Below are 55,869 nucleotides of genomic sequence, written 5' to 3'. Positions count from 1 at the left end.
ATCCCGAACAGAGTAGTTAAGCCCGCCTGCGCAGATGGTACTGCAGTTATGTGGGAGAGTATGTCGTCGCCTTTCTTTTGAAAACCCTGTTTCTAACGAAACGGGGTTTTTTGTTTTAGATTGGTTTTTGGTTTGGTTTAACCGCAAGGAACGCTAAGGTTTTTTAGGTTCTTCTGGATTGATAAGTCCGCAAAGCTATTCGGTTAATGTTGGGATTTAGGATTTGGAAATTGAAACCTTATTAAAAGTTCTTATTAATATTTTACAGATAGGCCGTTTAAGCCTTGATGGTTACCTTGTATCCCAATGGTTGAAAACATTGGCCATGTTGCAAAAAAGTTATAGATTACTGAATAAGGGAATAAACGTAATATTTTAGAATTTCGAATTTTAGAAATTGGAATTTCTTTTGAAAATCATATTTCTATTTACCTCTAAACTGCGTTAGGGATGGGAGCAGTATCCTTTTGCGAAACACTATACTTCTGGCGAAGCCAAAACGTAACCTCTCTCGCAAAAGATTTAGCGCAAAGACTGGTCCGCCGCGGCGGAAAACGCCCAAATTATTGATTTTTCGATGGTAATTTTTTATCTTGAAAAAGACTTTATAAGTATAAAACGTTATTGTTCACTTTTAACAACAGCGTTTATTAATACTATTTAGGGAAACAAATCTTTAATCTATTTGGTTATTGGTTAACTGTTTTTATTAAATTAAGATTTGTTATTGAGGTTAAAATGCTGTTGAATTTGTTTAGGTGCTGCGATAACTTCTTTGCGAATAGCATCAAACCATTCTACTTCTTTAGTAACTTCTGCACAGCATTCGTTTTTTGAATTAAAAAAGAAACTTTTAATACTGATCTTGTCATCTATATAGCAATGTTTCATTTCAACAAAAAAATGTTCGGTAAATATTAGATTTTTATGACATACAAATTCATGATTGCCTTCCTGTAAACTCAAATGCAAAGTATTGAGTTTTTCTCTTGATAACCCGTTATTAAATAAAAAATGATAGAATAAGCGAATTGTGTATGAAATGTATGCAGTGTTCTCCATTACCATGTTATCGTTTACATCTTCACCAGTAACAATATAATTTTTGGAAATCATTTTATATTTTAGTTAAGGTTAAAAAAAAGAGGTCAGCTATTAAGAAACTGACCTCGCAACATTAGTCATGTTTAGTGATCTTCAAGATCAAAAAGAGATTTATTTAGTTAACAGTGGTGGTAATTTCTGTTGTCTAAATATTTAGTGTATCAAAAAGAGATTATTTAACTAATAAAAAATTGTAATTGATCTTTATTTTATCAGCAATTTTTTTTCTAACCAGATTTGGTATTTCTATATCAAAGTCTTCTGGTTTCACTTCAAATGAGCCAATGGCATTAACCCCGTTGGCAGCTTTTGAAACTTTTATGATTACTGTTACAGGTTTTGTTTTTCCGTGGATGGTAAGATCTCCCTTAAAAGTGAAATTTTTAGATGTATTAGTAACTTCAGCAATATTAAAATCTTCTATTTTACCTTTTAATGTGGCTTTTGAGAACTTTTCCGACTCCATGTAATTTTCGTTGAAATGTTCTTCCATTAAAGCGACTTTGAAGCGGAATCCTTTTATAAGGATCAAAGCAGCGAAATCTCCGGTAGACTGCTCCAAAACGGCAGATACACTTTTATTTTCCGCGGCGACTTCTTCATTAGAAGGCGTTGAAGCCTGGAATTTGATACTTCCTGTTTTTGTGATTAACTTTTGAGCAAATCCATCTGTATTTACGGCAGTAAGCAGTACTAACACCAGGAGTTTAATAAATGTTTTTTTCATGATCATTAATTTTCTTTTAATCCGTCAGTATTCCATTTTAGAATGATATCGATATTAGCCTGAGACATTCTTCCAGCCTGTGGCATAATCCCCTGTTGTCCTGTTTGTAATTGAATTCTATTTAGTAAACCAGCACTTTCAACTGCCGCTTTAACTTCGGCATATGTAGTAAGAGGCCTAAAACCTGCAGATCTTCCGCTTTGGTGGCAGCCGATACAATTGGCATCAATAATTGCTTTAGCATTTTTAGTATAGCTGAATGTGGCTGCGGGGTCAGGGTTTGGTGTTACCGTGTCTGGCGGTGTTTCAATATCCTGATAAGTGTCAGAATCACTGCAACTTGTTAATGCAGCAAGTAAAATTGCAAATGCTATTGCCTTTTTCATAGTTTATTTTGTTTATCGTTATTAAAATACTCTGTATAGGTTAAATCCAAAAAAGAAATCCCCTTTTCCCCAGTCACCAGAGGCATTGGTAAGATATCCGCTCTCACTCATGGATTGTGAATTGGTAAATATGAGTTGGAAAACGTGTCCACCGGTTTCTACATCAAGACCTACTGATAATGGATTTTTGTAAAATTCAGGTTTATCAAAGTTGTGCATATACTCTAAGTTGACAGATAACCTTTTCGTTATTTTGTAACGTCCGCCGCCGCCAAAAGAAAACTGATTATCTCTTTCGATAGCAGGATTGTACAAGTTTTTATGCACGAATGAGGGTACTAATTCTAAAGACAGTTTTTGATTTACTTTTCTGGATATTAAAAGCTGTTGCACGTATGTCATACGGTGCTTAAATTCTAATCCGGGATATTGGTCTTTTTCCAGAAATGTATTGATATCAGCAACACTGTATCCTACAATATCTACAGGAAAATTGGCATCTTGTCTCATCATTCGGTATTTCAGTCCGGTTTCATACATTTTGTTTAAGGTATGTCTGGAAAGACTTACCGATAACCAATCTGTAACGCCATAAATACCACCGAGTTTTGTAGTGGCATTATCAAGACCAAAAAAACTGTCAAAACCGTCTTTAACAGTTCCAAAACGGTGCGAGACTACAAAATAGAATTCTTTTTTGGCAGCCATTTTTGTGGTTTGTAATGTTACCAGTTGTAAAGCCTTAAAAGTTGCCGTTGAGTAACTTTCTTCTACCTGGGTAGAATCAAGATCCTTAAGCAGGTCATCCTGCGAGTATGCCATGGTAGCGAGAAAGAGGCAGATTGGGACTAAAAATTTCTTCATAATAGGATTAATTGTTTGGTTTATTTATGGTACACTGGTCTAATTTAACTTCTTGAAATAGTTCATCATAACCAATGCATTTGCCTTTCAATGTTACTTTTTGATGGAGATGTTTCTCTTTTATTTGTTGGGTAAACAGGCAAAAAACAGTATTTTCAAGTGTAATTACAGCATCAGTTTCTTTGGTTACGATACCAGTGATTTCAATAGTTTTATTGAGATATAAGGCATCTGCTTTCTTAGGATCGGAGTTGTATTCTTCAAGTAATTTTGTAGCTGTTATACTGAAATCCGGCATTTCTGATGCTATATTGCGTGCTTCCTTAAAAAGGAATCCGTAATAAAAATAAATGCCTGCAGAGGCCAGGATTAATAAGCCCGCAATTACAAATGCGATTTTTTTTCTTTTCATATTTTTAGGTTAATTTTTCTGGCAGGGGATTTTCTTTTATTTCAAACTAGCCTAATGAAGATTAGACTAGCTGAAATAGAGAATGCTATAGAAATTTTACTGAAGCTGATTCTTAAATTGCAAGTGGAGAATCTTTTACCGGTACCGGCCAAATTCCCGGACTAGGGAAACTAACACCTTTGTTAGCGCCTCTTACGTTGGCATCTTGTCCAAAATAATATAGTGGCCAGCCATTGTACGTTAGTTGTGATTTACCAAAAACGGTAATAACAGAAAATTTAGATTTGTCAAGAATAGAAGGAACCACCACTTTGTCTGTTTCATAAATTGGCCAGACTGCATTGTTAGAAAAATCTGCTTTTGTGAAGTTGTTCTTTTTAAAATTGTCATTCTTAAAAGTATACAGCGTGATCCCTTTGGCATCTGTAAAGTAAGTTGTTAAGCCATCTCCTTCAGTATAGTCTGATTTGTAGTTTTTCTGGTCATGGCCTTTCAGCTGGCTTCTTACAATCATGATCGAATAATCCGGTTTGGCTATAAACCAAACACCGCCAACTCCGTCTCCGGTTGTTTTACCTGCACTTTCTAATGTATTGGCTCCGTTTACACTTGGTGCGTAATAATATAGTGGCCATCCTTTGTAGGTTAGCTGCTTTTTAGCCGATGCAGTGGTGATGGTTCCAAAGTCTGATAGGGTTAGTCCTGCGCCTAATTTATCAGCAGTTAAATTATCTACATTAAAAGCTGGCCATACCGCTTCGCATCCTCCTGTACAAGAGGCTTGTCCATTAGCATCTGTTGCGAAAAAATATAAGGATCTTCCGTCTTTATCAGAAAGATAAGTTCCCAAAGTCGCACTTGTAGAAAGGCTAATCTCTTTTTTTACTTCGACAGTAGGAGGAGTGTTACTATCGTTGTCGCTGCTGCAGCTTACGAAAAATGTTGTTGCTATAAGAGCAACTAAAGCGAATTTAATTTGTTTTGATTTCATTGTTTTACTTTTTGATAAGGTTCAAGAGTAAAACAGTCATGATTTAAATTACCCTACCAAAAAAATATTATTTTTTCAAAAAAAATAAAAAAGAAGGGATGTTGATTTCTTACAAATCAAATAGATTATGCTATAAGAATATTCTAAAGCTCACATTTGGAGTTCTTTGCAGGGCAAATGTTTCCACTTCTTCAATAGAAGTTGTTAGAGAACTTATTCTGTAATATTCGCTGATTTCATTTTTCCTGTTTAGGATATTTAAAATAGAAATACCTAATTTGTACTGAATTCCATTCGCTGTTTCCCATTTATAAGTCGAGGAAATATTAACCTGTGAAAAAATGTGCAGATTGGTATTGTTTGGTCTGTTGTACACTAATACAGGATCCGAAAGATCAATTTGGGAAACATCTGGAGAAGTTTTTGGTCGTCCGGAAGACCATTTGGTTCCTACGGCAATTTTAAAATTGTTTTTCTCATAAATTCCTGCCCAGGATACGGTATGTGTTAACTCAAAGTTATTGGGAAAACTATGAAATTCATAATTGGTAAAATGGTAATTATTATTGTTGTATGTATAACTAAGCCAGGTAAGAAAGTGATTCATTCTTTTTTGAATCAGGACTTCGGTTCCTATAATTTCATAATCGCCAGTTGTCTTAACAAATTCTAATTGGTTTTGGAATCCCTGACTAGAGGTGGTGATTCCGCTTACTTTTTTATAAAAATTTTCCATTCCCAAGAGCCAGTCTTGCTGTTTATAGAATAAGTTTAAGGAAAGCTGTCTGCTTTTTATAATAGGAATAGTGCTGTTATTGGAGACAATCCAGCGTCTTTTTTCAATACCGAAATAATCTTTCTGCAAATCGATGATCTGCTGTGAGTTTTGGCTTTTCAGCTCACCCAAAAGTTCTAAATTCAGACTTTTGCTGATGCCATAGCTCGCTTGCAGCCGGGGTTCCAGACTGTATTTTTTAAATTTTTCAATATAATTCGTGCGCATTCCGGCCTTGATATAGATTCTGGAAAGCGTGTCATTGTATTTTCCTTCCAAAATTAAGGCGTGGGTTCTTAGCACATCTTTTACCCTGCGATAGAAATCAGGATTAGTAACACGCTCCAGATTGGTAATACCTATTTCGTTGTATTGATACCCATCGTTGAAACTAAATTTCGAGTTAATTATATGGTTGTTCTCTATATTAATTCCATTATTGTTAACCGTGTTTTCCTGGATCACGATTTGATTTCCTATAGTCGTTTTTTGGTTTCCCAGAAGTTCATAGGAAGAGTTGTATATATTAATTTTAGTTGTATTAAAGTTGTTCCAGTTTCTTCTCCACGATAGATTCCCGCCATAATTCTGCTGACGTAAAACATTGTTTTCTGATTTGGTCATATTGTATACTGTGGCACTCTGAAAAACTTCAAGATTGTCCTTAATGGTAATTAAGTCCAGTATTAACTGGTCTTTATTTCCAATTTTTTGAGCATATTTCAGTGTAGCATCATAGAAGCCAAATTTTTTATCACTTTTATAGTCGATATTTTGGTTTTGTGAAAAATCAGTGATGGTTGTGTTTTGAAATACTTTATCAAAATATTCTCTGTAAGTTGGGGTTTCTACATAATCAGTGATTGATTTTCTGGCTGAAATTTCGATATAGCTTTTTTTCGAAAGATTATACTTTGCATAAACATCAGCATTGATCATATTGATTCCTGCACTAAAGGAGTTTTTTTCTGGTGTTTCAGGAGTAGAGGAAATCGCGACTACACTCGACACGCTTTCTCCGTAAAAAGCAGAGCTTCCGTTTTTATAGATCGAAATGGTATGCGCCAGATTGGGATTGAAAACGGATATCAGACCAAAAAAATGCCCGGTTTGAAACATTCGTATTCCATTCCATAAAAACAAATTCTGGTCGTGCGTTCCACCGCGCACATTAATGCTGGCAACACTTTCGTCAAGACTGTTTACACCAGGAATTTGCTGCATGGTCTGCAAAGCATCGGGTTCGATAAGTCCGGGAAGAATACCAAACTTCTTGGGTTTTATTTCAAAAGAACCATCAGTATTTTTTGAAATTCCCGAAGCGAGAACAGCATTGGCCTTAATTTCTTCAAGGGCTGTAATTTCAGGTTCTAATAAGATTTGCAGGCAATTATCAGCATCTGAAGTAGCTGCTACTATTTTTCGGGTTGTAAATCCTACGTGACTAATGAGAAAAGCAGTATTGCCCTTTTGTTCCAACTCGAAATAACCGTTGGAATCTGTACTAAAATGGTCTTTACCTAAACTGATATTGGCGTTTTCAAGAGGTTTACGGTCTGTCGATGAAAAAACGTATCCGCAAATTGTACTGGATTTGGAGTCTTTTTTATAAATATTAATGAATTGATTTCCAATATTCTCAAAAGATAAATGGGTTTTTTGAGACAGGTATTGCAGTTTCTGGTCCAGGGAAAGTGATTTTTTTGGAGGATATATTTGCAGCCCGTCAATAAGATCTCCGGTATAATTAAAACTAACCTGATGCTGTTTTTCGATAGCAATTATAATTTTTTTAAAAGGCATAACTTTTCCTTTGTCCTGAGCAAAAAGATTCAGGACAGAGAAAAAGGCAATAAACAAAAAATGAAATTGTTTGGGGAATAACATTTATTTTTCGTCAAAAATTATGGTATTGTTGGAGGTTTTCTTAGCCTCTAAATGATACGTTGTACTAATAATCTGCAAGGCTACATCCAGGTCTTTAGCAGGTAATTTCCCTGTAAATAAAGCGGTTGTATCTTTGGTATGCAATTCGATTTTAATGTTATATTGTCTCTGAACTTCGTCTAAGAGGCTTTTAATGTTTTCTTTATAAAAACAGATTTGATTGTTCATCCATTCGGGCTGTAGAGAAACGACACTTCTTTTGACTTGTTTTCCGTTTTCAAAACTAACGCTTTGCCCGTGCGTTAGAAGAATTTGAGTGTTGGCATAATTTACTTTTACACGACCTTCATAACACACTACATCAAACCTGTTTTTTCGTGCTTTTACATTAAACTGTGTTCCTAAAACCGTTACTTTGCCCAGATTGGTGTGTACTTCAAAACGTCGGCCTTTGGCTACCCTGAAATAGGCTTCTCCTTGTAATTCAAGATGTCTCTTGTTGTCCCAATTCCATTTTTTATACCGTATTTCTGAACCGGAATTTAGTACTACTTCAGAATTATCAGGCAAAGAAAAAGTGGTTCTTTCTCCAAAATCTGCTTTTTGTGTTTGAGGAACCAAATATTTCAGCGCAAAGGTAATCCCAAGGGCCAAAACAAAGATAGCGGCTGCCCGAAATGCCCATTTTTTATATAATGGAACCACCTTTGGAGTTTGTTTTTTCTGGCTTAAAATGTTCGATAACATCGCATTTTCATCCAGATCAGCAACCTCGAGATGGTCTGTATACATTTTTATCTTTTTGTATTTTTCAAAATCGGGGCTTGCTTCAAATTCAGCTAATTCATCCGGAGATAAATCATTGTTGAGCCATTTTGCCAATAAGCGATTTTTTTTCATTGTACTGCTATTATATCATTAAAACAATTAGAACTAATTTCACCCTACTTTTTTTATATATCAATTTCTTTACGCAAGCTTAACAAAGCCAAATGAATGCGTTTTTCTACTGCCTTGACGCTAATATTTAGTTCCAGGGCAATTTCGCTGTATTTCTTTCCGTCGATGCGATGCATCAAAAAAGCTGTGCGTTGTTTTTCGTTCAGGTTTTCAATGGCTTTTAAAAGTTTGACCTGAAATTGTTTTTCTTCCAGTAGATATTCAGGATTTTCATTGGTTTTGTCTAAGCCGGTAAAGTTTTTTTCATATTTCAATACCACTTTCTGATGTGCAATTTCGTTAAGACTGCTGTTATTTGCTATAGTATAAATATAGGATTTTGCTTTTTCTAATGGCACCGAAGCACAGTTTTGCCAAAGTTTGACAAATGCTTCCTGCGCTACATCTTCTGCCTGATCGATATTGCCAAATTTGTAAAAAAGAAAATTCCGAAGCGCTTTTACATGGCTTTTAAAGAAAGACGAAAAGACGATTTCGTCGCAAGTGTTTGATTGGGCTTTGTCTGGCATTTAGATTTTCAGTTTACGTTGCAAAAGTATTTGTTTTTAATTTAAGTAGGGTAAAAGCAAAGCTGATTGTTTTATAGAAGTATAAATGCGATTACCTTTTGATGATTTAGTACAGAAGAAGCAACGGAATCCTTTGATGTCGAATTTATTAAAAAGCAATTCTTGAAATTTTATTACCTTTGTAAAAATATAAATATGTTCCCTTTCAAAAAATATTTAGTATTAGCGGTTTTCCTGTGCTTGTTGTCTTGTCAAAATGAAACAGAAGATCAGGACAATCATATAGACGGAACTATTACCAATACTTCTCCTCTTACTACTTATTTGCAAAGGGTTGCCATGGTTCCTACCGTGCAGGATAATGTAATAGACGGCTCGAGTTATTGTACTATAAAACTGCCTTATACCGTTACGGTCAATAATACACAAATTGCGGTTACTACCAAAGCCGATTATCAAAAAGTAATAGACAATATCAACGCTAATGGTTATGATGATGATATTGTAAATATAAGTTTTCCGGTTACTATGGTGTATTACAACTACATCCAGAAAGTGATTCCTAACCAGGCTGATTTTAAGGAATTAATTGATTACTGGAATTCTTACCCGGATTTGTTATCTAAAATAAACGGACTAAACATTCATTACCCTATCACGATTAATACTTATAATAGTGCCAATCAGGTGGCAACTTCGGTAACGATTGCAAATGATCAGGCGTTTTTCAATTTTGTAAAAAACCTGAATTCGAGTTCTTATATCGCTCTGCAATATCCGATTTCCATAACTGATTACAACAACCAGACAAAATCAATTACCAATAATCTGGAGTTCGAAAATGCTATTAAATATGCGATTGATTACTGTCCGGAAAACAATATATCGACAATCGATTTTACTGCGACACTGACGAATGGTTCATGGGATATTCCTTATTATTTTGCCGATTCAGAAAAAACTTCGCTTTATAGCGGTTATTCTTTTGTTTTTAAAAGTGACCAATCGTTAGTGGCTACCAAAGGAGGTATTTCTGAAACTGGTCAATGGGAAAGTACGGTACAATATGGCGTTAGGGAATTGAAAATAAATTTTAGTTCTGCAGGACTCGGTAAATTGAATAGTAGCTGGAAATTGTTTGAATTTAATAGTTCGCAGATACGACTCCGCAATGTAAGTGGTAGTACTCAGTACCTTTATTTTGAAAAATAAATAGGAAACATTATTGTCATTTTTGGATAAGTTTTTGTTCATATTTATTGGTAGTTCGCAAAAAATTAAACCCCTCATTTTTAGAGTTTGGATTTTATCCTGAAGTGGGGGATGGGAATTTCTTTTGAAAATGAAATTTCTAATTACCCGTAAACTGCGTTAGGGATGGGAGCGGTATCCTTTTGCGACATACTAGACTTCTGGCGCAGCCAAGCCAAAATCTCTCTCGCAAAAGATTTAGCGGACAGCCCGGTCCGCCGCGTCGGAAACGCCCAAATTACTTATATTAGAAAATATCTTATATTCTGGCATTCATATTCGAAAAGCAAAAAAAACTCCATAACCAAAAGAAGGAATGTTTACATTATCCAGATTAATGGATTTTAGAAATCATCTTCTTTTTGTTATGGAGTTTTATAATGTATGGATTATAAACTTATAGTATCTATTTACGCTCTTTTTTCTTCATACTTTTATTTAAGAGAGCAGATAAATTTTAAATTTTATTTTCGTCTTCAACAGCATCCTGCCATTTATCCCAGACTTTAACACCTGCATTGTAGCCATCATAACCGTAGTTCTGACTTAACTGTCCTTTAATATTAGGTTCTATAGCAAGTCTAAATGGAATTGGCCAGTAATTATTACGTTTGTCCATAGAATAAAACTTTACACCTGGCTTAATAGAAATACCAGCTGGATATTTGTTATAAAGAGTATAATGTACAATACGTTGGTACCAATAACTTCCTCCAACTGCATCTGTCCCGGATTGTTTGTCCCAATTATCTTTGCTGTAAGTTTGGCCCCATTCGTCTGGTTTTCCGCTAAGAGCCAAACAGTGTGAAATACGTTTTAGCTCTACATTTCTCCATTCTTCGAGATAAAGTTCTCTTCCTCTTTCTGCACAAATGTCACCAATAGTTACAGTAGTATACATTTGCGAAGCTTTTGCTCTTGCTCTTACAACATTTACATCCTGAGCTGCTCCAGAGGTATTACCTTGATAAAAACGAGCTTCTGCACGTAATAGGTAGGTTTCGGCTAAACGGTAGATGTATAAATGAGCACTAGCTCCTGCAGTAGCGCCCTGAAAATCATTGGCTGCCGGATTCGCTTCGGCTACAACATCATGCATAAAGATTTTATAATGAGGGAAATCATACCAATCACGAATAGAATCTTGTGCTAAGAGTTTGCCGGAAGCATCTCTCATTCTAAAATTTTGTCCAGCCCATGTCGCACTACCACCTGCTCCGGGAGCATATTTAAGATCTTCCATATTCACCCAGTTTCCAACCGTGCTGTTATGTCTAAGATCCTGTTTATCCTCGATATGATTTACAACCCACATAGGATGCTGTGAATAATAAGAACCACTGATAACACCAATGCCGCGTCCTATTGCTCTTTGATAATCATATTTTGCATTATAATTCGTTTTATCGGTTAGTGGAAAACGCGGTGCTGCTGTTTTACCGTCAGGAGTAATTAAATTAGCATCATTCCAGTTAGGTCCAAAAATTCTCATCGAAGAAAATGCTAAAAATGATTGTGCTCCTCCATTTGGGGCAACCAATATCGCTTCAGTATTAGCAGAGATCACTTTGTTCTCAGGTCTGTGCAAATCCCAGATCACATTTCTGGTAATAGGCCATGCAGTAGGATTTCCTCCCGGATCAAAAATTCCTAAAGTATTTTGTACCAAAGAATAACCTGATTGATTAATCAAAATATTAGCTTGTGCTTCTGCATCAGCAAATCTTCCGGAGGCTAAATAGCACTTAATTAATAACTGACGGCATGCACCTTTGCTCACCATACCTACATATCCTATTTTTGATTGTTCCGGTACAAATTGTACAGCTTTCTCCATATCCGCCGTAATCATTTCAATGATGGCTTCCTTTTTAGTAGAGTAATAACTCTGTTTAGGAACCGACAAGATTTTGGTAATCAAAGGAATGTCTCCAAATTGATACACCAGATTAAGATAACGATAGGCTCTGTGAAAATAAGCTTGCCCGATATATTTATTTTTAACTTCTTCGGATAAAGTGGTCACATTACCAATAAAAGTTAGTACGGTATTCGCATTTTTAATACCCGTATAGGCTTCTGTCCATAGAAATCCAAGATAAAGCGCTTCTCCGCCTGCGTCTCTTCGAAAATCTCCGGTAGGAACAATAGTATTGGCGTAATCAGCAATATTACTACCTGTATCCGTTTTTCCATAATGAGCCATATCAGAGAAAAGATATTCTGAAGCAATAGGCACACTTACACCAGAGTAACCATAGTGAATATAATTATTACGCAGTTGTTTATCACAAAGTGCCAAAGTGGCCTGCAAGCCGGCTTCGGTATTAAATGTATTTTCAGGTTCGTAAAACGAAAGCGGATCTGCTTCAAGAAAATCTTTCGAACAGGAACCAAACAAGGCAGCCAATACAATAAGAGGCACCAGTCTTGTAATTTTATTTTGTATATATCTTTTCATTGTTGATAATTATTAAAGTTGGAAATTAAAGCCTAAATTAAACTGTCGTGTAGCCAATCCTCCTGTTTCCGGATCTCCAAAATATTTCCATTCTTTAGAGGCAGACCATGTTGCAACGTTTTGAACTGAAGCATAAATTTTTATATTTTTAATATGCACGCGATCTAAAAGGTCTCTTGGAAGCGTATAAGCTAACGAAATGTTGTCCAGACGAATAAAACTGCGATCATACAATTTTCCCGGTGCAACAGGAGTTCCGGCAGGTCCTTTAGCGTCAAGACGTGCCCAGTCATTTGTTGGGTTGTCAAGTGTCCAATACGGATTTACGTATGGGTTGAAGTTGAATTTATATAAACTGGCATCGTTGAAAGTATTCATATAATTTGAATTAAGTGATTTACCTCCCACATTGGAATACATACTGATTGCCAAATCCCAATTTTTATAAATCTTAAAATCATTACGAAGCGACCACTGTACAGGAGAATTTGAATTTCCTAAAAACTGCTTGTCTTTTTCATTATAAACTGCTTTTTTATAAGGAACACCATCTGGTCCTACTGCATCTACATCGTCTGTAGTATAGCTGTTGGCTACTTTTGGATCTCCGGGACGCTGTCCGTATTTTTGGGCTTCTTTCCATTCGTCTTTTTGCCAGATACCCGTCACGCGATAATCCCAGATTTGAGAGATGGGTCTGCCTATAAACCATCCGTTAGCGGAATCGTTACCCTCTTTTTTTCCAATAACATTCCCATTGTCATCCTTAATATCTACCATATTACCGTATAATGAGACAATTTTATTTTCGTTATAAGATATTCCAAATGTAGTACGCCATTCAAAGTTTGGTTGTTTCATATTAAGAGTGCTAAGACTTAATTCAAAACCTTGATTTTGAACCTCTCCAAGATTGGTTGCAATGGATGAAAATCCAGTAAAACCAGGCAGGGATTGACTCATAATCATATCATGAGTAGATGATTTGTAGAAGTCTAAAGTAGCCGTTACACGATCCTGTAAGAAGCCTAAGTCAAGACCAATATTTGTTGATGTTGTTTTTTCCCATTCCAGACTTGGATTTGCCATTCGATCAAGTGCTAAATATTTAATTTCAAGCGCTTTTCCTGAAGGGTCTAAATACCCCATTGTTCCGGTATTTACAAGGTTTGCAAAAGAAACGTAAGGATCTGCAAGTGATCTGTTTCCATTTCGACCCCAGGACAAACGCAATTTTCCTGTGCTCATCGCATCCCAATTAAACCAGTTTTCGTTTTTAAAGGTCCATGCCACCCCAAAAGAAGGGAAAACGGCGTAAGGATTTGAAGCTCCAAATGCAGAATATCCATCACGGCGGACAGTCGCTGTAAGCATATAACGATTGTCATACGAATAGAAAAGTCTTGCCATCAATCCATCTGCCGTTTCATGTGTGTCGTTTGATCTAATTGCGCTATTTGCCATTGTTGCAGTATTCACAAGATGAAATCCTAAAGCGTCTGATGGCTGAATATTATACGCATCCATTCCGTCTGACCAATAACGGCGTTCTTCAGCTTCCTGAACAAAAGTGGCTACGATATGATGTTTTTGAGCAATTGTATAATCCCAGGTTAATGTATTATTCAGGTTGTAATCAAATCTTGTAGCATTATTTCTATTCGCCCCAGTGGTAGCTGCAGGCCAGTTTGGGTTTTGTGTTGACCTGAAATAACGATCGTGATAAAATTGATAACGGGGAGCAATGTTAAATGAATAAGTGATCCCTAAAGGCAAACTTACCTTTGCATTAAAAATGGTATTCAATGTTGTATATCCTGTTTCCTTCTCAATAAATTGGCGTTCGTAGTAATAGTTATAATTCTGCCCGGAAACATTTTTCCCCATTGGCTGTCTTTCATAATTGCCATTTGCATCTCTAAAGGTTCCAAATGGGCTGGTTCTCATCATATTATTATCCCCGGCGTTTGTACCTAAAGAGGGCGTAATATCTCCGTCTGATCGGTCCTGAAAATTAACGTTTATTCCAAGATCAAGCCAGTCTGTAACTTTAGCATCCACTTTCATATTAGAACGAGCTGACTTATAATCATTTCCTACAATAGCTCCTTCTGAAGTTAAATAACCAAATGACATATAATAATTGACTCTCTCGCTTGCTCCGGAAATACTCAAATTATTATCATGATTAATCCCGGTTCTAAAAGAACTGTTACTCCAATCGTGTGTTTTATCTGCTAAGAAATTAGCCATCAGCGAAGGGTCAAAATTCAGTCCCAAACGTGCTCCCCATACTTCTTTCGAACTTTTTCCTGTTGTCTGCGCATTTGGTTGGTAAGCTAACCATTGGGCTTCAGTAATACCCCATTTGGCTAAATCATTAGGGCTTGAAAAATACCCCGGTTTACCAGCAGCAACTGCCCCTGATATCCACGCTTCGTATTGCCCGGTTGTTGTATTGGCTCCATAAGTTTGAGCAGTTTCCCAATCTTCACGATACTTTAAATATCCCTCTGGAGAATACACACCGCGATAAGCACTCTTATTGCTAATCGTTGTATTGGTAGTAAAACTAACCATAGGTTTACCTGTTTTACCTTTTTTGGTTGAAATAAGAATAACACCCGCTGCTGCTCTCGATCCATATACAGATGCTGCCGATGCATCTTTTAAAATATCAAGCTGGGCAATATCATCAGGATTGATTTCTGAAAGTTCACCATAAAACTGCATTCCGTCTAAAATAATAAGCGGAGAGTTATGAGAACCTGCAGTGTAAACAGAAGTCTGCCCACGAACTTGTATATTTCCTCCTCCTTTTGCAGAAGGATCATAACCTACTCTTACACCCGGGGTTCCTCTTAAGATATCCTGAACGGTCTGAGGATTTTGGTTGGCTAATTTATCTGGTGTAACCTGAACAATTGCACCCGTTAAATCCTTTTTCTTCATTTTACCATAACCTACTACAACTACCTCATCTAATGAAGTGGTTGCTTTTTGCATTTTTATAGTAATTGAAGTTTGTCCCTTTATGGTCACTTCTTTATTTGAATAGCCCAGAAAAGACACTATTAATACTGCATTCTCGTTATCTACTTTTAAAGTAAATTTTCCGTCAAAATCTGTTAAAGCAGCATTTTTGGTCCCTTTTTCTAAAATGGTTACTCCCGGCAGCGGCATACCGTTTTCATCATTAATCTGTCCGGTAATGTTTTTTTGCTGTTGTACATTTTGATACTCTGTTGTACTCGTAGAACTAACAGCGTATCCATCAACCTGAGATAAAGAAAGTAAGACGCAAAACAGCATTACTCTCTTATTCAAATTAAATCCAGATACGCGATCAGGACTTTTTTTAATCCTAATAAAATTTGTCATTTTTGGTTGGTAATTGGTTAATTAATTAGTTAGTTTGAAAAAATCACAAGCGACAGTGGTAAAAATCGATTTGTGATTTACCGTGCAAAATTGAATAATTATGGTTTTCGGGAGGAGTAATAAAATACGTTTTTGGGTATACTAAAATCTTTTTTCTGAATTTACATGTGTTTTTGTCTTAAAAAAATGACGTTAATTGAAAAATAACACAGCAAAAAAAGTAAAACCAAAATTATCAAAAGTGTAATACTATATCTGCCACTCAATTTTTGTAACAAGAAAAAATGTTTGCTGTAAAACATTTAATTCATATTATATCATTACAAATACTTTCTAAGCAAAGCTTGCAGACTCAGTCAATAATGATGCGTATATTTGAGATTATGAATAATAACAATGCGATCTATGAAAAAAATAGGATTTTTATCGTTTGGACATTGGACCAATCATCCTTCTTATCAAGCTCGTACTGCAGGTGATACACTTCTTCAATCTATTGATTTGGCCGTTGCTGCAGAGGAAATAGGTATAGATGGTGCTTATTTTCGGGTGCATCATTTTGCACAACAACTGGCATCGCCTTTTCCTTTACTTTCAGCAATTGGTGCTAAAACAAGTAAAATAGAGATTGGGACAGGGGTGATTGATATGCGATATGAGAACCCTTTGTATATGGTAGAAGATGCCGGTGCGGCGGACTTAATTTCAGGGGGACGTTTACAATTAGGTATCAGTAGGGGATCTCCGGAACAAGTCATTGATGGCTGGCGTGCTTTTGGTTATGAACCTCTTGAAGGAGAAACAGATGCTGATATGGGACGTAAAAAGGCTTTGGAATTTTTGGATAAACTTAATGGAGTGGGATTTGCTGAGCCAAACCCTTACCCAATGTTCCCAAATCCACCGGGCTTATTGCGCCTTGAGCCACATTCAGAAGGATTGCGGGAGCGAATCTGGTGGGGAGCTGCATCTAATGCTACGGCGGTTTGGGCGGCAGAAAACGGTATGCACCTGCAAAGTTCTACTTTGAAGTATGACGAGAACGGGAAACCTTTTCATATACAGCAGGCAGAACAGATAAGGTTGTATAAGGAAGCCTGGAAAAAAGCAGGACATCAGCATGAACCGCGAGTTTCAGTAAGCCGTTCAATTTTTGCACTGGTCAACGATCAGGACAAATATTATTTTGGAAATCAGGGTAGAGGAGCCGATAGTTTTGGTAATATAGAAGCTGATAAACGAGCGATCTTTGGAAAAAGTTATGCAGCTGAGCCGGAAAAACTCATCGCAGAACTGGCTCAGGACGAAGCGATTCAGGAAGCGGATACTTTGCTGCTCACGATACCCAACACTTTGGGCGTTGACTACAATGTACACATACTATCGTCTATTCTTAAATATATTGCCCCAGAGTTGGGCTGGCGTTAATTTTGTTCGAAATAAATAGAAGTAAAAAGCCCCTTTTTGATCAAAGGGGCTTTTTGGCATCAGAATGATTTTTTTTCGAAAAATAGTTTTTCAGATAAAGTTCTAAATGTATTTTTAGAATATATCCTCTTTTTATTTTTCAATTTATACTATTCAGAATTTACTACTGAGTTTATTTTATCGTATCTAAAATTTTTGAATTTGCAGGTGGTAGGTTTAAAGTGTCTTTTTGTCTAGATCGTCTAGGCTCTGGCGCTTGCAATTTATTTAGTTCACTCTCTTCTGAAAAAGTAGTGTCTTCTTTAAATTTTCCGGTAGTAATTTTAAAATCGTCTGCTGTACCTGTAATTTTCATAGGAACATTGATAAGTCCCATTGGTGGCAGTCCTAATCGAAAACCAATATTTAATTTACCATCCATAGTAACCTGGCCTTCAAGCTTACCTCTAAAAGTGGCCATTTTCATGGTTGTAGGCGTGATCGTCATTACATTATTTTTAATAGTAGAGTGAATGGCGATTTTATTAAACGAAGCTTTTTCCAGATCAGCAGCATCTGCTTTTTTGGCTACATGATTTAAAAGTTTAAAGTTTTTAAATTTAATATCTTCCAGAGTCAGCGTTCCTTCTCCGTCTATAGATTTAAAATCAATATCCATATTTTGATCAATACTTCCTGCAAGCTGATAGTCAAGAGATACTAAACCGTAGGCATCTTTGGCCATGCTCACCAATTCGGCAAAAATAGGAATCTCTGCATAAGCGCGTTGAATATCAAAATTACTGGCTTTAAAATTAGCATTGTATTTAGCCAATAGACGATGTTGGGCTTTATAATCTCCCGTCATCGCTATTTTGGTACCAGCCATTTCAAAGGTGGCCTGAGTTACCTGAACTTTACGATCATTAACATCCAGAATTCCTTCAAAATCATTGATTTTATAAGTATCAAATTGAAGGTTTTTAACTTTTGCCGTAATTTTTAAATCTGCCGTTTTAGGAATTCTTATTACGTAATTTTTATTTTTAGTACTAACATTTTCGGTAATAGTCTTTATTGCCGTAGAATCTGTTTTTTGTGCCATTTCTGCTTCAGCTTTACTGTCAGTATATTTGGCAATCATATCAAAAAACTCGTTTGCATTAATGTGATTGCTGGAAAGATCAATCTCGGCTTTAAGCTTTTCATTAGTGTCACGCAGGTATTTACGATTAAACATATAGCGTAAAAAATTATGGATATAGCCATTTAATACAACATCAGATTTACCGTATGTGGCATTAAAATCCTCAAAACGCATTTTATCTTTAAAAAACTTAAATGTACCCTTAGAAATTTGAAACGTTTCCGGGAATAAAGCACTCTTAATTATGATGTTTTTAGCTTCGAGTTTTCCGCCATTTTTTATGTTGTCATAATTTTTGGCATCTAAATCTTTTTTAGAACCTTTAGCAATAAGATTGGTCTGAATAATCCCCGAGACATTGACATCTTTGATCGGGAATATTTGAGTTAATTTACCAATATCCAAAGTTCCCTGGGTTTTGATATTGTAAACTAAATCGTAAAGGTTAGTAACTTCTCCTTCTATTTTAAAAGGAGATCCTGCCAGAACAAATTCGACAGGTTGTAATTTTACATTCAAATCCTGTCCTGTACCTTTTTCGCTTGTAACAGTTGCGTTCAGGTTGATATTCTGTATCGGGATATTGGGGAATTTAAGTGACTTTAAATAACCATTTTTAATATTCACGATAGTTTTAGACGATGGGTATTTTTTTTCTTTACGGTTTAATACTCCGTGCATACTGACTTTTAAATTTAAATCTCCACTAACTTCGAGGCTGTCTAAAGGATAAAATTTATGTACTTCGGCTAAATTAATTTTAGACTCTAATTCGGTATCTACTGTAAAAGGATATAATTTATGAAGCGCAAAATTTCCGCGAATAAAATTATCCAGCGCTTCAATATTTAAGTTGGTTACTTTACCCGTAACATTACGCAAAATACTGTCTTTGGCCGTTAAACTTAAATTGAGATTCACATTTTTTATAGCATCTTTTCTCTTTAAATCTTTTAGATATCCATTTTTTAAACTTGCGTTTAATTGAAATTTCGGAATACTTTTAATGATAGTATCTATTTTATTCAAACGCGGACTAAAACCTAAATTACGTAAAAATATACCATCGGCTTTTAGATCGATAGCAATGTCTCCACGAATATCAAGTTGGTTTAGGTTTAATGTTTCTTTAAATTTTGCTAAATCTAAATGAGATGAAATGGCGGTTTTAATTTTTAATTTTTTAAAGCCTTCAGAATGAAAATTAACGACCGTTTTTTTTCCATCCAGATTAAAGGATAGGTTGTCTATATCAAATTTTAATTTATTAATATCTAAATCCTGAACCAAAGCGCGGGCATTGATATTAATGTCTTTTACAGGATTTTTTATTTTTTTATAAGCAATCGTACCGTTAGTAATTTGCAAATCTGCAGAAACACTTGGTTTTTGCGATTGGTTTTGCATATACTTTCCGCGTGCTATAATTTTAAAATTGATATTCCCCGTAATAACCATTTGTTCTTTCCACTTGTCATAAGAAGGAGGAACTATGGATAGCATTTCCTCTAATGTAGAATTTTTGGATTGCATGTGTAAATCAAAATCGTATCCTCCTTTTATGAAAGCAAAATAGCCATTAAAAGAGAAAGGAAAGTTTTTGATCCGAATGTTATTACGCTCAAACTTAAATTTAAGTTCTTTAGCATCTACATGGGTAATGATTTCGGCATTTATTGGTTTATTATGTACATAATGAACGCCGTCTGCACTAAAATCGAACGATTTTATTTTGATATGAGAGTTAAGATCAAAAATAGCAGCGCTTAAATCTCCTTCTCCTTTATAATTAAGGTCTGTAATTTTAAAATCCAGAGGAGTGCTTTTATCATTATAGGCTATGTTTGTTTTATTAACTATAATACGTTTTATTTTAAATTCGGTTGTAGTAGTGTCTTTTGAAGTTTCGGACTGTTTTATAATATTAAAATTAGCATTTCCGCTTGAATCTATTTCAAAATTTAAATTTGCAGCGTCTAAATAAATAGCGTCCAAAACAATTTTGCCTTTTAGTAAACTATAAAAATTAACTCCAACTGCTGCTGTTTTTGCCTTTACTACATTTGATGATGTAAACTGAACTTTTTTGTTATCGATACTAACATTTTTAGCATAAACAATTAAGGCAGGAAAGTGTTTAAAAACAGAAAGTCCAATTTCATCAAAAGATATTTTTGCATCCAGATTTTCGTTTGCAATACTTTCTATTTTATCTGTTATTTGATCTTTAAAAACGTACGGAACAACCGTTAGGGTTATCAACAAAATTGCAAGCAGGGACACAATAAAAATTGTTGTAATTTTTAAAATCTTTTTAATCATTTTTTTATGGCGTTTATAAGGAATCAAAAATAGAAATATAATAAATGAGGAAGGATATGTAATAAGGCATAAAATTAGCAAAAAAAGACCATTTTAACCTGATTTACTTAGATTTCTTCTTAACTCAGACAAATCGAAAAAGGCAATAATGAAATAAATAGTTAATTATTACTTTGATAAAATAATTCGATTTATGAAGTTTCAAATTTAGTAGATTTGTAAGGTAACGCTGCAGCGTTAGGATTAAGTTTTTCGATTTTTGATTTCGCATATGTTTAGAATAAAAACCTGAACTCAAAAAAAGAATTATGTTAACAGAGAAATTCAAGGTTAAACTTATTCAAAAAGTTTTATCTTTTTTATCTGAAGAAGGGATGCCTGATTTTAATTTTAATGATGTTTTATAACCATAACTAGTTGATGATTTATAACAAAGATAATTTTCCTAAAATAATTTCAGAACGTAATTTAACTGCTACTATTTTTGTCTACATAATGTTCGGACTTTTGTTTCTTGCAATGCTTTGTTTATTAATAGCACTTCCTTTGAGCATTCAGCTGGAGCATAATAGTCCCATATCTACTGGTGAGATGATTTTTAACCTAATCTATTTTTCTATACTTCTTTGGGTTTTTTGGGTTCTTTATAAGGATTACAAGCGTCAAAAAATTAAAAAAATCATCCATATTTCCATAGATCAGTACGGTATACATCATCATCAGAGCGATGGCATTGTTCACAGTATTTTATACAAGCAGCTCGAAAGCAGCAAAGAAGCTTATGTAAGTGATATCGATAGGAAAATCGGAACAAAATATTCTCCGGGATATATTTTCGGTTTTAAGGAAGGTAAACAAATTCCCATTCATTTTTCTAAAGCGGAGAATGGGCTGACTTATATTCCAAAAAACAAATATCATCTCATTGGCCATTTTCTGCAGGGCGTAACTTTATTTTGTCCTCATATAAAAATTTCTCAGGCTGTATTTGCTGATTATTTTATCAATCCCACCACTTTTGAATTCAATAAAAAGGCGCAAATAATTACCTATATATTAGTTTTTATTTTACTTATGATCATCCTGATTGCAATCGATTTATTTACAAAATATACTAAAGGATTTTCGATATTATTTTAAGTAAAGATCAATAACTTATTATAGTAAATGGATTGTTAATATTAATGTAAGGTAATTTTAAAAATGCCATAACCTCTGTTTTGATATTAGATTGTTTTTTTGATGTAAAAATTTTTTTATGGAAAATAACAATGAATTAAGCAGAAGAAGGTTTCTTAGAAATTCTTTATTGGCCGCTGGAGGAATTTTCATCGCTCCACTTATCGAAAGCTGTAGTGACGATGATAAATCGGATAACAGTGGTGCGCCAGATGGAATGAAAAATGAAGGGTTTGAAACAGGTGTAGCCAGTTTTGACCCAACTGAAAAAGGAGTGATTATCTGGACAAGATATTCAGCAGGTTCAGATGCTGAAATTACCTGGGAGCTAAGTAAAGATGCCGCATTTTCTGAAGTAATTAGAAAAGGGCAGGCGGGAGCATTTTCTGCGAATGATTTTACAATAGCGGTGGATGTTCAGAATATCCCTTCGAATACAAAATATTATTACAGATTTTATAATGCCAAAACCAAACAAGTAACCGTTACCGGAGAAACACGCACGCTGCCGTCTAAAACAGATAGCGTAAATGATGTAAAAATGGCTGTTGTTTCCTGTTCTAATTTTCCGGCAGGACTTTTTAATGTGTATGGAGCGATTGCTTCTTCAGATGTTGATGTAGTGGTTCATCTTGGAGATTATATTTACGAATATGCACCGGGACAGTACGGAACAAATCCTTTTACCAACCCGCTGGGCAGAGAACATAAACCAGCCAGAGAGATTACAAGCCTTAGCGATTACAGAGAGCGTTACAGGCAATATAGAGGAGATAAACATCTTCAGCTTCTTCATCAGAAAAAACCTTTTATTTGTGTTTGGGATGACCATGAGTTTGCTAACGACACCTATAAATCCGGTGCAGAAAACCATCAGCCTGCCGAAGGGGATTTTCAGATGAGAAAAATGGCTGCTTTTCAGGCCTACAGCGAATACATTCCGCTTAAAACAGGAAAAGATCTAAGAATTTACAGAAGCTTTAATTTTGGTAATATTCTTTCGCTCTATATGATGGATACCAGAGTTATAGCCAGAGATAAGCAGATGAGTTATGCTGATTATATTGATAATACTGGAAATTTTGACCAGACAAAATTTAGAACAGATTTGTTAAGCACCAGCAGAAAATTAATTGGAAACGAACAAATGACATGGCTGGGATCACAAATAAGTGCAGATACTGCTAAATGGAAAGTATTGGGCCAGCAGATCCTGATGACAAAAATGCTGATTCCTGCAGAGCTTTTGCTGCTTTTGAACTAGGTTTTAGCAGAAGTAGATCATTTTGGAAGCGCACAGCCGGCGACCATGCAGGCACTTATTAGTGCAATTTCTGCACTTGTTGTTATTAAAATGAGACACAAACAAAATGACCCTTCTTTAACCGCTCAGGAAATTGCGAGAATTACGACAACTTTGCCGTATAATCTGGATGCCTGGGATGGTTATTTTGCAGAAAGAGAACAATTGTATGCAATGCTTTCCGGGAAAAATGTAGTGGTTTTAGCCGGAGATACTCATAATGCCTGGATAGGTAAACTTACTGATATGCAGGGGAATTTTATAGGTACAGAAATAGCGTGCAGTTCTGTTTCGTCACCAGGATTGGAAGCTTATCTGGGAATTACCTCAGACCCTGCAAAAGCTGTAGAATTAGCACAGGCATTTACAGTGCTGATAGATGATTTAGAATATGCAAATTTGTATAAACGAGGATATACCTATCTTAAATTCACATCATCTGGTTCTGAAGCTGAATGGCGATTTGTAGATAGCATAACAAGTGAAACTACCACTACTGTAACAGAAAAAAAATATACTATAGCATAGAAATCTCAATAGGCACTGCTTGAGATTTTTCCAAAGGTGTCAAAAAAAATGAGTGAATTAAATCGGAACAGGAGTAATCGTGTTCCGATTTTTTTGTACTGTACATTGTCGTAATAATGTAATACAAATTCAGCGAAAGCATTTTTTGAATTTAGAATTTTCACTATTAAAATTGATCCATAAAAAAAGTCCTAATTTTCATTAGGACTTTTATAGTATAAATTAAATTGGTCTTTTGTAAACCGTTACATCATCTACCCACATCATTACAGTCGAAAACAAATTGATTTTATTAGGATCAATAAAATTGGAGTCTTTTGATCCCACATTTAGATTAAATATAATCGAATGCGGCCCGAAATTATTTAAATTAAGATTTCCTGCACTGCTATTGGTATACGTTGAAACGGTTACATTATCAACTTTTATAGTTACTGTTACGACATTGTCTTTCATTTTCCAGAAGGATTCATATAAATGCCATCCGCCATTTCCGTTGATATCAAAATTACCTGGATAGTTTCTTTCGGCAGAATTCCCTAATTGGTTTGTCCCGCTAGAAGTTCCATAAAAAAGATTTGAAGCAAAACGACTTGAATTAGGCGCAAAAGAATAGCCTTCCATAATATCAATTTCTCCTTTGGTTGGCCAGGCATTTTGCTGCACAGACCAGAAGGCAGGCCAGGCACCATAAGTTTGTGTAAAAGATTTGTAAGTTCCGCCCTCCATCGCTACCAGTTTAATATTGGCAGAAAGCATATACTCTGTATTATTTTCAGGCTTATATTGATAATGAGAAGAAATAAATCCGGATTGATATTTGTATGTGCTCAATTTCGTAGTCTTGATTTCCAAACATTGTTTTCCATCTCTCCATTGCGTAGTTGGCACTGAGCTGGCATAGTCGCAATACCACGAATTATAGTCTGCTCGCTGTTCTTTTGTCCATTGCGATAAACCTGAACCTACATCAAATGTATCTTCAAATTGTTTGACCCATGGCGCACCGGCTACTTTGCTTGTACTGGTTTTGGTACTCGCATTTGCAGATTGGTCTTTTGCTGCCGGGGTTACATCATCTGCGCAGGAAGCAAATCCTAAACCTAATACACATGTCACTGTTAACGCTAATAAATTTAATTTTTTCATAATTTAATTTTTTGGTTTAATAATAGTTGTAACCCTTGGTTGTAATTATTTTTAACACATAGAAACTAGCATTATTTAACTCAAAAAAGACGTTTCACTTGCATCAACACATCCCGAAGCTTCGGGACTATGTGTAAGAAACGAGTTTCTTTTGATTTACTTTTTCAAAATTCTAAAAGCTATGTTTCTATGTGTTTAATTAAATTTGTATTGAATTACACCCAGGTTAATTGAAGTAAAGTACTATAGTTTTAAAAAATTTAATCTAAGCCTTCCAGAAATCCGGTATGGGAACTTTTAATGGCAAAATTGGAGTCGTACAATAAAGGCCAGTCATCTCCCGGGTGGTTAAGTTCTGTACTAAACGGAATCCAGGATTCATTATCTTTCATTCCCCAAACTGTCAGAGCATATTTGCTTGCTGCAGGAAGCGCATTGTAGATTTTTACGATCTCTTTGTATTTTTCTTTTTGAAGCAATCTTCTTTCGTTGGTAAAAGTGGTAATGTCGTTAGACTGATTTACCTGTATGTCTAGTTCCGAAACATGAATTTTTAGCCCTTTCGCTACAGCTTTGTTAAGATCCGTTTCTATTTGTGCTTTTGTTGGACTTAAATAAGTATTATGCATTTGAAAACCAACACCATCAATAAGATTATTTGCTTTTAAATCATCAATAATACTAAAAACTTTATCTTGTTTTGGAATATTAGTTGAGGTTGCATAATCATTATAAAACAACAATAATTTGGTATCGCCTGCTGCAATAGCTGCATTTTTAGCCCACTGAAAACAATCTTTTACATAATTGGCTCCCATTCGCTGAAGAAAAATAGTATTTCTCATGGTACCGCCGTTGTCATCTACAGCTTCATTAACCACATCCCAGGATTTTACTTTTCCTGCATAGTGAGTCACAACGTCTGTAATATACTTTTTAACTTCTAATGCAAATTCGGCATCGGTACCGGAATAATTCTTTAACCAGGTTGGTACTGAATTATGCCATACCAAAGCATGACCGTGAACATTAATACCATTAGAGTTTCCGTAAGCAACAATTTTATCCGCTACAGTCCAGTTGTAAACGCCGCTTGCTGTAGAAATCTGATCCATTTTCATTTCATATTCGGCAGAAATACTGCTGAATTCATTTTTCAAAATAACATCATAAGGACTTCCACTGGTTAATTGTGAAGCTTTTATCGCCATACCTATAAAAAACGGATTAGCGAGTTTGTTTACTTTTACTTTTAAAAATGTAGGATCTTCAGGAACGTTACTGGAACCTGTAGTTACAACACTAATCACATTGGAGTAACCCGAAGTTTCTGTTTCATTTTTGGCTCTAACTCTATAATAATATTGCGTACCGCCTGTTAAACCAACCACAACTTCGTTTAAATCTGTAACCGGTTTTGATTGATAATTTGGAACAAAAGTCGTAAAGTTTTCGTTTGTCGAAACATCCAAAAGATAGCTTTTTGAGTTCGAAACGTAATTCCATTTGGCTTTAAAACCATGATCGTTTACGTCTTTTGGTGCGTTTGCAACTGGCGTTTCTAAAGCAGCAACAGCTTCGTTGTCGTCTTTAGAGCAGGCATTTAGAAAAAAGAAAAAGCTGGCCAGCACTAGTAAAAATTTAATTTTCATACTGTTTTTTTATTTTAGAATATCCTTTTTGTTAAGATGAGTATTCTTGTTTTATAATTTCTGTTTTATAAAGAGGCTGCTTTTTTTATTACAGCCTCTTTTTTCCTGAGAGCTTAAAATGCAATCATTAAATTATTTGTAACGAACCTTAATGTTATCGTATTTTATTATGCTTGGATTAGGTGTATCTGATTGAACTATTCCTACTTTGATTTCATTAACTTTAGAAGCGTCCAGCGTAGTGGCAGGTTCTCCAAAGCCATAATTATCTTTAAAATCAGCCAATGTTATGGTTTTGGTAGTCCAGTTAACATCGGTTATTTTAAAATTATAGCCATAGTTTTTATTATCAATAGTATTCAATTGAATGGCAAATTGTGCTCCTACAACATTGGCACTTACATCAATATCAATAAATGTTTTTGTTGCATCATTATTTGAGGCGCTTAGGAAATTAGCTCCACCGCCTGCGCTGCTTCCGTTATAGCCATTGGCATTTGAGCCTGCCCACACAAGTGTTGCATAATTACCTGTTGGCCCATTTGCAGTACTTGCGTTAAAACTATCTTTATCTCCATAAGCATCCCAATTCGTTCTTGTACCATTTCCGTCAAAATCAGATACAATAACAATAATTTCCGGAGTAACAGGAGGTAGTAGCTGTATTACTTTTTTTGCAATACCTCCCGGCGTAGTAATTACTAACTCTGAACCAAAAACGGCATCTTCAGGCACACCAATAATAATTGCAGAAGATGATTTTAGAGTATAACTCACTTCTTTTCCTGCCAAGGTTACCGATGAAATATTATAAAACCACGTTCCCTGAATTTCCAGCGGAAATCCCGGAGTTGCTACAACAGGGTCTGTTTTTGCAATGGTAGGAACGGGCTGTAAAATCTCAATGTTTTTAGTTACGGAACCAGTTGCTGTTTCAAATGTAATGGGCTGTACACCAAATCTGCTGCCTAGTTTATCATCAAAAGGAATAGTGAATATAAAAGATTTATCAGAATTGTAGTTTGCATTAAAACTGATATTAATTTTATTATCCAGTGTAATCTTTTTTAATCCCTCTAAACCCTGACCTTCGACTCTGACTTTATTGGATGGAAATGCCTGATTAAGTAAATCTCCTGGTTCTGCCACCATTGCATCTACATTTGAAGTCACTGCATCGTCATTTTGGCAAGCTGTAAAAGAAGCCAGTACAAAAAGAATTAGAATTCTATATTTTATTTTATTGATCATAGTATAAGTTAATTAAAGTTAAAAGGAACCGGAGGCTCTAATAATGATGGATTAGTATCAATAGCAGACTGCGGTAATGGCAGTTCAAAATAATTACTTCCCGGAGTTATTTTTATCGAAACCAATTCGGTTCTTGCATCATCTGAATAAAAACCAACTTCCTGCTGCGAAATAACTGCTGTTGCTTCAGCAAGGCCACGACGTTTTAAATCGAAGAAATATTGACCTTCAAGAGCAAACTCAACTCTTCTTTCATTAAATAAATCATTTCTTGTAAGGATCATTTTTGGAGGTAATCCGGCTCTCGATCTTACTTCATTAAAAGTGCTTAAAGCAGCTGCAGAAGTTGTAGAAGGTGCTCCGGCCAAAATAGCCTCAGAATTCATTAGTAAAACATCAGAATATCGCAGTATAATCGTGTTTTGCGACGTTCTCATAAAAAACACATCATTTCTTTCTGCAGCAGAACCTACAATGTATTTTCTGAAATTAGCAGCTGTCGAAGAGTATATTTTTTTATAAAGAAAACCACCCTGACTTTTTAGTAATTCCGGATAATAGTCGCCATCTGTCATGATAGTACTCTTTTTTCTGGTATCCTTTGCTTCAAAGCCATCTTGCAATGAGATCGAAGGAAGGTAAACTCCCCATCCGTCACCACCGCCAGTAATTCCTGTACCTCCCGGAACTATATACGCCTGATTGGTATTTTGTGTACCCCATTCAGTAGCAATAGCTTTCCATTGCAGGGCAAACATGCTCTCGTTACTATTATTATTCTCCGGACTGCTAAATAAGTTTCCGTAATCCTGAATTAAAACATATTGGTTTCCAATAATTTTCTGGGTTAAAGCGGCACATTCTGCATATTCATTCAAAGTCAAATGCACTTTTGCAAGAATACCCATGGCAGTAAATTTGGTAACATATCCTTTTTTTACTGATTTTTCAGGTAAATTTTCGACCGCATATTCTAAATCTTGTTTAATGAATTTATAAACATCTGCAACAAGATTTCTTTTTGGCTGTGGGGCAGAACCTGCTTTGCTAATGATAGGAACAGCACCAAAAGTTCTTACCAGATAGAAATAAGCATTGGCTCTCATAAATCGTGATATTGCAATAGCATTTTTATACGATGCTTCAGGCAATTCACTTTTTCTGTCTTCGACTAAACTCATTAAATTATTCGACTGATCGATAACCGAAAACAACGAAACATATCCTTCTGTAAGGATCGGGTTTTGCGAGGTTACCTGGGCATCTTTAAATTGCGAATAAGCACCATCAAATGTAAAGGCGTTGCCCGCGTACATATCCCCAACCGCAATCAGGAATTTATCATTAAAAGTAAACCAGGGTTTAAAATACAAACTCTCAGCGATTCCGTCAAAAGCCGTGACTCCTTCAGGTAAATCGGCTGGTGTTAATTGATTTTCAGATGGCGCATCCAAAAAATCATCCGAACAGGAAAATAAAGACAGCAATGGTATGAGCATTCCCATCATAAAAAGTTTAAAAAGTTTTTTCATAACTATTTTTTTATGTTAACGATTAAGTCAAATGTGTTTTTTATCAATTTTAGAATTCCAGATTCAATCCCATAGAAGTGGTTCTTGGCACAGGATAACGTCCTAAATCAATACCGCTTAAGGTGATGTTTTGGTCTAAATTTCCCAGCGCAGGATCGAAACCTGAATATTTTGTAAACGTGTACAGGTTCTGAACATTCACATACAATCTTACTTTAGATATAAAAGAATTTTCGAATATTTTGTTTGGTAAATCGTAGCTTAAAGAAACGTTCTGAATTCTTAAATAAGAACCATCTTCAACAAATCTGTTCGAGATTCTGCCATTACCATTTGGGTCGTTAAGCGTGATTCTTGGTACAGTGGTGTTTTCGTTTACTCCGGCTTCAAAAGCATTTGATACTTCGGTACTCACATTTCCAAATCGATCTCCAAATCCAGGATAAATACCATCAGTATAATGACGTGTAAAATTGTAAATCTGGTTGCCCTGACTTCCTGTTAAGACCACAGATAAAGTAAGGTTTTTGTATTTGAAGTTATTGGTAAAGGCATATGTAAAATCAGGAATTGCATCTCCTATGGCAGTCTGATCTTTAGCATCAATTTTGCCATCGTTGTTAAGATCTTTAAAACGAATATCTCCAATTCCCGTTCCTGTTTCCTGAATAGGTCCTGCTGCTAATTCAGCTGCATTTTTAAATAATCCGTCAGTCACATATCCATAAAATTGTCCTACAGGCTGTCCTTCAGTTGTTCTGGTAACGTTGTATAAATCAAATTGAACTTTTCCCAGTAAAGATTTTCCTTCGCCTTGAAAACGAGTAAGTTCATTATTGTATTTTGAAAAAATAATGGTACTGTCCCAAGTGAAATTTTCGGTTACAATATTTCTTGTATTCAAAGTAAGTTCGATTCCTTTAGTGACAATTTCACCCGTATTCAGATAATAATTCAAAGCACTTTGATTTGATTCATCATTGATTTGTTTCGTAAGGAAATCAGATGAATTTTTGATATAATAATCGAAATCTAATTTTACGCGGTTATTCACCATTGCAATTTCAAAACCAGCATTGAAAGATTTTAGTGATTCCCATTTTATATCCGGATTTCCTAAGTTATCTATAGTTGGAGATACGCCTCCAAAAGGAGATGAAAGCAACGACAGAATAGTTTGATATCTATTTGCCGGAATATTTTGATTTCCTACAAGACCGTAACCTGCTCTAAATTTCAGGTAATTGATGTTCTTTGTTAAAGGCTCAAAGAATCTTTCATTACTAACCGTCCAGCCTCCTGAAAATGATGGAAAATAACCCCATTTATTATTGGGTCCAAAGTTGGATGAAGCATCTGCCCTTAAAGAAGCTGAGAAAGAATATCGATCAGAAAAACTATAATTTAATCTTGTAATATAAGATGCCATAGACCATCTGCCAGAACCGTTTCCGTTAAGGGCAGTATCAATATCACCAATGTTTAAGTTTGTAAAATCTTTGCTCAAAAACTCACCCGTTCTGTAACCGCTTAGGTATTCATATCGGCTTTCCTGCGCTTCCTGACCTAATAAAAAAGTAAAATTGTGTTTCTCGTTTATGGTTTTATTATACGTCAGATAGTTTTTAATGTTCCAGTAATAACTTTGATCTTGTTGTTTGAATGATTTGTTTAAAAGTTCAGAAACGTTTCCTAAAGTGTATTTAGGTACAAAAGTGCTGCTTTTTGCAAAATTAAGATCGTATCCTAACTCTGATCTGAAAACCAATCCTTTGATGATCGTAAAATCAGCAAATAAATTACCATTAATTTTAAATCTTTCTGTAGTCGAGTTATTGTATTCAGCCAAAGCAATTGGATTTGTAGCTTCATTTGCCGAAGATCCCAAACCGCTTGTTGGTCCTGCATAAGAACCATCCGGAGTTCTAACGGGTAATTCAGGAGATTGTCTTAGAGCATTCATTACCAAACCACCTCTGTCGTCGTTTCTTACTACTTGCTGCGATGATTTACTTACAGACAGGTTGTTACCAATTTTTAGCCATGATTTAACATTAGAATCAACATTTAATCGCATAGATAATCTGTTGAAATTGGAGTTGGAAACAATTCCTTCCTGATCAAAATAATTCAATGAAGTATAATAACGTGTTCCGTCTTTTTCGCCAGAGAAAGACAATTGATGGTTGTACAATGTAGCAGTTCTAAAAAGTTCATCCTGCCAGTTTGTTCCGTTGCCTAATAAATCCGGTTTTTGATATTGAAAAGGAACTGGTTCACCATTTAGTTTGAAAATTTTTGCCTGATATTTAGCATATTCAGGTAAGTTTAAAACATCAACAGTATTAGTTATCTGCTGAGAGGCCAAATAGGTTTCATAAGTAAATTTTGATTTTCCCTTTTTTCCTTTTTTAGTGGTAATCAAAACAACACCGTTTGCACCATTCGCACCATATATGGCTGTTGCCGATGCATCTTTTAAGATATCAATCGTTTCGATATCCGAAATGTTGATACCCGATAAAGCCGAGTTTTTAGTTTGACCGTTTCCTCCGCCCAATGCGCTGAACGAAAATGTGTCGTTGTTTTTATCCGCAAAAACCGGTGTTCCGTCAATAACATATAACGGTTCGTTACCATTGATAGAAGTAATTCCTCGAATCTGAACAGAAATTCCTCCTCCTGGAGTTCCTGAATTTTGAGTAACATTTACACCCGCAGCTTTACCTACAAGTGCCTGATCGATAGAAGTAAAGGGTTTGTCCTGAATTTCTGAAGCCTTAATAGAAGAAACGGCACCATTGATATCTTTTCTTTTGGAAGTTCCGTATCCAATAACCACGACTTCATTTAATTTTTCGAGGTCGTTTACCATAACCACCTGCATCACAGATTTGGTATCTGCCGGCACTGATAAATTTTTATATCCTACATAACTAAAAAGCAACAGCGCTTTTGGTTCTACATTATTTAAAACAAAACTACCGTCAAAATCGGTAACTGTTGCGTTTTTTGTTCCTTGTACTATTATACTAACACCCGGTAGGCTGGTTCCGCCTGATGTTACTTTACCTTTAACAGTTTGAGCAAAGAAAAAATTTCCCCACATGCATACTATTAAACACAATAGTTTTTTTAACGTTCTTTTCTGCATAAAATTTGGTTTAGAGTTTAAGTTAAATAATTAGTTAGAAAACATTTAATCGAAAGGTCTTTTGCAAGCGCATCATTCAGAAAAATGACGGCTGAACTTTTTCTTAAATATTTCTTAACGAAAGTAGAATCTAGAGGTGTGCTATTGTAGAATAGATGAAGCATATTGTGCAACAGATGATGCAAAAAAAACATCTGACACCCTGTTACGGCTCAAAAACAGCCTAAAATCATAAAAATAGCTACTGAGATATTGCTAAAATTTTTGGTTAAAAAATATTGTTTGTTTAAAAAAAGAGATAATATTTTTGATATATGGATTTTTATTTGGTTTTAAATCCATTCTTTTTTGAGAAAATTGCCTGACAAAAAAAGAGCTTCGACTATACAATCGAAGCTCTTTTTAATGGCATTTTTATACTAGAACAATTGCCTTATTCTTTTGGTCTTTTTTCCTGTGTAGGCAAATGCCCGTATTTGATTTTATAACATTTTGCAAAATAGGAGGGAGAAGTAAAACCTACTTTATAGCTAATTTCATTAATATTACTATTCCCTTTTTCGATGAGTTGTTTGGCTTTTTCTAATCGTACATTTCTAATAAACTCATTGACCGAAACGCCTGTTAATGTTTTTATTTTTCGATACAACTGACTTCTGCTCAAATAGATTTTAGAAGATAAAAGTTCGACAGTCAATTCGGGTTCGCTGATGTTTTCATTAATAAAATGGAGGATTTTTTGAATGAATTCATTATCCAGCGAAGTTGTTTTTTCTTTGCCGTCTTTTGTGATTCCGCTGTAAAATTTCTTGAACATGATTTGTCTGCTCGTAATAAGCTGTGCCAGACTCGATTTTAAAATGTCTAACTCAAATGGCTTGCTCAAATACATATCAGCGCCGGAATCAATTCCTTCCAGTCGGTCTTTTACCATTGCTTTTGCCGAGAGCATTAACAAAGGAATATGACTCGTTTTTAAATCGCCTTTTATGTTTTTACACAACTGCAGCCCATCCATAACCGGCATAATAACATCTGTAATAATCAAATCCGGCAATTTCTGAACCGCAATTTCGTAGCCTTTCTGACCATTTTCGGCTACAATAACCTTGTATAATTTGCTTAGTTCATTTTTGAGATAATTTCTTAATTCAGGATTATCTTCCACAATTAAAACAGTATACGGTTTTGCAGTTTCGACAACATTATTTTCGATGTTTTCATTCGTAAACTCATTATCTTCAGATGGATCATGAGCGGATTCAGACAGAAATTTATTTTTATTTTTTTCGATTTTAAAAACCTCGTCTACAACTTCACTTTTCTTATAAAAAGATTTACCCAAAGGAAAAGTTACCGTAAATTTTGTGCCTTGTCCCACTTCACTTTCAACATCAATTTTACCTTTATGCAGTTCGATAAATTCTTTTACGACCTCCAGACCAATTCCGGTGCTGCCGTAGTAATCTTTATTTACATTATTGACCTGATAGAATCGGTCAAAGATTCGGTTGAGGTCTTTTTTACGAATTCCTGAACCCGTATCTGTAATGGTTATCGAAAAAGAAGGAACTTCAACGCCCTTAATTAGCAATGCATTATCAGCATCTGATTTATTAATAGAAACGGTAATAGCACCGTTATCAGGAGTAAATTTAAATGCATTTGAAATAATATTAAACAATATTTTTTCCAGCATTTTAGGATCCAGCCAGTCTTCAAGCTCATCAAATGCAGATTCAAAATTAATGGTGATATTTCGCGCAGCAGCTTCTTCATCAAAATAACCTATGATGCCTTGTGTAAAGGCTACGACTTCGATTTTTTTGGCCTGAAGGAAAATTTTATTAAACTCTAATTTATTAAAATCCATAAGCTCGTTGATCAGTCTCGAAAGCCTGTCGGAACTTTTGTGTACGATTTTTAATTTATTATGTATTTCGGGAGATACATTTTTACTTCTTAAAATATCTTCCAGCGGATTAATAATCAACGTTAACGGAGTTCTGAATTCATGCGAAATATTGGTAAAGAATTGTAATTTCTTATTGTTTAATTTCTCTGACTGAATGTTTTTTTCTTTTTCTAATAGTATTGCTTGTTTGGCTTTAAAACGGTTTTGATAAATTTTATTCAGGTATATAATCAGGAAAACTAAAATAGAAGTATACAATAAATACGCCCAAAAGGTTTTCCACCACGGAGGAAGGATTTTTATTTTTAATTCTAATGGAGTATTGCTCCAGGAACCATCTGCATTTGCCGATTTTACTTTAAAAATATAATCACCCGGCGCCAGATTGGTATACGTTGCGGTTCTGTTATTGCCGACATAATTCCAGTCTTTTTCAAAGCCTTGCAGATAATAGGCATATTGGTTTTTCTTAGAATAATTATAATTAATTCCCACATATTCAATCGTAAAAACCGATTGTGTGTAGTTGAGCATAATTTCTTTAGTTTGGGAAATTACTTTGCTTAACGGCGAGGAATCTTCATTGGGTTTTACAGATTTATTGAACAATTTGAAATCGCTGAAATACAATTTTGGCGCTTTTTCTGTTTTTTTGATCTCGTTAGGATTAAAATAATTTACTCCCTCATAACTGCCAAAATACAACTCTCCATTTCCATCTTTAAAAACCGCATTATTATTGAAATCGTTATCTACAAGACCGTCATCTTTAGTGAAATTGGTGCTTTTTTTATTTTTAAAATCGAGTTTTGTTAAACCTGATCCGCCGCTTATCCATAAAGATCCGTTGTTATCAGAAATGATGGCGCGAACCGATTTTTCTTTAAACCCCGGAAAGTTATTATAGTTCGAAAATGTCTTGTCTTTTTTATTATAATTAAACAATCCTTCGCCGTCTGTTCCTATCCATATCGTTTTATCGTTAGACTCATAAATCGATAAAATAGTCTGAATGCTGTTGTACTTCGTTTTGTCCTTGAACATGGCATCACGCATATTGGTCACTTTAAAATCAGAGTCGTTTTTTAAACTTACCTGATACAGCCCTAAGATGGTTCCTACCCACAAAACATTATCAGAGTCTACAAAAACCTTACGGATGAACGCGTTGTCTAAAGCATTTTCTGTAAATGATCTCGATTCACAATGAATAAATGTATTGTTCTTATTATCATAATAATGCAATCCTTTTATAAAAGTTCCAATCCAGATTCGGCCTTTTGAATCTTCAGAAAAACTAAAAACACGATTCGATTTTAATCCCGAAGTATTTGCTGTATTGTAGTTTATGAATCGGGTAGTGCCATTTTTAAGAAAGTAGATGCCGCGATCCCAGCTTCCTATCCAAATATTTTGTTTACTGTCTATAAATATGGACTGAATATCAACAGCATCTAAACCGGAATAGTAGCTTTGATTGTTTTTGTTGACATGAACGTAACTTTTATTGTTGAGATTATAAATATCGAGACCTCCGCCTTCATTACTGATTAACAGATTTCCTTTTTTATCTTTTATAATCGAAGTGACATAACTGGTTTGAAGTGAATTATCGTTGTTTACCTGTGATTCAAGCGAATTGAATTTGTTATTGGGTTTGTCAAATACGCCAAGTCCTTTATTAAAATAGCCCAACCAAAGTCGCTTTTCTTTATCCTCGTATAAAGACCAAACCGAATTGGATTTTAAACTAAAGTCATTATACTTACTATGCAAATATTTTTGGAGTACTTGCCCTTTATAATTGACAACCAATAATCCGTCATTTTCGGTACCGCAAATGATATAGTCGTGACTGCTTTCTATAATCGATAAGATCTTGTTTTTGGTAATAGCATAATTTTCAAATTGATAATTATCTGTTTCAGGTTTAATTTTTATCAGACCGCTTTCAGTCGTTCCCAGCCATATATATCCGTATTTATCTATAACCAGATTTTCGATATCGTCTAATAATGGTTCTCTTTTAAATTTATCTTTATAAACCTGCTTGAGTTTTCCGTTTAAATCAAGTTCTAAAAGTCCATAACTTGTTCCCAGATAAATAATACCTCGTTTATTTTTTACCGAAGATTTTATTAGAAAATTAAATTTGTCCAACACCTTTGACGGAATCAGAGTAGTTTTTAAAGTTTTTTTATTGAGTTTGAATAATCCAAAACCATAAGTTCCCAGAATTAAATTTCCGTTATTATCCTCAATAATTGTCTTTACAGTAATAGGTTCGTCATAACCTTTTCTAATTACATCTTCAATATTGATTTTAGTAAAATTATCTAAATCCCTGTTGTACAAACACAAACCGTCATCAGTACCCACCCATAAGTTATTATCAGAATCAATAAAAGAGGCATAAATAAAGTTACTGTTTAGTGAACCTGGCTTTTTATTGTATTCATATCCAAAATAATTGACACCATCATATCGATACAAACCCGTGCCGTTTGTACCTATCCAAATAAATCCATTTTTATCCTGAATAATCGAAGAAATGGCTCTTTTTGAAGTAGTTTCCTGTATGCTTCTAAATTGGTAGTTGTCAAATTTGTCCTGAGCAAACAAGCAATTTGCATACACAAAAAAGCATACAAGAATATATTTAATATTTTTCATTTAATAGTATTATTATCAATTTGCTCTGAAAATTAAATTTGAAAATTAACCTCAATTTTATAGATCAATGCTAAATCTTGTGGAGAAACATTAAAAATTTTATACTCGTTAATTATTTTTTAACGCAGAGAACGCAATCCCGATAGCTATCGGGATTCGCAGAGTTCACTAAGATTTAAGTCGTGTTTACACAATCTAAGTCCACAAAGCTTTGTGAACTTTGTGTTTTTTTCTAAACTTAATATATTTAAAAAACTTTGCGTTCTCTGTGGTATTTTTTTTATCTCCACAAGTTTTTAGGATTGATCCTGTTTTACGTATATATAAACAATATTAATAAAACTAAACATGAAATAAAGTTTTTAGGTATAAATTTTATCATATTGCCAAAAACCTGAGCTCGATTATTAAGTAATCGTACTCAGGTTATTAGGTTGTTGACTTAAGAATAAATCCCGGTGCTTCGGCCAATGTCATTAAGTTAAGTTTTTATAAACTAAAATTTAATCTCGCAAAACCGCAAAGCTTAAACACAATATTGTCATTTCGACGAAGGAGACCCGAGCGATAGCGAACAGACGAAGTAAATCCTCGCGAGAAGCTCGACAAAGATTGGATTTTCGTTGCGGAGTCACTTACGAGGATTTACTTCGTCTGTTCGCTATCGCTCGGGTCTCCTTCGTCGAAATGACAAAATCTTTACGATTTTTGCGTCTTTGCTAGATTTATTCACTGTACCATTATATACTCTCCCTTAATTAATGACATTGCGCTTCGGATAATGTCATTAAGTTAAGTTTTCAAAAAATAAAATTATTGCAAATCAAATCCGTTTTTATCTGCGTTTTTACGAATTAAATCTGTTTTATCCGCGTCAAAATCAGACGCTGATTTTACTGATTCGCTAAAGCGAAAACGCTGATAAAAACGGATTTTTTTAATTACTTTCCTGATTAAACTTTTAAGTGATTTAAAAGATTTTGTTTCACGCAGATTTAGCAGATCTAATTTTAATAATAATCTGCTTAAATCTTTTTAAATCTGCGTTAAAAATCTCAATACTTTAGGACTATGTGAAAGAAACTTGTTTCTCTTTTTGACAACTTTTTTCTATATAACCTATGTTTCTATGTGTTTAATTTTTTTTTAAAGACTTTATTTTAATTCAAATTTACTGGTAAGTCCTTCATTAGAATTCCATCCAACCATTATATTGAACAAGCCAGGCTCTGTTAAAAATTTGCCTTCATTGTCATAAAAACCAAGTTCCTTTTCTGTCAATGTAAACTGAATTGTTTTAGTTTCTCCCTTTTTTAATGTAACAAGTTCAAAACCTTTTAATTCTTTTACAGGTCTTACGATACTGGCAACAGCGTCGTTTATATACAACTGAACCACTTCTTTACCATCATAATTTCCAGAGTTGGTAACGTCAACGCTTACTTGAATTTTTTCTCCTTTTGCAAAAGACGTTTTGTTGATTTTAAGGTTTTTATAATCAAACTTCGTATAACTCAATCCAAAACCAAACGGAAACTGAGGTGTTTTTTCCACATCCATATAATGAGACCAAAACACATTTTTATCACTGTCGATTGGTCTTCCCGTGCTGTATTTGTTGTAATACATAGGAACTTGCCCAACATTTCTCGGGAAAGATATAGGCAATTTTCCACTTGGGTTATAATCGCCATATAAAACCTGAGCCACGGCATTTCCGGTTTGAGTTCCTAGTTGCCAGGCTTCTACAATTGTTGGAATATTTTCTGCAGCCCACGGAATACTCAACGGACGACCGTTATTTAAAACCAAAACAATATTAGGGTTTACTTTATAGATTTCCTCTAGTAATTCTTGTTGTAATCCCGGTAAATTCAAGTCGGTTCTGCTTCTTGCTTCTCCACTTTGAAAACCGTATTCGCCTAAAACCATCACGACAACATCAGCATTTTTTGCCGCTTTTTTTGCCGCTTCAAAACCACTTTTATCTGTTGTATTGAAAACTGTTTCTGTCAGGAAAGTAGCTTTTTGCGAAAGCAAATCTGCACCTTTTTCAAAAGTCAATTGATTGTCTTTGTATTGCTGCATTCCTTCAAGAACCGAAACGGCAGTATTATCATCGGCAGCAATTCTCCAGCTTCCCAACGGACTATTTTTATCGTTTGCCAAAGCGCCAATCAAAGCGATTTTTTGTCCGGATTTCTTTAGCGGAAGCAAATTTTTATCGTTCTTTAATAATACAATCGACTTTTTAGCCATTTCTAAAACACCATCGTTATTCGCTTTACTGCCAACAACTTCTTTTTCACGCTTTTCGTCGCAATATCTGTACGGATCATCAAATAGTCCCAATTCAAATTTTACACGTAGAATTCTGCGAACAGCATCATCAACCAAGGATTCTTTTACTTTTCCTTCTTTCACTAAACCAACCAATTTTGCGACATACAAATACGATTCCATATCCATGTCTGAACCTGCAATGACTGCTTTTGCTGTTGCGTCGGCTTCATCTTTGGCGTATCCGTGTGCAATCATTTCGCGAATCGAAGCGTAATCTGAAATCACAAAACCATCAAACTTCCATTTTCCTTTTAGAATATCTCTTTGTAAAAAAACATTTCCAGTTGCCGGAACGCCGTTTAGTGTATTAAATGAATTCATAAACGTACGAACTCCCGCCTGAACAGTCGCTTCAAAAGGCGGTAAAACCGAGTTGTATAATTTAGAATTACTAATATCTACCATATTATATTCTAATCCTGCTTCGACAAAACCATATGCTGCAAAGTGTTTGGCGCAAGCTGCGATCGTGTTTACTTTAGCTAAATCTGCAATAGTTTCGCCTTGAAAACCTTTTATTCTTGCGTAACCTATTTTACTTCCCAAATAAGGATCTTCACCGGCACCTTCCATTACGCGTCCCCAACGTGCATCATTTGTAATATCGACATTGGGAGCAAAAGTCCAGTTAATACCAGATGCCGAAGCCTCATCTGCCGCAATCGCCGCCGATTTTTTAATGGCTTCCAAATCCCAACTCGCCGCTTCTGCCAACGGAATCGGGCTTAACGTTTTATAGCCATGAATTACATCAAAACCAATAATTAGCGGAATTCCCAAACGGGTTTCTTCTACAGCAATTTTTTGTACGGCACGAACTTCTTTTACACCACGAACCGTAAGCATTGATCCTACCAGGCCTTTTCGTAAGTGTTCGTATTTTAATTCAGCGCTTCCGCCTTTCGGAGCTGGACCTGTAACATCCCAAAAGCCATTGTATTGATTCATTTGTCCGACTTTTTCTTCTAATGTCATTTCTTTCATCAAAAGCGAAATTCGTTCTTCGATAGGTTTTTTAGCATCCATATGTTTTTTTGTTTGAGCATGTCCGTTTGCAAGAACAATTAGCATAAAAAAGGCATATTTTTTAATTTGTTTTTTCATCATGTGGTTTTAGGTTTTGTAGTAGAGTTTGTTGAAACTTAATTTATTAATATTCTCTTATTTAGTATGACTTATTTTTTAATTATATAATTTTTTATATCTAATAGTGTAGAATCAGTAAAAAATTAAGAATGTAAATTTAGTTTTACTGTAATAGATAGAATACTATATTTGAAGCATTATATAATACAAATGATGTATTTGTGCCGTTTTGCTAATAGGTTGAGGTTTTTTTACTCAGGATTGAAGTAATGTTTGATTCCTGAATTGAAAAGTGCATAAAACATAAAAGGGAGAAATTTCTATATTTAATTGAATCTACAATCTAAAATTTATCCATAAAAAAAAAGTCCTAATTTTCATTAGGACTTTTTTGCGAAGAGAAGGATTCAAATCAGGCTATGTTTTTAATTCAAATTAGCATTATCATTTTTCTATCAAAATTATTTTAGAAACGATATTACTTTTTATTTCATTTTTTTCATCTGGCTGTGAGCCGCCAATTGCAAGCTTAATTTTTCCTTCGTATTGTTTTAAGCTTCCTTCGGCAGTAACATACGACAGGTCTTCAGGAGAAAGAGTAAAGGTGATGGTTTTACTTTCGCCTGATTTTAGATTCAGTCTTTCAAATCCTTTTAATGTTTTAATTGGTGTCTTTACAGCTGAATTCTGATTTATTACATACAATTGGGCAACTTCTTCACCTTCACTTTTGCCTGTATTGGTAATTTTTACAGAGATCGAAAGAGTTTCATTCTTTTTTATTTTTGAAGAAATATTCAATTGATCGTATTTGAACGAAGTATAGCTCAGGCCATACCCAAAGCCGTAAAGAGGATTTCCCTTAAAATAACGATACGTTTTATTATCCATGCTGTAATCAACAAAAGCCGATAAGTCTGAATCACTTTTGTAAAATGTTACAGGCAATCTTCCTGCAGGATTATAATCTCCAAAAAGAATATTGGCTACCGCAGTTCCTGCCGCCTGACCTCCATACCATGCGTTAAGGATTGCAGGAATATTTTCTGCTTCCCACGGAATCGCAATTGCACTTCCGGTCATCATAACAAAAACAACTGGTTTTCCTGAGGTTTTTAGCGCTTGCATCAATCGGGTTTGTACTTGTGGGAGCAGGATAGAGGTGCGGTCACCTCCTGAGAATCCGGGAAAGTTAACGGGCATTTCTTCTCCTTCAAGCTGCGGAGATATTCCGCCAACATAAATAAAGGCGTCTGCATCTTTATTTCGATCAACCAATTTTGTAAAATCAGTTTTTTCAAAATTTCCGGTATTTAAGGCTACGTTTGCCTTTCCTTCTCCCTGCCAGTATTCTAAAACTAAATGATAAACCGCATCCTTTTTGGTCATTAATTTAAATGTTTTTTCTCCCCATCTGTTTTTCTCCCATGCGTTTATTACTTCTTTTCCATCAATTAAAAAGCGATACCCATCATCAGCATTGAGTTCAAAAGTAATAGAACCATCCTGGTCAGCCTTAAAATCAGTGGTATAACGGGCAGAAAAATGGTTTGCTTTTATGTTATTAAGAACAGTTTCACCTTCCTGCCAAAAGTTATTAATTTCTGATTCTGTTCTTACTGCAGCCGGGTTTCCGGACAAATCGACATTATCGTAATATTGTGCTTTAAAACCCTGCTTTCCTTCGTATAAATATTGATTTTTAAGATCCTTGTAGACTAATAACGTGTCATTAGTAAAATTAACTGCTTTTTCATAAACGACTTCTGTATTTGCGCCCAGCTTTTCTTTAATCCCTTGTAAAACAGTTGTCAATTTACTTGGAGTTCCGTTGTAGTTTCCTAAAATAGAAATTGAATTATCTGCATTTGGCCCCAAAACCACAATCTTTTTTAAGTTTTTACTTAGTGGCAGGATATTTTTTTCATTTTTAAGTAAAACCATTGATTGACTGGCCATTTTTAAAGCATGATTGCTATGTTCTTTGCTCTCCAGAACAGAATCCGGAGTTTGGGCATATTGTACCATTGATGCAGGATCAAACATTCCCAATCTGAAACGGATCATAAAAAGGCGTTTTACAGAAATATCAATTTGGTTCTCGCTTATTTTTCCGTTTTTTACAGCCTGAACCAGTGCTTTATAAGCATCTGTGCCGCAGTCAATATCGGTACCATGAAAAACAGCATCTGCTGAAGCTGATTCTGCATCCGGATGCGTTTTATGATTCTTAAAAAAATCGTCAATTGCCCAGCAGTCTGAGGTTACATAGCCATCAAACTTCCATTGGTTACGAAGAATATCTGTCATAAGAATGTCACTGGCACAGCAGGGCTGCGTTCTAAAAGCATTATACGCACACATAACTCCGGCTACTTTAGACTCGGTTACTAATTTTTTAAACGCAGGAAGATAGGTATCCCAGAGTTCATAAGGAGTTACATCAATATCAAAAGTGTGGCGCAAAGATTCAGGTCCGCTATGTACAGCATAGTGTTTGGCACAAGCAGCAGCTTTTAGATATTTAGGATCATCTCCCTGAAGCCCCTTGACAAATGAATCACCTAAAATACTTGTCAAATAAGGATCTTCACCATAGGTTTCCTGTCCGCGTCCCCAACGTGGGTCACGAAAAATATTAATGTTGGGTGTCCAGTACGTTAATCCAAGGTAGCGCTCGTTGGTTCGATTGAGCTTAACGGCTTTGTTGTAGATTGCTCTTCCTTCCAGTGCCGAATAATCAGCCATTTTGAAGAGGGAATTTTTATCGAATGTTGCAGCCATCGCAATTGCCTGAGGATAAACGGTAGTTTTAAAAGGAGTTCGTGCTACACCATGTAAGGTTTCGTTCCACCAGTCATAAGCCGGTATTCCCAGCCTTGAAATTGCAGGAGAAGAATTCAGCATTTGGGATACCTTTTCTTCTAATGTCAAATGTTTTACAAGATCATTTACCCGTTCTTCAAAAGATAATTCAGGATTCTGAAATGAAAACTTTTCTGTTTTTTCTTGTCCATAACAATAAGATGTTATGATGAGTGCGATTATGTAAGTAAATTTTTTTGTTCCCATTAGCTTTTTCTTTTATTGATTATTAAAGTGCTGAATTTGATTTTTTCCTATAATTTAAAAACAACCGATTGTGTAAAGAAATACTATTTTTTTGAAACTAAAAAATAATGTTTCAAAAATAATTAAAGAAGATTTCATGCATCAAAAAATGCTATTGTAAGTGATTCAACAGGCTTAATTTTGAAACAATCTTCTATTGTGTCACTAAAATAATTACATTTACTCATTATAGTATTTTAATTTATGGAAGAGCACAAGCATGTAACGATTTATGATATTGCCAAGAAATTGAATCTTGCTACATCAACAATTTCAAGAGCTTTAAAAGATCACCATAGTCTAAGTGATAAGACAATAAAAAAAGTAAAGCAGACTGCCAGAGAAATGGGGTTTGTTCCTAATACTTTAGCGGCTGGTTTGCGTGGTAATAAGTCTAAAACTATCGGTATTCTGATTCCAACAGTTACACAGCCTTTTTTATCCTCTCTGATCAGTGGTATTGAGATTGCAGCTCGTAAATCAGAATATTCGGTTATTATTATGCAGTCGCATGACTCTTATGACGTAGAAGTAGATTTGGCTAAATCATTATATAGTAACCGTGTAAGCGGCGTTATTTGTTCTCTGGCAATGGAGACAAAAGATACTTCTCATTTTAAGCAGTTTTCAAATAATAATATTCCGCTTGTATTTGTTGACAGGGTGCCCAGAGATTATGACACTTTCAGGGTTGTGATCAATAATCACCTGGCGGGTTACAAGGCAACTAAACATTTAATAGAACAAGGATGTAAAAGGATTGCGCACTTAACTGCCGGTTCAGAATTTGGTACTCTTTATAATGAAAGAAAAAGAGGTTATATTGATGCTTTAATAGAGCATGATTTGCCTGTTGATGAAGATTTAATCATAAGCTTAAAACACATGACTTATGAAGAAGGTGTTAAGGCCTGTAACCATTTATTTGATTTGAAAGAAGCACCAGACGGCCTGTTTGCTCCCGGGGACATCCTGGCGGTAAGTGCCGTTCAGACTGCTAAAAAAAGAGGTATTAAAGTACCTGAAGAGTTTGCAGTTATAGGATTTAATAACGATCCAATCTCAGAAATAATTGAACCTAATATTTCGACTATAACGCATCCTGCCGAGAAAATGGGGAAAGCTGCTGCCGAGTTAATTATCAAAAATCTAAAATCTGCCAAGGAAGAGGATGCAAAAGAGATTACTTTTTTAAATACTCAAGTATTAATTCGTGAGTCCTCAAGGAAGATTTAAGCAATATTTTTAAATTTAAATAAAACCTGTTAATGTAATTTTATGTTAGCAGGTTTTTTTATATGAAATAGTTCAATCATCTAAATATGTAAGGAGGATGAAATAGACCAAAGCAGTAAGTAAAATGTTTTTTTATTTTTTTATTGCTTATTTTTTGTATTTTAGCACAACCGATTGCGATATTTGTAATATTTTTAATAACATATTTTTTTAGCATTTTTTTTGCTGATAGATTTGTTTTAAATAGCAATAAGTGAGTTATGTTTAAAATTAAGGACAAAAAAAGATAAAATTAAATGGGCTGTATAAAAGAGACTTTTTTTAGAGTATTAGCATTGTTTATTATGGTTACCTGGACTGCATCAGCACAAAGGGATTATAAATTATGGCTTCAATATGATAAGATACAAAATGCTGTAATGGCTTCAGAATACAAAAACAATCTTCAGGGAATTGTTTCTTTGGGAAGTTCTCAAACTGCTAAAATTTCCTTAGCCGAATTAGAAACGGGAATATTGAATATGTTGGGAAATAAACCTGAAATTGGTTCAGTAATCAAAGGAGAGAATAATTTAATTGTAGGTGCTCAAACTGCTTTAAATTTAGACTTGCAAAAAGTACTTGAATCAGATTTCCAAAATATAAACAACGAAGGTTTTATCATTAAATCTATTTCATTAAAAAATAAAAAACAAATTGTCATTACCGGAAAAAATGATGTTGGGGTTTTATATGGTGTCTATAGTTTTTTAAGATTAATGCAAACTCATACCTCAATCAAAAATTTAAATATTGTTGATTCTCCCAAAATAAACCTTAGGGTATTGAATCATTGGGATAATTTAGATCGAACTGTCGAACGTGGTTATGCTGGTTTCTCTTTATGGAATTGGCAAAAATTGCCTGATTTTATAGATCAGCGTTATATTGATTATGCGAGAGCAAATGCTTCAATAGGGATTAACGGAACAGTTTTGACGAATGTAAATGCGAATGCTCTGATCCTGACTCCGCAATATTTAGAAAAAGTAGAAGCCTTGGCAAATGTATTTCGTCCTTATGGAATCAAAGTGTATTTAACGGCCCGTTTTTCGGCACCAATCGAAATTGGAGGTTTAAAAACGGCAGATCCAAAAGATGCTGCAGTTGCAAATTGGTGGAAAGATAAAGCGAAAGAGATTTATAAAAGAATTCCTGATTTTGGAGGATTTTTGGTAAAAGCAAATTCTGAGGGACAGCCCGGGCCTCAAAATTACGGAAGAGATCATGTCGACGGTGCCAATATGCTGGCCGATGCTGTAGCGCCTTTTGGCGGCGTAATTATGTGGAGAGCATTTGTATATTCTGAACATGATGCCAATGATCGGGCAAAACAGGCTTACGCTGAATTTCAGCCGTATGACGGGAAATTTAAAGACAATGTAATTGTTCAGGTAAAAAATGGGGCAATAGATTTTCAACCCAGAGAACCTTTTCATCCTTTGTTTGGCGCCATGCCTAAAACACCTTTGATGATGGAATTTCAGATTACTCAGGAATATTTGGGTTTTAGCACACATTTAGTTTATCTGCCAAAATTATTTCAGGAAGTTTTAGCATCAGACACCTATCAAAAAGGTAAAGGAGCAACGGTTGCCAAAGTGATTGATGGTTCTTTGAGTCCGCAAAAGCTTACCGGAATTGCAGGAGTTTCGAATATAGGAAACGATTTAAACTGGACGGGTCATCCTTTTGCTCAGGCAAACTGGTACGGCTTTGGGAGATTGGCCTGGAACCCTTATTTAGATTCAGAAACAATTGCTGATGAATGGCTGAGATGTACTTTTTCGAACAATGAAAATTTCATCAAACCAATTAAAGAAATGATGATTACATCGAGAGAAGCGGTTGTAAATTATATGACACCACTTGGTTTGCATCATATTATGGATACCGGGCATCATTATGGTCCGGGGCCCTGGGTTTCTAATTTATCGAGACCGGAATGGAATCCGACGTATTATCATAAAGCAGATAAAAACGGAATAGGTTTTGACCGATCAAAAACAGGAACAAATGCCACCGCTCAATATGCACCGGAACAGGAAAAGATTTTTGATAATCTCCAAACTTGTCCTGAAATAGATTTATTATGGTTTCATCATGTTTCCTGGGATTATAAACTGAAAAATGGTCAAACGCTTTGGAATGGTCTGGCTTTAAAATATCAGGAAGGTGTAAATCAGGTTCAGGAAATGCAAAATATCTGGAATAAATCCGAAATATATGTTGACAGCGAACGTTTTAAGGAAGTGCAAATGTTACTGGAAATTCAGTATAAAGAAGCAAAATGGTGGCGTGATGCGTGTTTGCTTTATTTTCAGCAATATTCAGGTCAGGAATTACCGGAAGGAGTAGAGAAATCAACACAAACATTAGAATATTTCAAATCATTAAAATTTCCGTTTGCACCGGGAAATTAATTCTATAATAATAAAATAAAATGAGTACAAAAACAGCCATTGTAACCGGAGGAAATTCAGGTTTAGGTTTTGCAACTGCAAAGAAATTATGTGATAACGGAATCAAAACCTATATCATTGGAAGATCAAAAGAAAAAACAGAAGAAGCTTGCGCAGAAATTGGCGAAAATGCCATTCCGGTTTTATTTGATTTAAATGATATCGCCGGAATTCCTGCTATGATTGAAAACATAACTAAAAATAATCCGATTGATATTTTGGTAAATAATGCCGGAATCAATCTGAAAAAAGAATTTCTGGATGTAACTGATGAAGATTTTCTATCGATAATTCATACCAATCTTCTGAGTGTTTTTGCAGTGAGTAAAGCCGTGGTGAAAAACATGAAAGAAAACAACGGCGGAAATATCATAAACATAAGTTCAATGGCTTCACAATACGGAATTCCGAAAGTAATTGCGTATTCGGCCAGCAAAGGTGCGATAGAATCTATGACAAGGGCAATGGCGGTAGAATTGGCGCCGTTTGGAATTCGTGTAAATTGCGTGGCTCCGGGTTTTATAAAAACAAAAATGTCTGCAAAAGCTTTAGACAGTGATCCTGAGCGAAAAAATAAAGTATTGGGCAGAACGCCAATGGGAATTTTGGGCGAACCATCTGATATTGCTGATGCGGTGTTTTACTTTGCATCCAATGAATCTAAATTTACAACAGGAACGGTTTTGCCTGTTGATGGCGGCAATAGTATTGGATTTTAAATTACAATTATTATGATCAAAATGCAACAAACGATGCGTTGGTTTGGACCCAACGACAATGTAAGTCTAATTGATATTAAACAAGCAGGAGCAACCGGAATCGTAACTGCTTTGCACCAAATTCCGGTTGGAGAGGTTTGGGAAATAGCTGACATTAGAGAAAGACAACAGATAATTAGAGATGCAGGTTTAGAATGGACGGTGGTGGAAAGTTTGCCGGTTCATGAAGAAATAAAAAGAGCAAGTGGAAATTACGTTCAATATATTGAAAATTATAAAATTAGTATCAAAAACCTGTCGGATTGTGGTATTAAAATCATCACGTATAATTTCATGCCTATTTTAGACTGGGTTAGAACAGATCATAATTTTATCAATGAAGATGGAAGCAGAGCTTTGTTATACAATCAGGATGCTTTTACTTATTTTGATGTTTTTCTTTTAAAGAGACCAAATGCCGAAAGCGACTATACTGAAACGCAGAAAGAAAATGCACTAAAATTTGGTAATCAGCTTTCAGAAACTGAGAAAGCATTACTTTTTAAGAATGTATTGCTGGGATTGCCGGGAAGTAAAATCAATTTTACAGCAGAGCAAATCCTTTCGTTACTTGATCATTATGCTGATATTGATAACAATAAACTAAGAGAAAACCTCATTCATTTTTTATCAGAAATAGCTCCAACTGCGTCAGAATATGGTGCGAAATTAGCAATTCATCCTGATGATCCGCCATTTTCGGTGTTAGGTTTACCCCGAATAGTTTCTACCGAAGAGGATCTTAAAGCAATTTTTGAAGCAATTCCATTCAATTTAAATGGCTTGTGTTATTGTACCGGTTCTTTAGGAGCAAATCCGGATAATAATCTGGAGAAAATTATAGACGATTATGGAGATCGTATTCACTTTTTGCATCTTAGAAATACCTTCCGCGAAAGCGAAACTATTTTTAGAGAATCAGAACATTTAAAAGGAGATACTAACATGGAAGTCATTGTAGAAAAACTTCTTTTGTTGATGAACGAGACAAAAGTGAGTTTGCCTATGCGTCCGGATCATGGTTTCCTGCATTCGGTTGATGAAACAAAAGAAACTTATCCGGGATATTCTCTGTCAGGAAGATTAAAAGGTCTTGCTGAGTTAAGAGGTTTAGAAATGGGAATTGCTTATAAATTAAACCAATTGCCAGCCAAATAAAATTGAACTATTAACCTAAAACCATAAAAATGAAATTTATTAATTATTATTTACTACTGGTATCTCTAATACTAGTAAGCAGTTGTAATGCGAAAAAGCAAGAAGTAGAAACAATCTCTTTAAAGGATAGCTATAAAGATGATTTTTACATCGGGACAGCTTTGAGTGCAGATCAAATCGAGGAAAAAGATGCCAAAGTAGATTCATTGATCAAAAAAGAGTTTAATGCTATAACAGCAGAAAATATTATGAAGTCGATGTTTGTGCATCCTTTTCCAAATAAATACGACTTCGCCTTAACAGATAAATTTGTGGCGTATGGAGAAAAAAACAAAATGTTTATTCATGGTCACACTCTGATCTGGCATAGTCAATTGGCTCCGTGGATGGAAAAAATTAAAGACAGCACAGAGATGAAAGCTTTAATGAAAGATCATATTACAACAATTGTTTCTAAATATAAAGGACGAATCGATTCATGGGATGTTGTCAACGAAGCTTTAAACGAAGATGGTACTTTGAGAAAGTCTGTTTTTTTGAATACACTTGGAGAGAAATACCTTGTTGATGCTTTTAAACTAGCTGCTGCTGCCGATCCTAAAGTAGATTTATATTATAATGATTATAATATAGAAGAACCTGCCAAAAGAGAGGGAGCTATTAAGTTGATAAAAAAAATAAAAGCAGCGGGCGGGAAAATCGACGGCGTTGGTATTCAGGGACATTGGAGGCTGGCGAGTCCTTCTTTAGATGAAATCGAAAAAAGTATTCTGGCCTATTCCGCGCTTGGTATTAAAGTAGCGATTACAGAACTTGATATTACAATGCTTCCAAATCCTTGGGATTTAAAAGGAGCTGATGTCAATCAGAATTTTGAAGGAAGTGCAAAAATGAATCCTTATCCGGAAAAACTTCCAGATTCTATTCAGGTAAAACTTGCAGATCGTTATGCTTCCATCTTCAAACTATTCTTAAAGCATAAAGATAAAATAAGCCGTGTGACATTTTGGGGAGTTCATGACGGACAGTCCTGGTTGAATGACTGGCCTATAAAAGGACGTACAAATTATCCATTATTGTTTGATACAAAGCTGCAACCTAAAAAAGCATACAATAGTGTTCTGGAATTAAAAGAAACAAAAAAATAATTTTTGAGGTCAAAAACACTTGTTTTTTATGAATTATTTTACAATCGGTTGTTTTTGGTATTATTGTAATAATTAAACATATTAATTTGCATAATATGTTTTTTTATCTAATTTTACACAACCGATTGTTTGAAATAAGATGACTTGTTTTTAAAATAGTAGATCATATAAAAGGAAACGGAAAAATGATAAAATAAATTCTTATTATTATAAAATCAAAAGCTGTTTTTGATTTTTGAATTAACCAAAATAACCACAAACCAATAATGAATTACATTTCTCAAAAATTATCTATAAAGGAAAAAATAGGATACAGTTTAGGCGACCTGGCAGCAAATTTAGTTTTCCAGACCCTGATGACCTATTTGGCTTATTTTTATACAGATATCTACGGATTATCGCCAACAGATTCTTCAATAATAATGCTGGTCGTAGGTTTAATTGCAGCCTTTATTTTTAATCCTGTTATTGGTGTTTTGGCAGACAGAACCAGTACAAAATGGGGCAAGTTCAGACCCTGGATTTTAATTACTGCTATACCGCTGGGTTTTATTGCGCTATTAGCTTTTACAACTCCTGATTTTTCTTACCACGGAAAAGTAATATATGCCATAGTTACCTATACTTTGTTATTGCTTTTTTATGCCGGTAACAATTTACCTTATTCTGCTTTAAGCGGAGTAATAACAGGTGATATGCGTGAGAGAAATAGTATGTCGTCGTATCGTTTTGTGGCGGTTATGTTTGCCCAGTTTTTTGTTCAGGTTTTCATGCTTGGTATTATTAAAAGTGCCGGAAACGGAGATAAAGCTGTGGGCATCGAAAAAGTAATGACCGTACTGGCTATAATAGGTACGATCATGTTGTTGATCACATTTTTAACAACTAAGGAACGTATTATTCCAAAGCCGGAACAAAAATCAAGTATTAAAGAAGATTTAAACGATTTAAAGAAAAATACGCCGTGGCTGATCATGCTTGCCCTTACGACCTTGGTTTTTATAACGCTGGCAATGAAAGGCGGTTCGTATGTGTACTATTTTGAAAACTATGTAAATAAAGAACAGCTGGCCCTGTTTATTCAGCCCATTTTAGAGGTATTGTCCAATCTGGGATTAAATTATTTTGGAAGCGATCCTGTGTCGGCTGGATTTGGATTATTTAATGCCGGTGGTATTATCTTTATGATTGTCGGCATTACATTGTCTAAAAATCTTGCGGATAAATACGGAAAGCGAAATGTATTCAGATTGTTTTTATTTATTTCGACCCTATTTGTACTTGCATTTTATTTCTTTTCGCCACAATCTATTAGTTTGATGTTTTTCTCCCAAATCCTGCACGGTTTTTTTTACGGGATCACAATTCCAATTCTTTGGGCAATGATCGCAGATGTTGCCGATTACTCAGAATGGCTCAACAATCGTCGTGCAACGGCCATTATATTTTCGGCCATGATGGTGGGGTTAAAAGCCGGTTTAAGCATAGGAGGAGCCTTAACGACTTTATTTTTAGGATATTTTCATTATGTACCCAACTCCGCAACACAAACAGATACTGCTATAAACGGAATAAAATTATTGGTAAGTATTTTTCCTGCTATTCCATTTTTGGTTGGAGTTGCCTTGTTGTTTTTTTATAAGATCAATAAGAAAATGGAAACACAGATAGAAACTGACTTAAAACAAAGAAGAGCTTAATTATTTAAAATAAACATAAAAACGACTATGCCTGAAGATAGTATTGAAGAAATTAATTTTGAACAAATTAATAAATTAGCCATTTCGAAACCTTTAGTTTCGCACATGTACACGGCTGATCCATCAGCGCATGTATTCAACGGTAACATTTATATTTATCCTTCGCATGATGTTGATGCCGGGATTCCATTCAATGATAATGGAGATCATTTTGGTATGGAAGATTATCATGTTTTTTCGATGGAAAACATTCAATCAGAAGTGGTAGATAATGGTGTTGCTTTGCACGTAAGTGAGGTTGCATGGGCAGAAAAGCAAATGTGGGCGCCTGATGCAGCCTGTAAAAACGGTAAATATTATTTGTATTTCCCTGCTAAACGAGCTAACGGAATTTTCCAGATTGGTGTAGCGGTAAGCGATTCTCCGGTTGGGCCTTTTTTACCGGAACCTGATGCTATTAAAGGAAGTTATAGTATTGATCCTGCCGTTTTTGAGGACGAAGATGGTAAACATTATATTTATTTTGGCGGAATTTGGGGCGGACAGCTTCAAAAATACAGAAATAATAAATATGATCCGGCTCATGAAGAGCCAATTGGTAATGAACCCGCTTTAGGTCCTATTGTAGCCCTTTTGAGAGATGATATGTTAGAGTTTGCAGAAGAACCGAAAGAAATCAAAATAGTCGATAAAAACGGAGAGACTTTAGCGGCGAATGACAACAATCGTCGTTTTTTTGAAGCTTCGTGGGTACACAAATACAACAACAAATATTATTTTTCTTATTCTACCGGTGATACTCATTTTATCTGTTATGCCATAGGAGATAATCCGTATGGGCCTTTTACGTATCAGGGAAAAATTTTGAATCCTGTAATAGGCTGGACTTCACATCATTCTATTTGTAAGGTCGATAACGATTGGTATTTATTTTACCACGATTCGAGTTTGTCAAAAGGAGTAACGCATTTAAGAAGTATGAAAATGACTAAAATTGATTATCTCGAAGATGGTACAATTGTAACGATAGATCCTTATGGTATAAGGAGAATGATCGATTAGGATTTCGGTTTATGGTGAAAATAATAGTAATACGCTAAAATTTTATTTTCTATGGAAAGGGGAGATGAGAAAGGAAAAAATACTACCAGTCAATATACTTCAAAGAGAATAGAAATTGATTGTGTGATCTTTAATTTTGAAGGAGAAAACCTGAAAGTTTTATTGGTTAAACACAAGGACAATCAGGGAAATTTAAAATTTGAACTCGCTAATGATTACATCAAAGAAGGTGAAACAATATCAGGTACTGCTCAAAATATTTTAAGAAAGTACATTGGCGTTGATAATTCCTTTCTGGAACAGTTGAAAGCTTTTGGTTGTCCATCTCCATCATCCTCTCAGGAAGATATTTCGATAGGATATTATGCGATGGTAAAAAAAGATATAGAGGATATAGAAAATGAGATCTTCAATCCAAATGTAGTATGGGTTGGTATCAACGAAATTAAAGGTTTAAACGATAAGCATAAAGCAATTCTGGATTATAGTCTGAAAGAATTGCGAAAGAATATTTGCAAAAGCGCCATTGGATTTAATTTGTTGCCGGAGAAATTTACTTTATTACAAGTCATTCACCTTTATGAAGAAATCCTCGGAATCGAGATCAATAAATCTAATTTCAGAAGAAAGATATTGCAAATGGATTTAGTACACGATTCAAATGAAAAAGAAGAAGCTGTTTCGCACAGGGCTGCTAAACTTTACAGAATCGATTTGGAACAGCAGGAAATGCTATCACAAAGAGAACTTAATTTTAATTTTTAAATAACTGATGCATATCTATTTAAATTAATTATTGCCTGGTTTTTTGAAGGATAAAATTAAATTTGAAATGTTTTTATAATTGTTTGACAAAATAAGAATTCATATTTTTCTTACAAACAAATTTACTTATATTAGCATACCAGAACAGAACAGTATGATAAACGAAAATATAGAAAAATTTGTCTTTAAGATAAATCACGAAAGTGATATTCCAAAATACCAGCAAATGGTGAACGGAATCAATAATGCGATTGCAGAGAATATTTTGCAAAAGGGAGATTCGCTTCCGTCAGTGAATAGTATTTGCAAAACAAATCAGTTGTCGAGAGATACGGTTTTTAAGGCGTATTCTATTTTAAAAGAGCAAAACAGTATTGATTCTGTGCCGAATAAAGGATATTATGTCTTGGGCGAAACCAGAAAAGTGCTTTTGGTACTGGATACTTTTAAGGCGTATAAAGAGGTGTTGTACCATTCGTTTGTAAACAATTTGGGAGATAATGTGATTACCGATGTGCAGTTTCATCATTATAATATTGATGTTTTTAAAACAATTATCAATAATAGCGTAGGGAAGTATTATAAGTATGTGGTGATGAATTTTGATCATAAAGAGGTATCGACAACTTTGGATGTAATTGCGAATGAAAAGCTTTTGCTGATCGATTGGAACATTCATACAAAAAAGAAAAATAATTATGTTTTTCAGGATTTTGGCAAAGCATTTTATAAGGCGTTGAAAGAGGCGGTTGATTTGTTTAAAAAGTATAAAAACATACAGTTTATTTATCCGGATTATACCAATCACCCAAAAGAGACATTGGAGTTTTTTAAGAAGTTTTGTGCCGATTTTAATTTTGAATACAAGGTTATTACAGATGCAAAAAAGTTCAGCATCGAAAAAGGAATTGCTTATATCAGTGTGAGTGATCGCATTTTAGGGCACTTTTTAGAACAATGCAAAGAGAAAGATTTAGAACCCGGAACAGATGTTGGTTTTTTGTCTTACAACGAAACGCCTATGAAGAAATTTATATACAAAGGAATTTCAGTTGTTTCGACGGATTTCAAGGAATTAGGAACAAAAGCGGCAGGATTTATCACGAACGATGAGGTGGTTCAGTATTATGTGCCAACAAGTTTAATTTTAAGAGAATCATTATAAATTATGTATTATATAGGATATGATATCGGAAGTTCTTCAGTCAAGGTTGCCTTGACAGAAGCCGAAACAGGAAAAAAAATAATCGTTTTGCACGAACCGCAAAACGAAATGGAAATTGTGGCATTGCATCCCGATTGGGCAGAGCAGGATCCTGAAATTTGGTGGCAGCACATATGTGTGGCAACCAAAAGAGCGATTCGGGAAGCCAATATAGAAGCGTCTAAAATTCAGGGAATTGGTATTTCTTATCAAATGCACGGATTGGTTATTGTAGATAAAGAATGCAATCCACTGCGTAATGCGATCATATGGTGTGACAGCCGTGCGGTCGAAATTGGAAATACTGCTTTCTCCGAAATTGGGCAAGAAAAATGTATGGAACATTTGCTGAATTCTCCGGGAAATTTTACCGCCTCGAAACTAAAATGGGTCAAAGAAAATGAACCCGAAATTTACAATCAGGTTTACAAATACATGTTGCCGGGAGATTATATCGCTTATAAATTGACCGGAGACATTGGAACTACAAAAAACGGTTTATCTGAAGGAATGCTTTGGGATTATAAAGAAAACAAAGTAGCCAATTGGTTGTTGGATTATTACGGAATCGATCAGTCGTTGACGCCGGATATTGTAGAGAATTTTACGAATCAGGGCGTTTTAAACGAAAAAGGCGCGAAAGAATCAGGACTTCCTATAGGTATTCCGGTGGTATACAGAGCGGGAGATCAGCCCAATAATGCCTTGTCACTAAATGTATTAAATCCGGGTGAAGTGGCTGCGACTGGCGGCACATCAGGAGTTTTCTATGCAGTCAGCGAAATGAATTCCGGAAAAAGTACAAGAGTCAACAATTTTGTGCATGTAAATTATGAATTGCAAACGCCAAGAATTGGTAAATTATTAAACATCAACG

33 protein-coding genes, 1 rRNA gene and 1 pseudogene (1 of these 35 cut by a window edge) are annotated in these 55,869 nt (G+C 34.9%); 15 read left to right on the top strand and 20 right to left on the bottom strand.

Annotated features, from left to right (window positions below; all coding sequences use genetic code 11):
• Positions 1–75, top strand: a 5S ribosomal RNA gene (gene rrf, locus ACIDC4_RS22515); the annotation flags it as partial.
• Positions 76–714: 639 nt separating this feature from the next.
• Here rrf and ACIDC4_RS22510 read toward each other — a convergent pair.
• The 9 genes from ACIDC4_RS22510 to ACIDC4_RS22470 all read right to left on the bottom strand — a co-directional run bounded on the left by ACIDC4_RS22510 (position 715) and on the right by ACIDC4_RS22470 (position 8,615).
• Positions 715–1,116: a hypothetical protein gene (locus ACIDC4_RS22510; protein ID WP_412045015.1), complete on the bottom strand. Its 402-nt coding sequence runs from the start codon at positions 1,114–1,116 to the stop codon at positions 715–717.
• A gap of 160 nt (positions 1,117–1,276) precedes the next feature.
• On the bottom strand, positions 1,277–1,831 hold the full coding sequence (locus tag ACIDC4_RS22505; RefSeq protein ID WP_412045016.1) for a YceI family protein: 555 nt from the start codon (positions 1,829–1,831) through the stop codon (positions 1,277–1,279).
• A 5-nt stretch (positions 1,832–1,836) separates the two neighbouring features.
• Positions 1,837–2,217 (bottom strand): c-type cytochrome, encoded by a 381-nt coding sequence (locus ACIDC4_RS22500; protein WP_412045017.1) that lies wholly within the window; start codon positions 2,215–2,217, stop codon positions 1,837–1,839.
• A 21-nt stretch (positions 2,218–2,238) separates the two neighbouring features.
• Positions 2,239–3,081 (bottom strand): DUF5777 family beta-barrel protein, encoded by an 843-nt coding sequence (locus tag ACIDC4_RS22495; protein WP_412045018.1) that lies wholly within the window; start codon positions 3,079–3,081, stop codon positions 2,239–2,241.
• Positions 3,082–3,088: 7 nt separating this feature from the next.
• A complete protein-coding gene (locus ACIDC4_RS22490; protein ID WP_412045019.1) occupies positions 3,089–3,493 on the bottom strand; it encodes an OB-fold protein in 405 nt (134 codons plus the stop codon).
• Positions 3,494–3,605: 112 nt separating this feature from the next.
• A complete protein-coding gene (locus ACIDC4_RS22485; protein ID WP_412045020.1) occupies positions 3,606–4,484 on the bottom strand; it encodes a COG4315 family predicted lipoprotein in 879 nt (292 codons plus the stop codon).
• A 130-nt stretch (positions 4,485–4,614) separates the two neighbouring features.
• Positions 4,615–7,146: a carboxypeptidase-like regulatory domain-containing protein gene (locus ACIDC4_RS22480; RefSeq protein WP_412045021.1), complete on the bottom strand. Its 2,532-nt coding sequence runs from the start codon at positions 7,144–7,146 to the stop codon at positions 4,615–4,617.
• The gene (locus tag ACIDC4_RS22475) at positions 7,147–8,046 is read right to left on the bottom strand and encodes a FecR family protein (protein WP_412045022.1); all 900 of its coding nucleotides are present in this window, start codon (positions 8,044–8,046) and stop codon (positions 7,147–7,149) included. It abuts the gene before it with no gap.
• A 53-nt stretch (positions 8,047–8,099) separates the two neighbouring features.
• Positions 8,100–8,615, bottom strand: a complete 516-nt coding sequence (locus ACIDC4_RS22470; RefSeq protein WP_412045023.1) for an RNA polymerase sigma factor — start codon at positions 8,613–8,615, stop codon at positions 8,100–8,102.
• A gap of 195 nt (positions 8,616–8,810) precedes the next feature.
• Between ACIDC4_RS22470 and ACIDC4_RS22465 the strand changes: the two genes are divergently transcribed.
• Positions 8,811–9,827 (top strand): hypothetical protein, encoded by a 1,017-nt coding sequence (locus tag ACIDC4_RS22465; protein WP_412045024.1) that lies wholly within the window; start codon positions 8,811–8,813, stop codon positions 9,825–9,827.
• Positions 9,828–10,323: 496 nt separating this feature from the next.
• Here the strand turns inward: ACIDC4_RS22465 and ACIDC4_RS22460 are convergent, their stop codons facing one another.
• Together ACIDC4_RS22460 and ACIDC4_RS22455 are read right to left on the bottom strand one after the other, a co-directional pair.
• Positions 10,324–12,327 (bottom strand): RagB/SusD family nutrient uptake outer membrane protein, encoded by a 2,004-nt coding sequence (locus ACIDC4_RS22460; protein WP_412045025.1) that lies wholly within the window; start codon positions 12,325–12,327, stop codon positions 10,324–10,326.
• A gap of 12 nt (positions 12,328–12,339) precedes the next feature.
• Positions 12,340–15,708, bottom strand: a complete 3,369-nt coding sequence (locus ACIDC4_RS22455) for a SusC/RagA family TonB-linked outer membrane protein (protein ID WP_412045026.1) — start codon at positions 15,706–15,708, stop codon at positions 12,340–12,342.
• A 396-nt stretch (positions 15,709–16,104) separates the two neighbouring features.
• On the opposite strand from ACIDC4_RS22455, the gene ACIDC4_RS22450 reads away from it, so the two are divergent.
• A complete protein-coding gene (locus ACIDC4_RS22450) occupies positions 16,105–17,136 on the top strand; it encodes an LLM class flavin-dependent oxidoreductase (RefSeq protein WP_488381166.1) in 1,032 nt (343 codons plus the stop codon).
• 172 nt (positions 17,137–17,308) lie between these two features.
• Here the strand turns inward: ACIDC4_RS22450 and ACIDC4_RS22445 are convergent, their stop codons facing one another.
• The gene (locus tag ACIDC4_RS22445; RefSeq protein ID WP_412045028.1) at positions 17,309–20,584 is read right to left on the bottom strand and encodes an AsmA family protein; all 3,276 of its coding nucleotides are present in this window, start codon (positions 20,582–20,584) and stop codon (positions 17,309–17,311) included.
• Positions 20,585–21,004: 420 nt separating this feature from the next.
• On the opposite strand from ACIDC4_RS22445, the gene ACIDC4_RS22440 reads away from it, so the two are divergent.
• Positions 21,005–21,724 (top strand): hypothetical protein, encoded by a 720-nt coding sequence (locus ACIDC4_RS22440; protein ID WP_412045029.1) that lies wholly within the window; start codon positions 21,005–21,007, stop codon positions 21,722–21,724.
• A 118-nt stretch (positions 21,725–21,842) separates the two neighbouring features.
• Positions 21,843–23,594, top strand: a pseudogene (locus tag ACIDC4_RS22435) (alkaline phosphatase D family protein).
• 222 nt (positions 23,595–23,816) lie between these two features.
• On the opposite strand, the gene ACIDC4_RS22430 reads toward ACIDC4_RS22435, so the two are convergent.
• From ACIDC4_RS22430 to ACIDC4_RS22395, 8 genes are all read right to left on the bottom strand, one after another.
• A complete protein-coding gene (locus ACIDC4_RS22430) occupies positions 23,817–24,743 on the bottom strand; it encodes a glycoside hydrolase family 16 protein (RefSeq protein ID WP_393051138.1) in 927 nt (308 codons plus the stop codon).
• 260 nt (positions 24,744–25,003) lie between these two features.
• On the bottom strand, positions 25,004–26,395 hold the full coding sequence (locus tag ACIDC4_RS22425) for an endo-1,4-beta-xylanase (RefSeq protein WP_412045030.1): 1,392 nt from the start codon (positions 26,393–26,395) through the stop codon (positions 25,004–25,006).
• A 132-nt stretch (positions 26,396–26,527) separates the two neighbouring features.
• A complete protein-coding gene (locus ACIDC4_RS22420; RefSeq protein ID WP_412045031.1) occupies positions 26,528–27,646 on the bottom strand; it encodes a hypothetical protein in 1,119 nt (372 codons plus the stop codon).
• Between the two features lie 8 nt (positions 27,647–27,654).
• Positions 27,655–29,178 carry a RagB/SusD family nutrient uptake outer membrane protein gene (locus ACIDC4_RS22415; RefSeq protein ID WP_395431252.1) on the bottom strand — a complete coding sequence of 508 codons (1,524 nt, stop codon included), beginning with the start codon at positions 29,176–29,178 and terminating at the stop codon, positions 27,655–27,657.
• A 49-nt stretch (positions 29,179–29,227) separates the two neighbouring features.
• The gene (locus tag ACIDC4_RS22410; RefSeq protein WP_412045032.1) at positions 29,228–32,332 is read right to left on the bottom strand and encodes a SusC/RagA family TonB-linked outer membrane protein; all 3,105 of its coding nucleotides are present in this window, start codon (positions 32,330–32,332) and stop codon (positions 29,228–29,230) included.
• Between the two features lie 433 nt (positions 32,333–32,765).
• Positions 32,766–36,920 (bottom strand): two-component regulator propeller domain-containing protein, encoded by a 4,155-nt coding sequence (locus ACIDC4_RS22405; protein WP_412045033.1) that lies wholly within the window; start codon positions 36,918–36,920, stop codon positions 32,766–32,768.
• Positions 36,921–38,075: 1,155 nt separating this feature from the next.
• Positions 38,076–40,367, bottom strand: a complete 2,292-nt coding sequence (bglX, locus tag ACIDC4_RS22400; protein WP_412045079.1) for a beta-glucosidase BglX — start codon at positions 40,365–40,367, stop codon at positions 38,076–38,078.
• 426 nt (positions 40,368–40,793) lie between these two features.
• Positions 40,794–43,421, bottom strand: a complete 2,628-nt coding sequence (locus ACIDC4_RS22395) for a glycoside hydrolase family 3 protein (RefSeq protein WP_412045034.1) — start codon at positions 43,419–43,421, stop codon at positions 40,794–40,796.
• A 243-nt stretch (positions 43,422–43,664) separates the two neighbouring features.
• Between ACIDC4_RS22395 and ACIDC4_RS22390 the strand changes: the two genes are divergently transcribed.
• From ACIDC4_RS22390 to ACIDC4_RS22345, 10 genes are all read left to right on the top strand, one after another.
• Entirely contained in the window at positions 43,665–44,696 is a 1,032-nt protein-coding gene (locus tag ACIDC4_RS22390; protein ID WP_412045035.1) for a LacI family DNA-binding transcriptional regulator, read from the top strand.
• Between the two features lie 296 nt (positions 44,697–44,992).
• Positions 44,993–47,158, top strand: a complete 2,166-nt coding sequence (locus tag ACIDC4_RS22385) for an alpha-glucuronidase family glycosyl hydrolase (RefSeq protein ID WP_412045036.1) — start codon at positions 44,993–44,995, stop codon at positions 47,156–47,158.
• Between the two features lie 20 nt (positions 47,159–47,178).
• Entirely contained in the window at positions 47,179–47,916 is a 738-nt protein-coding gene (locus ACIDC4_RS22380; RefSeq protein WP_412045037.1) for an SDR family NAD(P)-dependent oxidoreductase, read from the top strand.
• A 21-nt stretch (positions 47,917–47,937) separates the two neighbouring features.
• Complete coding sequence (uxuA, locus tag ACIDC4_RS22375) at positions 47,938–49,113, top strand: mannonate dehydratase (RefSeq protein ID WP_412045080.1); 1,176 nt, start codon at positions 47,938–47,940, stop codon at positions 49,111–49,113.
• Between the two features lie 29 nt (positions 49,114–49,142).
• On the top strand, positions 49,143–50,261 hold the full coding sequence (locus ACIDC4_RS22370) for an endo-1,4-beta-xylanase (RefSeq protein ID WP_412045038.1): 1,119 nt from the start codon (positions 49,143–49,145) through the stop codon (positions 50,259–50,261).
• Between the two features lie 266 nt (positions 50,262–50,527).
• Entirely contained in the window at positions 50,528–51,961 is a 1,434-nt protein-coding gene (locus ACIDC4_RS22365; RefSeq protein WP_412045039.1) for an MFS transporter, read from the top strand.
• Between the two features lie 27 nt (positions 51,962–51,988).
• Positions 51,989–53,023, top strand: a complete 1,035-nt coding sequence (locus tag ACIDC4_RS22360) for a glycoside hydrolase family 43 protein (RefSeq protein WP_412045040.1) — start codon at positions 51,989–51,991, stop codon at positions 53,021–53,023.
• Between the two features lie 51 nt (positions 53,024–53,074).
• On the top strand, positions 53,075–53,788 hold the full coding sequence (locus ACIDC4_RS22355; RefSeq protein WP_412045041.1) for an NUDIX hydrolase: 714 nt from the start codon (positions 53,075–53,077) through the stop codon (positions 53,786–53,788).
• Positions 53,789–53,942: 154 nt separating this feature from the next.
• A complete protein-coding gene (locus ACIDC4_RS22350; protein WP_412045042.1) occupies positions 53,943–54,953 on the top strand; it encodes a GntR family transcriptional regulator in 1,011 nt (336 codons plus the stop codon).
• A gap of 3 nt (positions 54,954–54,956) precedes the next feature.
• Positions 54,957–55,869 carry the 5' portion of a xylulokinase gene (locus tag ACIDC4_RS22345; RefSeq protein WP_412045043.1) on the top strand. It continues 572 nt past the right edge of the window, so the window shows 913 of its 1,485 coding nt (coding positions 1–913); it begins with the start codon at positions 54,957–54,959; its stop codon lies beyond the right edge, outside the window.

This window comes from Flavobacterium sp. C3NV (genome assembly GCF_046825355.2).
GTDB lineage: Bacteria > Bacteroidota > Bacteroidia > Flavobacteriales > Flavobacteriaceae > Flavobacterium.
The sequence above is the reverse complement of the archived record's forward strand: the minus strand, read 5'-3'. Positions and strand labels throughout refer to the sequence as shown.

What these genes read in the sequence shown, in the direction of transcription:
- ACIDC4_RS22470 (WP_412045023.1), bottom strand. Translation starts at nt 8,615, where the DNA reads ATGCCAGACAAAGCCCAATCAAACACTTGCGACGAAATCGTCTTTTCG.
- ACIDC4_RS22505 (WP_412045016.1), bottom strand. Translation starts at nt 1,831, where the DNA reads ATGAAAAAAACATTTATTAAACTCCTGGTGTTAGTACTGCTTACTGCC.
- ACIDC4_RS22510 (WP_412045015.1), bottom strand. Translation starts at nt 1,116, where the DNA reads ATGATTTCCAAAAATTATATTGTTACTGGTGAAGATGTAAACGATAAC.
- ACIDC4_RS22450 (WP_488381166.1), top strand. Translation starts at nt 16,105, where the DNA reads ATGCGATCTATGAAAAAAATAGGATTTTTATCGTTTGGACATTGGACC.
- ACIDC4_RS22410 (WP_412045032.1), bottom strand. Translation starts at nt 32,332, where the DNA reads ATGCAGAAAAGAACGTTAAAAAAACTATTGTGTTTAATAGTATGCATG.
- ACIDC4_RS22395 (WP_412045034.1), bottom strand. Translation starts at nt 43,421, where the DNA reads ATGGGAACAAAAAAATTTACTTACATAATCGCACTCATCATAACATCT.
- ACIDC4_RS22390 (WP_412045035.1), top strand. Translation starts at nt 43,665, where the DNA reads ATGGAAGAGCACAAGCATGTAACGATTTATGATATTGCCAAGAAATTG.
- ACIDC4_RS22460 (WP_412045025.1), bottom strand. Translation starts at nt 12,327, where the DNA reads ATGAAAAGATATATACAAAATAAAATTACAAGACTGGTGCCTCTTATT.
- ACIDC4_RS22445 (WP_412045028.1), bottom strand. Translation starts at nt 20,584, where the DNA reads ATGATTAAAAAGATTTTAAAAATTACAACAATTTTTATTGTGTCCCTG.
- ACIDC4_RS22430 (WP_393051138.1), bottom strand. Translation starts at nt 24,743, where the DNA reads ATGAAAAAATTAAATTTATTAGCGTTAACAGTGACATGTGTATTAGGT.
- ACIDC4_RS22500 (WP_412045017.1), bottom strand. Translation starts at nt 2,217, where the DNA reads ATGAAAAAGGCAATAGCATTTGCAATTTTACTTGCTGCATTAACAAGT.
- ACIDC4_RS22490 (WP_412045019.1), bottom strand. Translation starts at nt 3,493, where the DNA reads ATGAAAAGAAAAAAAATCGCATTTGTAATTGCGGGCTTATTAATCCTG.
- bglX (WP_412045079.1), bottom strand. Translation starts at nt 40,367, where the DNA reads ATGAAAAAACAAATTAAAAAATATGCCTTTTTTATGCTAATTGTTCTT.
- ACIDC4_RS22480 (WP_412045021.1), bottom strand. Translation starts at nt 7,146, where the DNA reads ATGTTATTCCCCAAACAATTTCATTTTTTGTTTATTGCCTTTTTCTCT.
- ACIDC4_RS22495 (WP_412045018.1), bottom strand. Translation starts at nt 3,081, where the DNA reads ATGAAGAAATTTTTAGTCCCAATCTGCCTCTTTCTCGCTACCATGGCA.
- ACIDC4_RS22360 (WP_412045040.1), top strand. Translation starts at nt 51,989, where the DNA reads ATGCCTGAAGATAGTATTGAAGAAATTAATTTTGAACAAATTAATAAA.
- ACIDC4_RS22475 (WP_412045022.1), bottom strand. Translation starts at nt 8,046, where the DNA reads ATGAAAAAAAATCGCTTATTGGCAAAATGGCTCAACAATGATTTATCT.
- ACIDC4_RS22440 (WP_412045029.1), top strand. Translation starts at nt 21,005, where the DNA reads ATGATTTATAACAAAGATAATTTTCCTAAAATAATTTCAGAACGTAAT.
- ACIDC4_RS22385 (WP_412045036.1), top strand. Translation starts at nt 44,993, where the DNA reads ATGGGCTGTATAAAAGAGACTTTTTTTAGAGTATTAGCATTGTTTATT.
- ACIDC4_RS22455 (WP_412045026.1), bottom strand. Translation starts at nt 15,708, where the DNA reads ATGACAAATTTTATTAGGATTAAAAAAAGTCCTGATCGCGTATCTGGA.
- ACIDC4_RS22425 (WP_412045030.1), bottom strand. Translation starts at nt 26,395, where the DNA reads ATGAAAATTAAATTTTTACTAGTGCTGGCCAGCTTTTTCTTTTTTCTA.
- ACIDC4_RS22350 (WP_412045042.1), top strand. Translation starts at nt 53,943, where the DNA reads ATGATAAACGAAAATATAGAAAAATTTGTCTTTAAGATAAATCACGAA.
- ACIDC4_RS22355 (WP_412045041.1), top strand. Translation starts at nt 53,075, where the DNA reads ATGGAAAGGGGAGATGAGAAAGGAAAAAATACTACCAGTCAATATACT.
- uxuA (WP_412045080.1), top strand. Translation starts at nt 47,938, where the DNA reads ATGCAACAAACGATGCGTTGGTTTGGACCCAACGACAATGTAAGTCTA.
- ACIDC4_RS22485 (WP_412045020.1), bottom strand. Translation starts at nt 4,484, where the DNA reads ATGAAATCAAAACAAATTAAATTCGCTTTAGTTGCTCTTATAGCAACA.
- ACIDC4_RS22405 (WP_412045033.1), bottom strand. Translation starts at nt 36,920, where the DNA reads ATGAAAAATATTAAATATATTCTTGTATGCTTTTTTGTGTATGCAAAT.
- ACIDC4_RS22365 (WP_412045039.1), top strand. Translation starts at nt 50,528, where the DNA reads ATGAATTACATTTCTCAAAAATTATCTATAAAGGAAAAAATAGGATAC.
- ACIDC4_RS22420 (WP_412045031.1), bottom strand. Translation starts at nt 27,646, where the DNA reads ATGATCAATAAAATAAAATATAGAATTCTAATTCTTTTTGTACTGGCT.
- ACIDC4_RS22380 (WP_412045037.1), top strand. Translation starts at nt 47,179, where the DNA reads ATGAGTACAAAAACAGCCATTGTAACCGGAGGAAATTCAGGTTTAGGT.
- ACIDC4_RS22370 (WP_412045038.1), top strand. Translation starts at nt 49,143, where the DNA reads ATGAAATTTATTAATTATTATTTACTACTGGTATCTCTAATACTAGTA.
- ACIDC4_RS22415 (WP_395431252.1), bottom strand. Translation starts at nt 29,178, where the DNA reads ATGAAAAAACTTTTTAAACTTTTTATGATGGGAATGCTCATACCATTG.
- ACIDC4_RS22465 (WP_412045024.1), top strand. Translation starts at nt 8,811, where the DNA reads ATGTTCCCTTTCAAAAAATATTTAGTATTAGCGGTTTTCCTGTGCTTG.